Below are 52718 nucleotides of genomic sequence, written 5' to 3'. Positions count from 1 at the left end.
GCCTCGGGCTGGTATCAGCCGGAGTGACCTGCGGGCCGCAGAAAAGCGCGCTTTGCTCAAGCCGGCGTGCCTCCGAACCGTAGTTCGTGTGACCCGCGTTGTGCCACCCCCGATTTCGCAGCCTTCGCCTGGTCGGGTGTCAGGAACGCCAGATAGCGCTCGGTCGTCGAGATGCTGTCGTGACCCATCTCGCCCTGCAAGTCATAGATCGACCCGCGCTGCCGGCGGAGGTATTCGACCGCGAACAGGTGACGGAAATCATGGTGGCTGAACGGCTCGAAGTCGGCACCCGAGCGTGCCGCTTTTTGTGCCATCCGGCGCGTATATCCGGCCAGCCGTGATGACACCCCCGTGATACGGGCACCGGCCCCCTGCCAGAACGCCCAAGGCTTGCCGATGAAGCGCGGCTGGCGATCGATAATGCGCTCGGCGGCCGCAGTGAGCGGTACGGTTCGGACCTTGTCGCCTTTGCCGTTTTCGACCGTCAACGTGCGCTCGTGGCGATCAAGCGCGGTGTGCTTGAGGTTCGTCACCTCATCGAGGCGCAGACCCGTCTCCCGGGTGAGCTCGCACATGTCGCGCATCCGCTCGGGGATCCGTGCGAATACGTCTGCAATCATGTCCTCGCGCGGCAGAACGATCCGTACGACCTTTTCCGGCACGATACGCCGCCGGTTGAGCGCCAGCGTTGGGTTTTCCGCGATCCAGCCCTCATCGACGGCATTATTGAATACGCTCGACAGAGCGGTGAGATCGCGGCGGATGGTGGCGTTCTTCACGCCAGTGCGTTTCCGCGCCTTTATCATCTCCTTCAGCGCTTCGGCATCCGCGTCCTGGATCGACAGGTGATCCAAGAACGGCCGAAGCTGGCGCAGGCTGACCAGGTACCGCTTCAACGTCTTATCGGCGAGGCTGTCTCCGATCGCGGCATTCCAGCTGACGACCGCGTCCGGCCAGCCTACGGGACCGGCGATCCCATAGATCGCCTGATCCTCGGCTTCCTCTCGACGAGCGGCCAAACGCTTCACCGCGACCCGTTCAGAACGAGTTCGTAGGCTTTCGCGGTATTCGACGCCGCGGACTTTGAAACGCGCCCAATAGATGCCGGCGCGGAGGTAGAGGTTTTTCGGCATGGTGACCTCGTTGTTGTGCGGGTGACCCACGCCCGAAGATCCGCCTCGACGAACAGCCAGCGGCCTGAAGGCTTGGACGCGCCGGGAATCGCTGGCGCGAGGTCCTGGAGGGTGCGGCGGGACAGCCCGGTGATCAAGGATGCCTCGGCTATGCCGATGCGCTCCAACAGCCGGGGACGTTTCGCCGCGGGGCTGCGACGCGGAGCGGGCGCGTTCATGATGAGGTCCTTACGAGTGAGATGCCATCAGCGGAGATTTCGAGAAGGCCGCGCTCGACGAGGCGCTTGATACCGCTGCCCAGATGGCTCGATGTCGGGCTGAGGCCGGCGAGCTCGGCGATCTGGTGGACGGTTGTGGTCCCGGTGAGAGCGACAGCCGCGACGATCCGTCGCACCGCGGGCACGTCGCCGGCGATCGCGGCGATCAGCTTGGCGTCCATCAGCGCGGCAATCGCGGCAGGATCCGCGGGCAACGCCGGTTCGGGTCCGGACGGCCAGGGCGCGGCGCGCATGCGGCCGCGCGCGGCGGCGACACGGCGGCCTGCGCCAGGCGCGCGGGGAAACGGGCGGACCACGTCGTCAGCATCGATCAGCATGACGAAATCCGCTGGATCTAAATGCGCTGTGAGCGCGACGATCTGCGCCGAGCCGATCGCCATCCCGATCGTGTCCTGGACCGTGGTAAGTACCGCAAGCAGGCGGTCGCTCTCGGCAATCGCAGACTCAGTTTCTCGCGTCAGGCGCGCGTTGCGCTCGCGGATCCGCGCGTTGTCCGCACGCAGCCGCTCGAGCTCGGTTTCTTCCTCCTCGGCAGGCAGAAGCGCGGCGGCGAGCTCGCCCAGATCGAGGGGCTGAAGCTCGACATCGCCGACCTTCTCGCCGTGCTGCGGGGTGCGGCCGCTGTCGTAGGTTTCGAACAGCGGAAATTGCACGCGTTGCAGAAAGTCGGCGCTTGGCACCCACGCCCACGCCTGGCCGACCTCGAGCTTCGCCAGGTCGCCCTCGACCTCCTGTGCCTTCTCCGGATCGTGCGCGTCCATCCAGTCGCGGATCGCCTTTCGATCCTGCGGCCCGGTCATCTTCATCGCAATCAGCGTCTCGGCCTGGCTGAGCAGGTTCTTGTTGATGACCGCGGGGCGCTGCGTGAGCATCCACATGAAGATGCCGCGCTGACGGCCCTGACGGATCAGCATCTCCATATTGTGGAGCAGCTTTGCCTGCTCGGCGGCGACGCGCTGCGGCGCGAGCTGGTCGGCTTCGTCGACGAACAATGTGAGCGGCGCGCGGTTGTGGAAGAACAGCGCCTCGGCGAACGCGGTCATGAACCGCCGCATCCCCGCGACGCTGAAGCCGCTCAGGTCGATCACGCAGCTGGTTTTTCGGGTCGCGACGATCTCGCCGAGCGTCGCACCCATGGTGTCATCGATCGGCTGATCCGCATGCGCGCCCCCGAAGACCGGAATCTCGAACCGGCTCGGTTTGCCATCCTTCGTGGCGCGGATCCCGTACCAGTCGCCCTTCGGGTCGATCACGCAACACCGGTGGCCGACGTCGAGCTCGTGCTCCAGGAGCACGCGGCCCGTCGCCGACTTCCCGGCCCCACGGCGGCCGAGGATGGCACCGCAGTCGGCGAGCGCCTTTTCGGGGATCGGCAGGGCGGTGTTCATACCGCCCTAGGCACAGCGCGGGCAACGCCACGGTTCGAATAGATCTTGCTCGAGCCTTTTCCGATTATCGGCCGAACGTCATAGCTCCGGTGCCTAACCGGTCGCTGAATAACCGCTTGGGCGGCGAGAAAATCCTCGAGGTCGGTGCGCGCGAGATAGATCGCGCGGATCGCCATGCCCTCGGCTTTCATCAACGCGATCGCTGCATCGATTCGCTTCAAGATGAGCGCTGGCCGGCGGAGATCGCTCATTCCGCAGCCTCCGCTAGTTCGGCCGACGGCTCGATACGCGAAAAGTCCAGCTGCTCGAAATGGAGCAACGGGTGCACCCATGCCGCGGCGGCCGCGCGGTGGCGGGGTGGGACGGCATTGCCGCCGCCGGCGAGTGCCTGTGCGAGGAGCGCGGGTAGCTCGGCAGCCTTCACCTTCTCCCACTTCGATAAATGGCCCGCGTCGACGATCGTCTCGGCGATCGCCAGCTGCTGGGGCTTGGGAAGCATACCCAGAAACTCACCTGTTGGTGACCAGAGCTTGCGCAGCTGCTCGTCCGTACCGCGAGCAAACAGGGCCAGCGCGTCGTGCGGCGACATCTGATAGCCGGGCACGTTCGCGGATCGCTCCAGCGCCAGCCCCGCGACGACTGCGCCCGCGAGGCGCTTGGTCGACTCGCTCGCGTTCAGATAATCCACGAACGCAGCCGCACGATCCTTCCCGGTGATGAAGCTCTCGGCCGAGATGTCGCGCACCGCGCCCAACCAGACGTCGTGTGCGACGTGCTGGCCGACCTGGTCCTTCGCCTTCTCCGCCAGATCGAATGCACCGATCATGGCGCCCTGCGCGATCCCGCGCGCACCGACCTCGGCGCTGCTGTCCTGCGCAAGCGCAACGCGCAGCATCGCCCAGGTGGCATAATGCCGACCGACCTCGCCGCCGCGGTGCGCGTCCTCGACGACGAGCGCGCGGAGCAGCTCGCGCCGAATCGACATCATGCATTCCAGCGCATCGCTGGTGACGCCATGCTCTTCCTTCGCCTGCGCCTTGGCGGGTGCCGCATAGGTGTAGGGATCGCGCGCCGCCTGGGCACCGCTCAGGTTCACCTTCGGCTTGGGCTCGGTCTTGTCGCCGAACTTCGCCTTGCGGCTCTCCCACCAATAGGTGACCTTGGGCTCGCCAGGCGTCGACACGTCGATCGACGCGACGACACCCGTTTCCGGAATGACCGGGCGACCCTCGAGCAGCTTGGGTCGGTACTCGAGCGTATAGTCGGGTGCGCCTCCCATGCCCGCGGGGGGCGCGACGACGAATCGGAGATCCCGGTTCCAGGTGGAGGCACGGGTCTCGTCCCGGATCGCGGCGAGGCGGTCTTCTGCAAGCTGCTTCAACAGCCCTTCGTCGACGACGCGACCGCGCTCCTCGGCATCGCCGGCGAACAGGTCGAGTTCGAACCTTCCGCCCGCCGCGCGATAGCCATCCGCTCCGACCAGGCGGAGCAACTTCGAAGCCTGGTGATCGCCGATCTTCATGGCGGCGCGGATCTTGTCCGGCGTGCGTTGCCATTCGGGCAGACCCTTCATCTGCTGGAAAACGGCAAGCTGCAGCGCCTGGTCGGAGGTGGCACCGTAAGCCTGTGCGACGTCCGAGTTCGTCTTACCGAGGCCCAGCAGGCCTTGCGAGAAGGCCTCGAAGATCGGCTCGGCGAGCAAGCCGACGCGGTGCCAGCGGCGCACGAGCGCCAGTTCCTGGCCCAGCGCCGCGGCGATCGCGTCGACCGTTTCGCCGCGGGCGTCCAGCGCGCGGATGCCGGCACAGATCTCGTACAGCTCGAGATCGGCGCGCTGCATGTTCTCGTTGAGCGACAGTTCAATGATCGCGATGTCGCTATAGCCGCGGTACACCTCGACGCGGACCGGCCAGTCGACCGGCAACTCGCCGCGCTTCACCAGCGCGCGGATCGCGCGCGTTCGTCGGCCGCCGGCGAATGCGCCGAATTTCTTTCCGGCGAGCATCGGATGGACGTTCAACGGCTGGATGAGCCCGCGACCAAGGATCGAAAGCTCCATCGCTTCGGTCCGCTCGATGACCGCGCGATGTCGCCGGACGTTGAGCGGGGAAATTTCGATCTGGTCGATCGTCATGGTTTCGGATGTGATCGTCGGGGTGTTAGGCATGCTCGTGCTCCGGCTTTGCGGCCGCGAGCGCGTGTTCTGACTGGGCGGCCTTGGGTGCGCTCACACCGGCGCTTGAGCACGTCGGTGTGTCGGAATCGGGGAGGGGGATCGACACCGGCCGATCCCCCGAACTGGACGCGGCGATCGCGTCCTCGATGTCGGCCTGGCGATGGTCGGCCGCGTCTTCGCCGTAGCGGATCGACATATGGACGTCGCACCAGGTCGAGTGCCCCGTCGCGTCGTGGTGGCGGGCGGCGACGCCTTGCGCATTGCCTCCGTGCCAATTCGCATCGCTGCCATGACAGACGAAGCACCCGGCACGCACCTCGCGACTGGTGAAGGTCGGCCGGTTGGCGATCCCGCGCTCGGCCGACATGCGAACCGGGCCGTCCTGGACTTCGACCTTTCCGGGCCGCGCGAACCTGTGCCGAGCAGCGCCCATCAGATCATCCCCAGCGCGGCGAGGTAGGTCTCGAGGATGGCCTCCTCTTCCCGGTAATCTTCCTTGTTCTTCTTCCGGATCGCGATGATCCGGCGGATCGCCTTCGGATCGTATCCGCGGCCCTTGGCCTCGGCGAACACGTCCTTTTCGTCGTCGGCGATGCCCTTCTTCTCCTCGGCGAGCCGCTCAGCGCGTTCGATCAGGAGGCGCAACTCGTCGGCCGCGACGCTTCCGCCGCCCATGCCGTGCTGGCGTTCCTCGGTCATAAGGCTGGGGTCCGAACGTAGAAGACCGTCTGCCCCGGGGAGGTATCAATCTTGCGCACGCCATCCCGCACGTAGCCGACAGAGCGCAGAAAGGTGGCGAGGGTCGGTCCCCCGAAATCAATCCCACTTCTCGCGCGCACGTACGACCGCAGATCGCTCATCGGCACGTCGGGGCCATGTTCGTCGATGTACGCTGCAACCGCCTCGCGGCCGGCTTTCTTGTCGATCTCCCTGCTCACGACAGACGACCGAAGCACGAGGCCAGCGCTTGCCATGCGCCATGCGGATCGATCGCGATCGCGATCGCGGTGCCGGCGGCCATACCCCACCAGGCCAAACGGCCGAGATCAGCGAACGTCAGCTGCCGATCATCGGGCGGCGCGCAGCATGGGCAGTCGATATCGTGGATCTCGACGCGCAGCGGCTCGGGCCGCTGGAACTCGTAGACGCGGTGCAGCTCGGCATTCACGGTCATGGTCGTTTCTCCGGATGATCGGCGCGGTAGCGGAGCGCCTCGACGCTGGCGGCGAGGATCAGGACGATCAGCACCAGGATGGCGACGGCGATCCGCGGGTGGCCGAACAGCGATGCCGCGAGCGCGAGGCCGGCGGCGATCGCCGCGATGACGTGGGCGGATCGAAGGCCCCTCACGACGGATCGCCGTGCGGGACGAAGCGGCGACCTTCGCGTCGGTAGAGCTGCACAGGCTCGGCCGAGCCGACCGCGGCCATCAAGGCCATTTCCGCGCGTTGCCGGTCCTCGGTGAAATTGACCGATCGCCAGATGCGCAGGCAATCCTCCGAGCCAACCGCACGCGATCGCTCGATGCGCGCGAGACGACCGCCGAGCCGCCAGTGCACGAAGGCTGCGTAGAGCAGCGCGGCCGCGGCGATGGCGCGCGTGATGACGATCTCCGTGTCGCTCATGCCGCTGCCTGCATCGTGCCGCCGTCGACGCACGAGGTGCATAGATCGGGCTCCGCCCAAGCGCAGGTGGTGCCGTCGGCGATCGTTGTGCCTCGCAAGCACGGGTCCCATTCGCTGCAAGCGCAGACGCGGCAGACGACTGGCTCGTTGCCGAGCCCCTCAGCATGCGCGCACACCGCGACGAAGACCTTCCAGTCGAACCCTAGCAGCTGCTGGAGACGCAGCGCGGCCCCGATCGGCACGGGCGCCGCGCCGTTTTCGATCGCCGCGAGCCATTCCGAGCGCGATCGCGCGCAGACCGGCGGGATCGTCTCCGTCATCAACGCGACGTCGTCGATCGATAAGCCCGCCGCTTCGCGTCGGAGGCGAAGGTAGGTGCCAGGTGTCACTGGACCGATCCCGCCGTCGCGCGGTCGACGATCGTCGCCAGCGCCAGCTGCAGTTCTTCCGCCGCCGGATCCAGATACGCCTGCGCGATGCGGATATGTGCCGCCGCTGCGGCATCGACCGCGTCATCGGCGACGACGATGTCGAGATCGGCGACGATATTGCTGGTGAGCATCCTCAGATTGTCGAGATCGATCTTGGCGGACACGGCCAATTCTCCAGGCAGCAGTTTACCGCCCCGGCGATCGCGATGATCGACGGGCGGCGGGGTTCGACGGAGCGGGTGGTAGCGGCGAGCGGCCGCGCGGATCAGGGCGGGGCGGCGATCGCAGGAGGTGGGGTCGCGGTGATCGGCGATAGGGATTTCTCAAGACCGCGCTGTGCAAGGGCCCCGGCGCAGGAGAAATTCGATGCCGACGAATGGAGGGACGCCGACGACAGGCAGGAGTGGACCCGCCGCCGGCGCTCGCCGCCCGGCCGGCGCGCGAGAGGATTGGTTGCGCCTTCCGGGGCCGGGCTGGACGCCCGACCCCTTCCGGCTATCGTGTGGATGTCGAAACCAACACGAAGAGGAAACGAAGGATGGGAAGCCCTGCGGAGAATCGTCTCACGGCAATGGAAGAAGCGATCGGCCATATTTCTGGCCTGCTCGCCTTCGCGATCGAAGGCGTTGCGAGAACCGGTGCGTTCGATCAGGCCAAAACGCAGGTTCCTGTCATCGATTTGCTCGAGAAGCTCCGTGCCACGCTCGACAGGCTGCATCTCGACGCCCCCGACGTCATTTTGCGTGGTGCGTCCGCGCAAGTGAAAAACGAGCCCGTTCATATGAAACGGCTCTTCGAACGCTGAAGAAATGCTCTGATCGCAGCCAGCCTCCTCGGCTTGCTGCGATCCGTGCGACGTCCACTATTGTGCACGGCGGCCTCGAGGGCGGCCCGTTCGAAAGCGCACATCCAGCCCATCGCATACTCGAGCCGATCAACGGCCGATCGTACATCGGCAATCTCGCGCAGCACCCAGTTGGCGTTCACCTCCTGCTCGTCGGGCACCAACAGCGGATTGACGCTGAGAAAACCGAAGCGCTGCGACTTGCCCAGAGCGGCAAGCAGTTCGCCACATTCCTCGATCACGTGCGATACGCAGCTGTCCAGATCGTCTCGAATGAAACGAGGATCGCTCATCGCGCCGGCTCCATTCCGGCGGCATCGACCGATTCGCGCGGGTACAGGTCGGGGCGGAGGTCGTGACGGGAGATGCCGGTCTCTCGTTCGACTGTGAGGACGTGCTCGGCGGGGAGAGGCTTGCCGTCTCGCAACGCCGCATAGACCCACGCCTGACTGCGACCGACCAACCGCGCATACGCCGATTGCGATCCCACGCGGCGGACGGCGGAGGCAAACGGTGATTCGAGGGTCGCTTCGATTCCCATGGCTATTAGCTATCGGGTTCCTGATAGGCCTGTCAATCGACAATCTTGTCTGGCTAGCTATCAGGGAAATTATAGTTTGCCCCGATGATGGTGGGTGAGCGCATAAAGGACCGGCTCGTGACGCTTGAGATCAGCCAAGCTGAGCTCGCGCGGCGCGTGAAGCTAAGTCAGCCCGCGATTAACGGCCTGATCCGTGGCGCTACACGTTCATCCACGCACCTTCATCGGATAGCCCGAGCTTTGAGTACGTCTGCAGCGTATCTCGAAGGCGAAACCGACGATCCGGACGAGAACGCGCCGCCTCCACTGCCACCGCCGACGGTCCAGCATCTCATGATGCCGGTCGCGCTGCCGAGCGAAGCGGCACTGGCGGCGGCATTCGAGGCGCAGCTTCGTGTATTCGGGGATCTGCAGGGGGCCGAGCTTGCTCGTGCGCTCGCCAGGCGATTGCCCAGCGCGCTCGGGCGGCTGCAAGCCGCCGCGCTGTACGAGGAGACGGTCGCCGGTCCTGCTGACGACGAAGATCAGCAACCACCAGAGCAAGCTCGTCCCGAATCGCGGCGAGCTCAGCGCAGATGACCCCGCACCGCTCACACCCATGCGCGCAACCCGGCCCGCGACGGAACACGCTTTCCACCACCCCGACTCGGGCCTCCGTTCCTGCTATGTTCCTAGCACGGTTGCGGACTGTCGACCGCGGGGGGAATTGGATCGGATTTCGATCGATCATCTATGGCGCTTTGCAAGAATGCGCGAACGCCACCGAAAAAGGAGCAGGCTCGCGATGGCACCGACCGAAAACGATATTTGGCCTGGTGAGCCGAACACGCCCTTTCGTCGCCTGTGGGCGGAGGTAAAGGACAAGCGCGTCGAGCCGCCGCGATCGGACGTGCGCATCGCCGTGACGTTCGAGGACGAGCCAGGCGGATCGGCGGTGCGGCGCGATAACAGCTCGGCTTGGGTAGCCCAGATGCGGTACCGCGATGCGAAGGGGCGGGAAACCGAGCGTCTGTTCCGATGCCTCCGGCTGACACAGTCGTTCGGCAAGATGAACGTGATGGCCTGGTGTTACGAGCGCGAGGCCGTCCGCCAGTTCTGCGTCGACAACATCATCGAGCTAGCGGACGCCTATACAGGCGAGTGTTTCGACCCGCTGCTGCGGTTCGAGCAGCTGCGCGACAGCGGCGCGCTGGGCTGTGACGACATGGTCCTGACCGATCTGGCGCGCGTTCTGCAGTTTATGGCAGGCTGCGATGGCGAATATCATCCGCTCGAGCGCGAAGCGATCGTCACGCAGCTGGAGCGCTATGCGCTGCGGTTCGACGGCTGCGAGAAAGCGCTGGAGCGGGTGGTCGCCGGACTGGACGACATCGCCCCTGATGGCACGGACCTGGTGCGTGCGGTCAAGAAGTTCAGCCGAATGCGCGACGGTGCGCGCTTCTGCCGGTTCGTGCTCGACAGTGGAGCGGCGGTTATCGATGCTGACGGGCGGCAGACGCCGGACGAGGTGCGCTGGGCGGTGGAGTTGAGTGCGACGTTGAAGGGGGTTGTCGACCGAGGCGCGCTGCATTGAACGTCCGCGGTCGCGCGCTGATGGTGGCTGACCTTGAATCGAGGAATTCGACATGAGCGAAGTGCCCGTCGATGCTGATGACACGGTCACGATCCGATCTGCGGACATGATGGTGATGATTGCATATCTCGCCAATGCAACGGTGCAGCAGAGCAACGCGATCGGTGCGTTGGCAGCAGGCGATACCCAAGCCACGCATAAAGCACTCACCAAGGCAGGAGAACAAATGGACGGATTTATTGCTCTCCTGGGCCAAAAGATGGGAGAGGATGTGTCGGTTGAGCAGCGTTGACGATCGCTTCCAAGCCCAGTTCGCTGAGTTGCAACGTCAGCGAAACGAGCAAAGAGGTTACACCGCGCCCTTGCCTGGCGGCGGCGGCGGGGGCACATCTGACGGATGTCGGACGATTGGAAATCGAGCGTTGATACTCAGCTCAAGAACCTTCGGGACGATGTCGTCCAAATTCGCAATTGGCTCGTTGGCGCGATCGCCGTCCCGCTGCTCGCGATCGTTGGCTTGTACGTTTATAACGGCAGCAAGTTCGATCGGATCGACGGCAAGTTTGAAGCCGTCAATCAGCGGATCGGGGAGGTCCAAGCGTCTCAGGCCCGCGTCGAGGGGAAGCTCGATATATTGATTGGCCAGCGGAACACTCCTCGGACTGCTTCCAAAACCGCTCTTCCGAATCAGTAGACGGACATTCCGTCACCATGCCCATCAAGACCAGGCCGTACGATGCGGCAAAACATTTCGCCGATGACGAGGCGCAGATCGATCTCATCAGCGATGCGCTCGCGACGGGCCATGTCGGCTATATCGCCGCCGCGCTCGGCACGATCGCGAAGGCGCGCGGGATGACCGCCGTCGCCGGCGACACCGGCCTCAGCCGCCAGTCGCTGCACAAGGCGCTGAGCGCGGACGGCAACCCGACGCTCGACACGGTGATGAAGGTGCTCGACGCGCTCGGCCTGCAGCTCGAGGCGAAGGTACGGGTGGCCGAGGCGGCCTGAAGCGAGCGCGCGCGAGCGCCGACCCCGATGGTCATCGCGTGATGCGGGTATCGCGCGGGTATCGGGTGCCAGACGCGCCGCCCGGACCCTAGCAATTCCGCCGTTTCCGGCAACCGCGGCGGAGGGTTCCTCCGCCTATATGCCGATCTTCGTCGCTCTTTCTTGCGAACCAGTTTCACTATATGTTCGCCCAATGCAGGGGGCCATTCCAGCGCTACCCCGACGGGTAGAGGCGCTGGCCTACATCTACGGTCGGATCAGGCGATCCGGTAGCAGCCCGACCTATGACGAAATCGGGCTGGCGATGCGTCCTCGCGTCAGTAAAACGCGAGCGCGTCGACTGGTCGACGAGCTCGTTGCCCTAGGTCCGATCGAGCGGCTCCCTGGATCGAACCGAGGGATCGGTATCCGCGACGAAGATTTATGCCGTCGGATGATCGATGATGGCCTTAGCGATGCAGGTTGGTGGCGCGCCGAACCGAACAGTTTCACGCTCGTCGCCCCGTGCACCAATGTGCACCTACCTCGTGTTGAACCATTTGAGCATATAGCCCCCGCCGCCTAGATACCGGGGATTGCAGATGAACGTTGCTCGAGCACGTGCTGAACTCGCCAAGATCGAGACTGCCGACGTCAAACTCTCGAAGCCTCAATATGAGGCGATGCTCGGCGAGATCGAACGCGGCCAGCAGGCCGAACGGCTGCTCATCAATGTGCGCTCGCAGCTGAATGCCGCGGGCGAATTCGCGAGCATTTCGGCATGAGCGCCAGCGCGAGCGCGCATCCTGCAACCATCGATGTCGAAGGCCAGCAGTATTTACGCGACGCGAAAGGTGCGCTGGTGCCGGTCGGAGCCATCAAGTCAATCGATCTCCTCATGGATGAGCTCGTCCGCAACTTGCTCAGCGGCGCAGCGGCGCTCTCGGCAGAGATCGGCGCGTTCAAGGGTAACGTTTTCGAGCAGGTCGGCGCGCATCAGGCGCTGATCGCGCAGGAGTTCGGCGCGAAGATTGGCGGCGCGAAGGGCAACATCACGCTCACGACGTTCGACGGTCGTCAGCGCGTTCTCGTCCAGGTCTCCGATCAGATCGAGTTCGGGCCGGAGATCCAGGCGGCCAAGTCTCTGATCGACGAGTGTCTCACCGAATGGGCGGCGACGGGTGGCATAGAGCTGCGGGCTTTGGTCAATCGCGTGTTTCAGGTCGATCAACAAGGCACGATCAATCGCGCGGAGGTTTTTAGGCTTCTGCGGGTGCAGATCGAGGACGCACGGTGGCAGCGCGCTATGGACGCGATCCGCGAAAGCATGCGGGTGATCGGCTCTCGAACCTACGTGCGGTTTCAGCAGCGCGACAATGGCGATGCAGCCTGGCGTGGCGTCACGCTAGACATCGCATCGGCGTGAGCCGCTGGATCATCCTTCGCACGAGCGGAAGCCACACGCGACCGTTGTCCAGCTCGCTTCACGATGCAGGCTACGAGGCTTGGTCACCGGGTAGAACGCTGCGCCGCTACATGCCGGCGAAGACACCGACCGGTACGCGCTTGATCGAAACCGATGTTGCGATCCTTCCGACTTTCGTGTTCGCGCCGGCAGCGCACCTTGACCCGCTGCTCGGTTTGGCCGCGCAGCGCGTGGGTCCGCATCCATCGTTCTCCGTATTCCACCATGGGGGCCGCGTTCCGTTGATCTCTGATCGCAGCATCGATGGCCTCCGCGCTGAGGAAGCGGAGCAGGCGGCGCTTATCGCCGCGATGCACATGGCCGAGAGCAGAGCCGAAGCTGACCGCATACGGATCGCAGCCATCAAATCGGCCGCGTCACGCCGGCGCGCGGAGCGCGAGCTTGAGCGCGATCGTCGGAACGAACTTCGGCGAGCGCCCATTGCATTGTCGGATGGGGCCGAGGTCGAGGTCATCGACATGCCCGCACTCGTCGGTGTCCGCGGTGTGTTCGAACGGGCGGACGGACCTTATGCCCACGTGCGGTTCGGCAATCGTTCATGGAAAATTGAGGGTTGGCGCATATGCCCAGCCGCGATAAACGACAACTCCGCTCTCCGGAGCACCGCCGCCTAAGCGGCATTCGGGAAAGACGAACTGGGGCATCGACCCTTGCGCGCCCGCCACAACTTCCACGCGATGCGTCGCGGAGGAAGTCGTAAGCTTGCCGGTGATCCGACCTGACGATCGCCTTACAGCATCCATACCCGTGCGCCGCGGCCAACCGCGCGCATCCTTGCGTTCGGAGCCAGAATGGCGCGCAGACCAACTCCCACCACCGGCGAGCGCCTCCGCGCGGAGGGCGACAAGCTCTACGACCTCGCGGATCGCTGGGATGCCTCAGAGCGTCACTTGTCGCTTCGCCAGCAGTTGCACCACGAAGTCGAGCAGCTCGCGAACACCGTCCGTGCCGTCGTCCGTGGCCGCGGCTTCGGTTGATCGTCTACACCCCGGGCTGGTTTCCCAGACCCATCAGCATCCAATACTCGCGGAGCCTGGCACCGCTGCTCGAAGGAGTGGCGATCCGCCAGGCACTCAGTACGACAGCGCAGGTGCAAGCCTCGCTGTCGCGGCCGGGCGCTTCCATTGTCGCCCGGCCGCACCCGACATGGCTAGATGCCCTCAGCCGATGATCGCGATTAACATTCGCGGCGACGTCAAGACATGGGAACGAGGGGCAGACGAAGCGCGGCGCATCAGCACGACGCTTGATGGATTGTTCAGGCGTCGTCGCAATGGCTGAACGTCTTCGCGGTCGCGCTGGCCAAGCGCAACGGGCGCGACGGCTTCGCGCCGAGCCGCTGTGCCGGCGTTGCTCTGAGCGCGGGATGGTGAGCGCTTCAACGGTCCCCGACCATATCAAGCCGCTGGCGTTGGGCGGCAGCGACGACGACAGCAACATTCGGTGCCTGTGCAAGTCGTGCCACGACGAGGTAACCGCGGAGCAGTTCGGACAGCGCCAGGCGCGGCCGATCGGCTGCGACGCCAGCGGCCTGCCAACCGACCCGCGCCACCCTTGGCATGGATCGATTGACCGGGGGGGGCCGTCAAAACTTTCGGCGCTGATGCCTGGACACCGCATCGACCCTCAATTTCATCGCTAATACAGTATTTGCCCCGGCGTTGTCGGCGCGGACAGGATGGTCCCCATGGCGCGTCGTCAGCGCATCGACAGCGCGACAGGCGCGGTTCAGACGATGGCCGCTGCTGCGCGTGATCTTGAGCCGCCAAAGCATCTGAAGCTGCGCCGCGGTGACGGTCCGTTCTGGGATGCGGTCATCAAGGAACGCGCGAAGAGCGAGTGGACCGATGCTGACATCGCGGTCGCTGCCAACCTCGCGCGTGCGATGGCCGATGCCGAGCGCATAGCGGGCGCGCCGGTCGATCGGGCGGGCAACGTCAAACTCTCCGTCCTGATCCAAACGATCGAGCTGTCGGACAAGCTTGCGCGGCGCATAGTCACGCTGAGGCGCGCGCTCGGCATGGATAATCGAGCGAAGAACGGCGAACAGCGGGACGTGAATCGTCGGCGCGAGCATGCGATGGGCATCGAGGGCGGCCACAACCCGATGGCTGACGACGAGGACGGCCTCCTGGCAAGGCCGTCGACGCTGCAGTGACCCGCGGCGAGCGCGTCATCGCGTTCATCGAGCGCTACTGCCTCGTCCCCGAAGGGAAACTGGTCGGGAAGCCAGTCAGGCTCGTACCATTCCAGCGCAAATTCATCTTGGAGGTATACGACAACCCGGCTGGCACAACGGAGGGTATCCTCTCCATCGCGCGTAAGAACGGCAAGTCTGCGCTGATTGCGTGCATATTGCTGGCGCATCTCGCCGGGCCGGAAGCGCGCCTCAACAGCCAGATCGTCAGCGGCGCGCGGTCGCGCGACCAGGCGGCCCTAGTGTTCAATCTCGCGTCGAAGATGATCTCGCTTTCGGCCGACCTATCCAAGCTGATCCGGATCGTGCCTAGCGGTAAACGGCTGATCGGGCTGGCGCTGAACGTCGAATATCGCGCGCTGGCAGCCGATGGCCATACGGCGCATGGCCTGTCGCCCGTCCTCGCGATCCTCGACGAGCTTGGTCAGGTCCGCGGCCCGCAGGATGATTTCGTCGAAGCGATCGAGACGGCGTCGGGCGCATATGACGACGCGCTGCGGCTGATCATTTCGACGCAAGCACCGACCGACGCCGATATGCTGTCGATCAAGATCGACGACGCGCTACGGTCGAAAGACCTGAAGATCGTCGCCCACGTATACGCGGCCGAGAAGGACGCCGACGTACTCGACACCAAGGCGCACGCCGCGGCGAACCCGGCGCTGGGCCTATTTCGGTCGCTGCCCGAGTTGCTAGCCGCGGCGGAGAAGGCATCCCGGATGCCGTCGGCCGAGAACGGGTTCCGCAACCTGTACCTCAACCAGCGGGTCAACCGGTTCTCGCCGTTCATATCGCCGAGCGTGTGGGGCGCAACGAACGGCGAGATCGACGAGGCGGCGTTCACCCGCGGCGTGGTATACGGCGGTCTCGATCTGGCCGAGACGACCGATCTGGTGGCGTTCGTGCTGATCGCGCAGGACGAGCATGGCTGCTGGCACGTCAAGGCATGGTTCTGGAAGCCGGCGGCGACCGTCGGCGATCATACGAAGCGCGATCGCGTACCGTACGACCTATGGGTGCAGCAGGGCCTGATCGAAACGACACCCGGCGTCGCGGTCGATTACGAATATGTCGCGCGGCAGATCGGCGATATCTGCGCGCCGTATCAGATCGCGAAGATCGCCTACGACAGGTTCCGGTTCAAGACGCTGGAAGCGCAGATGCAGAAGATCGGCGTGACCTTGCCGTTCGAACCGATGGGCCAGGGCTATGTATCAATGGCGCCCGCCATGGACGTGGTCGAAATCGACTTCCTGAACGGCAATATTCGCCACGGCGGCAACCCGGTCATGACCATGTGCGCGGCCAATGCTGTCGTCATCAAGGACCCGGCCGGCAACCGGAAGCTCGACAAGTCGAAATCCACAGGCCGCATCGACGGCATGGTGTCGCTGGTGATGGCCCGCGGGATTGCCGCGGCAGAAACGCCTGAGGGTCCATCGGTCTACGAGGGGCGTGGCATCCGGATGATCTGAGGGGACGTAGATGCCATCTCCCGACGATTATCGGCGCAGCGCGGGCTTCCGCCGCAGCTCCGCCTCCGGTCTGACGATACCTCACGCCAGCTGGGCGTACGGCGACAACCCGCTGAGTGAGAATTACGTGTTCGAGGATCTAGCCGATCCGCGCCTCGCGGCGTTCGTGGGTGCCGGCCGCCATACTTCGGCAGGCGTCCGGGTCGGCGAACACCTCGCGCTGCGCAATTCGACATTCAATCGGTCATGCAATCTGATTGCGACGTCGATGGGCATGCTTCCCATCCACCTGATGCGCAACCTACCCAACGGAGACACGGAGGAAGCGCAGGATCACCCGTTCTACCGCGTGCTGAAGAGCCGCCCGAACGATTTTCAGACGGCGATGGAGTTCAAGTCGCAGCTGCAAATGGCAGCGCTGCTTGATGGCAACGCCTATGCGCTGGTCGTGCGAGGTTTCCGGGGTAAGATTGTCGCACTAATTCCTATGAAGCGCGGCACGATGACGCCGCTGCTCTCGGAGGATTACAAGCTGACGTTCCGGTACAACCCGGCGGGTGGCGGATCAAAAATCCTTGCGGCGGGGGATGTGTTTCACTTCCGGTCTCCGATTACGCTCGACGGGCTGCGCGGCGTCTCGCTGCTGGATGTCGCGGCCCAGGCGATCGGGATTGCTTCCCAGGCCGAGCATGCCGCGGGCAGGCTGTTCCGGCAGGGCGTGCTCGTCGGCGGTGCGCTGGAATCGGCAAGCACCCTGTCCGACAAGGCCTATGCACGGCTGCGCGAGGATCTGGAGGAGCGCTATTCATCCGCGGAGAACGCGCAGAAGTGGATGATCCTGGAAGAAGGGCTGAAGGCCAGCACGCTGACCGGCGATCCGGACAAGACCCAGCACCTCGAGACCCGCCAGCGCCAATCGGAGGAAATTCTTCGCTTTACCGGCGTCCCGCGACCGCTCGCGATGCTGGATGGCACGACCTGGGGCACCGGCACGGAGGTTCTAGGGCAGTTCTTCGTCACATACTGCCTGCTCGGCTGGTTCGTCGCATGGGAACAGGCGATCGAGCGCTGCCTCACCGACGCCGAGCAGGGAACGCTCTACGCCAAGTTCAACGACGGCGCGCTTCTGCGCGGGTCGCTCAAGGATCAGGCCTCGTTCTTCGCCAGCGCGCTCGGCTCGGGCGGATCGCAGGCATGGATGACGCCCGACGAGGTCCGCGCGAACTTCGACCAGAACAAGATCGCCGGTGGTGACCAGTTGCCGGCACGCGCCGCCGCAAAAGCACCGACGGACCCATCGGATGCACCCGACGACCCGCCAGCACCCCCCGATCCGAAGGAAACGAAGAATGGCTGACACGCCACAGGCACCGGGGAAGCCGGCTGCCGCCAAGTGCATCGACGGCCGCTCGATCCCGGGCAAGCCGGGAGCCGTGCCGAGCGCAGCCGGCGCACCGCGCGGCGTGGTGGGGCGTATCAACGGTCGCGAGCGCGGCCCGGCGCTGCCCGTGCCCGCCGATCGCCGCGTGTCGGCGTTCACGAACCCCTCGGTTCTGGAACGCTGGGCCGAGGACTCGGCGGGCGTTCGCGCCGTGGCCGTCGGCGACAATGTCATCACGATCTTCGACGATATCGGCGAGGATTTCTGGACCGGCGGCGGGGTGACAGCGAAGAGCGTCTCGGCGCAGCTGCGCGCCATCGGCGATCGCCCGATCGAGCTTCAGATCAACTCGCCCGGCGGCGACGTGTTCGAGGGCTTCGCGATCTACAACGTGCTGCGCGAACATCCGCAGCCGGTCAACGTGAAGATCATGGGCATGGCGGCGTCGGCCGCATCCGTGATCGCGATGGCGGGCGATACGATCGAGATCGGGGCCGCTGCGTTTGTCATGGTGCATAACTGCTGGTGCGGCGCGGTCGGCAACCGGCACGACTTCCAGGAGGTCGCCGACTTCCTCGCGCCGTTCGATCTCGCCGCCGCGCAGGTCTACGCACAGAAGTCCGGGCAGACCGTCGCCGAGTGCCAGAAGCTGATGGACGCCGAGACGTTCATGTCGGGCGCGACCGCGATCAGCGCCGGGTTCGCCGACAGCCTGCTCGCGGCCGATCAGACGAAGCGCGACCCCGCCACGAAGGCGTCGGACCGGGCGCGCGCCGCGATCACCGCCCTCGAGCTGAAGCTCGTGGCCGGCGGCGACACCCGCGCCCAGGCGCGCGAGCATATCCAGAAGATCAAGGCCACGCCCGGCGCTGGCCCTGTAGCCGACACGCCAGGCGCTGGCGGCGACACCGAGTTGGCGGCCGCGATGGCCAGCCTGCTCACCACCCTACAAAGCTGAGGTAACATCATGAAGAAGATGAACATGACCGCCCTCGCGGCGGTGGCGACGGTGCTCGCCTATCCGTTCCGCGCAGCGGCAGCGGCGCTGTCGCCGAATCGCGCGCTCGACGTGCCGACCCTCACCCTAGCCGACTATGAGATCGATCCGGTCCTGGCAGTCCGCGCTACCCCGCGTGCGCTCACCGGCGTCTCGGTCCGAGCCGACGTCTCGGGTGATCCGAAGGTAATGTTCGAGGCGCTGAACCTTGCGTTCAAGGAGTTCAAGGACACCAACGACGAGAAGGTGAAGGGCCACGTCGACGTCTTGGTCGATCTGAAGCTGAGCGCGATCAATGCCACGCTTGCCGACCTCGAGAAGGCGATCGACGACCAGGCAAAGGCTGCGGCGGCGGCAACGCTGAGCGGCGGCCGTCAGCCCGTCGATGCGGCCTATACCGGGCTTTTCGGCTCCTACATGCGTGACGGCAAGCGTGAGGACGAGGAGAAGCTCAAGCAGGAGCAGAAGGTCGGCATTCGGATGGCGATGTCGGAAGGCTCGCCCGCCGATGGTGGTCTGACGGCGCCGATCGAGTGGGATCGCACCATCACCGAGCGGCTGAAGCTAATCTCGCCGCTCCGCGCCGAGGCGACCGTTCAGTCGATCAGCAAGGCCGGCTTCATCAAGCTGTTCACCGATCGCACGATCGGCTCCGGTTGGGTTGGCGAAACCGCGTCGCGGCCGGCCACGACCACGCCGCAGTTCACCGCACTCCCCTTCGTCCCGGGCGAAATCTACGCGAACGCCGCGGCGTCGCAGGATCTGCTCGACGACAGCGAAGTGAACATGGAAGAGTGGCTGACGAACGAGATCGAGATCGAGTTCTCGCGCCAGGAAGGAATCGCCTTCGTGGCCGGGGACGGCTCGAACAAGCCCTTCGGCGTCCTCAGCTATGTCACTGGCGGTTCGGCGGCAGCGCGGCATCCTTGGGGTGCGATCCAGGTTCGCAACAGCGCGGCCGCAGCGGCCCTGACGGCCGATCAGGTGTCGAACATCGTCTATGATCTGCCGGCGATGTACACTCCCAACGCCAAGTGGTTCATGAACCGACTGTCGATGGGTCAGGTCCGACTGCTCCAGGATACGCAGAAGCGTTACCTTTGGCAGCCGTCCTACCAGGTCGGGCAGCCGTCGACCCTGCTCGGCGCGCCGATCGTCGACGTCCCCGACATGCCGAACGTCGCCGCAGGTGCGATCCCGATCCTGTTCGGCGACATGAAGGAGACGTATCTGGTCATCGACCGGATCGGCTTCCGCGTGCTGCGCGATCCGTACACGAACAAGCCCTACATCAGCTTCTACTGCACGAAGCGCGTCGGCGGGGGCGTGAAGAACCCGGACGCCATGAAGGCGATGCTGATCAGCGCCTGATCTCGACAACCAACGATCGCCGGGCCGGCTCACGCTGGCCCGGTTGTCCGAAGTCCCGCCGCGGCGAGGCTTCGGTCAACCAAGGAGCATCATCACCATGGCCGATACCACCAGCGATATCGCCGCGAACGCCTCGATCGTCGCGGACCTCGACACCTCCGGTGCCGCGAAGATCGCGCCCGCCACCACGTTCAGCACGAGCGGCGCGCCCGTCCAGATCGTCCCCGACGTCGATCCGGATCATCCCGCAGTCGACAACGACCCTCGGAAGAACACGACCGTGCAGCAGAACCGGATCGACTTCAACGATCCGACGCTGACCGGCCGGGACGCCGCCGCGAAGATGCTGGCCGATCAGAAGACCATCGCGACCTCGGCAGAAACCAAGGCCTGACCCCTTCGACGCCGGCCCGCCCCCTTGGCCGGCGTCGATCCTCCTGAAGCGAGACGTCCGATATGGTAACGACACCCATTCCGGCGGGTACGGACGTCGGCGCCCTCGTCGCGTCGACCACGCAGCCGATCTCTGCACTTGCCCTGCCGCTGCCGGCCGGCGCTGCGACCGATGCGAAGGCCGAATCCATCCGCGCGCTGCTCGCCGCGGCGCTGACGGTCGGCCTGCCGGCCGGGGCCGCGACTGACGCCACGTTGCAGGCGATCCTGACCAAGCTCGGCACCGCGCGGGTCGAGACGCTGTTCACCGACGATACCGGTACGTTCTTCGTCCGCGTTGACAACGCCGGCGCGATCAGCTGGACCGACACGTCGGGTAATGCGAGCGCAGCCCCCGGGGTCGGCCAACGCCCCGCGGCCGGCGCGACGGTCCTCCTCGACAAGTCGGCGTTCGTCGCCACGGCGGCCGCGGCCGGCTATTCGGTCGGCGATTATCTCGACCATATTGTGACGACCGACCCGGGCAGCGGTGTCGTCATCGGCAACTTCTGGGTCAACAGCTCCACGGGGCTGAAACTGGCGGCCGCGCCTGCATCCGGAAACATCTCGCCGATCTCGCCGCTACCGACGGGCGCCGCCACGCTCGCGTCGCAGACGGCGGGTAACGCGCTGCTGACCGCGATCCAGGCGCTGCTGACCGCGCCGCTCGCCCTCCCCACAGGGGCGGCGTCCGACGCGAGCGTCAAGGCCAGCGCGCCGGCCGACAACTTCGCAGGGATCGCGACCAGCGACACGGTCGCACTGGCGACGGTTCCGAAGGCGCTGTTCATCGGCGGTGCCGGCAACCTGGTGGTGAAGGGCGGCGATGGAGTTCAGGCGACGTTCGCGGTGGTCGCCGGCCAGATCGTCCCGATCCGCGCGCGGTTCGTCATGACCACCGGCACGACGGCAACCGGTATCGTGGCGATCTCCTGATGCTCGGGCTGGGGCTGTCACCATCGCAGGTCGCTGTGCGGCGAGCTGCGCGCATCTTAGCGCCGCCTCCTCTTGCCTTCGCTCTCAACGGCTCAACCAACCCCAAGCTCAAAGCGATGCTGGCCCGAGTCAAGGCCGGCACCGGCCGCGGGTTGATCCTGGTGAAGGGCACGAGCCTAGAAGTCGGATGCGGTGGCGCGATAACCGCCAACGGGACGAGTAGCAGCGTCGCGTCCCAGCTCGTAAATGCCCGACCCTACCGGCCGGCGGCTGTGCTGGCCGGGCTCGCAACTGCCGCGGGTTATCCGTGCTTCGATGACAGCATGGTCGGTGACAACAACGTCACGCCCTACACCACTCTATCAATCTATGACCCGCGAATCTCGTTCCCGAGCGGGGTCTGGACGGCAGCCGGATCAACCACGAGCCCGAACAGCTTCCCATTCGCTGGCGCAAACTACCTCAACGGTACGGGCTTTGGCCCTTTGGTATTTACGCCAGACGTTGGCGCGAACACCTTCATTGTGGACGTCTACAATGTCGGCGGAGCGTTCACGTTCAGCGTCAACGGCGCAGCGCCGACATCGATCACCGCGCCCGGTGCGACCATATCGGGCAACACGGTAACGGCACCGAGTTCGAGCAGCGGCTTCACCAGGATCACCGTGGTGGGCGGCCTCGGCACGACCGGGCTTTCGGTGACGCCGGGAACCAATGCGCTGCTCCGCTCGATCACGGGATACAACAGCGCCACCCCTGCCATCGACATGCTGGTCCACGCTTCCAATGGCTCGCTGTCCAGCGATCAGGCTGCGGAGAGTTCTGGAAATCACTGGTACAACAACGACGCGCTGGCCTTCGATGCTCCGGACCTGACGCTAATCGCCGTGGGCACGAATGACTGTTCACAGGGAGTTCCGATTGCAACGTTCATTGCCAACGTACAGACGATCGTAAATACCGCGAGACTAAGCGGCGACGCTGCTGTCTACTGGACCACCGCGGCTAATCCTGCCACGTTCTCGACCGCAGCCGCGCAGGGTAACTACCGGGATGCGCTGGCTAGCTGGGCCGCTTCGAACAATGTCGCGTTCTGGGATCAGCTTACCAAATTCGGCGACTGGTCGGTGATCGGACCAAGAACGGCCGATCAGACGGTTCACCCGAACAGGGGCCTATATGCCGACATCGGAGCCTATAACTGGTCCTGCGTTCAGGCGATGGCCGCATGATCCGCCGCATCCTCGCCGCGCTGATCGGCCCCCGCTCGCAGCCCGATGACTATCGCTATGGGAGCCATCGGTAATGCTCGCAACCCTGATCGCGCTCGGCGTCATCCCGACGGACAGCGGGACGGTTCTGCCACCGACGCCGCTCGCCGACCTGGAGCCGCTGACGCTTGACGAGGTGAAGCTCAACCTTCGCGTCGACGACACCGACGAAGACACGCTGATCGAAGGGCTGATCACCGCTGCGCGGATACACGTCGAGGGCTACACTGGCCTGGTGCTGACGCCGCGGACGGTGACGGAGACGGTGCCGCAGCTGGGGCGGTGGGTCGACCTGGACTCGTGGCCGGTGACCGGCGTCAGCGCGATCCGCTACCCGCTCAGCGGCGTCCTGACGCCGATGGCGACCGGATCGTGGGCAACGAGCTTCGTTCGCCGGCCGGTGCGGTTGCTCCCGACGGCGGTCGGCTGGGGACTTGGCACGGCACGCTACGGCTCGACCGCTTGGTCGCTGCCGACGTTGCCGGTCGAAATCGACGTTCAGGCCGGCTACGCGACCCCGGCAGATGTCCCACAGACCGTGAAACAGGCGATGCAGCTGCTGATCAGCCACCTTTACAGCAATCGTGCCGCCTCCGAAGTTGGGCTGCGCGCCGCAGCAATCGAGATACCGTTCGGGGTTCGCGAGTTGCTGCAAAGCTCGCGTCTGGTGCGCGTCTGATGCCCCTTCGTCCGGGCGATCTGCGCCAGCGCGTCACCATCCAGGAAGTCAGCGAGACCCTGAACGCTGGCGGGGGAAAGACCAAGGCCTGGAACGACGTTGCGACTGTGTGGGCACAGGTTACCCCGTCAAGTGGCGGCGAAGCCTTCGCCCAAGGCGTTGCTCGCAACACCCAATTCTACAAGGTGCTCATCCGATATCGGGCTGGAGTGACCCCGCGTAATCGTATGGTGTGGAACGGCCAGCCGCTGAACATCCGCACCTGCTCAGATCCGGACGGAACGCGTGAGGCGCTCCAGATGATGGCGGAAAGTGGCTCTCCGGAGCCAGCATGAGCCGATCGACCATCAAAGGCGCGGCCAGCTTCAAACGCCTAATCAAAGCACTGCCGGATACCGCGAACAAGCGGCTGATCGGGTTCCTAAACGATGCCGGCCCGGTACTGGTCGGCGTCATGCAGTCGCAGCTCCCGGTGCTGGCGTCGCCGCGGCCGAACCGTACCGCGGGGGCGCTGCGCGACAGCATCAAATACAAGGTCACGCCCACCACCCTGAACCTGAAAGTGGGCCAGATCGCGAAGCGGGATGTCCTGTTTTACGGCCATATCCTGAACGTCGGCCGCAAAGCGAAGACGGTGCCTATCAGGCGCGGGCCGCGCGCCGGCGCGACGATGAAAATCAGCGCGTTGCCCGGCCTCTACGTGCTGAACCGGGTGAAGGTGAAGTTCCTGGACGGCTCGCTGCCGGGATACCGCGCGCTGCTCGACAACATCCTGACCGAAGCGTCGCAGGGAGCCGGCAATGACTGATCTCGCCGGCGCATGCCAGCTCGCCATCTACGCCGCGCTGACCGCGATCGACGGGTTGCCGCCTGTCGTGTCCGAAGTGCCCATGAACGAGCAGGATCAGGCGGTCTTCCCGTTCATCCTGCTCGGCGACGACAACGTCACGCAGATCGGATCGAAGACGCATCGGGTCGAGCGCCACGAGGTCAGCATCCACGTCTGCATGCAGTCGACGTCGAAGCTGATCGTCCGCGGATATCAGGAACAGGTCCGCGCCGCGCTGCACGACCAGCCGATCGCGGCCGACGGGGCCAGCCTCTCGAACCCGGTCGCTCTCAACCAGAACACCCCGTTGCTCGACGACGGCGCGACTTACGTCGGGTCGAGCATCTTCGCCATCATCGCTCAAGACGCATAACGGAGAACGACCATGACCAGCACGGTTCTACTCGGCGACAACTACCTACTGTGGGTCTCGGCGATCGGTGCGGCTCCGCCCGTCTACGCCGTCATCCAGGGTCAGGGCACCGCCACGATCAACCGGTCGCAGAACAAGATAGCGACGTCGTCGAAGACGACGCAGGGTTACGGCACCAACGCCTATGGCCTGATCGATCTCACCATCGACCTCGACATCCTGCCGACGCTGCCCGACCCGACCGGCTACACGCAGTTCGAAACGAACTGCAACGCCGTTCCGCGGACGCCTTTCGCGATCGAAATCCGAAAGAATGGCTTGGCGGGCGTTGAAGCAGATGCGATCTTCTCCGCTGTCATGTACGGCTCCATTACGAGCACGGCACTGACGCAAGCCGAGAAGGTGCAGTGCAAGGCGCAGCTCGCCCTCGCTGCCGCTCCGACCGTCGACGCGCTGAAGTGATGCTCGCGAACGAAGAGCGTGGCGAGTTCGACATCGAACTCGCCGGCGGCACGTTCTCGATGCGGCCTTCATGGGACGCCATTCAGGCATTCGAGAAGGGTACGGGTCGGTCGTTGCTCGTGCTGGCTGGGCAGGCCGCGGCGAAGGCGCTGGACACCCGGTCGATGGCGACGATCGTCGTCGAGTGCGTTGCCGCCTGGGGGCGTGCGAAGGGCATCATGTCGGCGCAGGGGTTCGATATCGACCGCACCGCGGGCATGATCATGGACTCGCCCGGCGGGCCGCTCGTGCTGTGCGAGCGCCTGCGATTGATGCTCTATATGGCGGCGACCGGCGGGATCACATCGTCGGGGGAAGTCCGGGCACCGGTGGCAAAGGCGGCACCGGTGCCGGAAATCAAACCCTCGGCAACCGCCCGGAAGCGGAAGATGCCGGCCGCCGGCGGCTGATGGGGCTGGCCGCTGCTTGCCTCGGGTGGCGGCCGACCGAGTTCTATGACGCTACGCCGGCGGAGTTCTTCGCGGCGCTCGAGCAGTGGCGGGCGATCAACTGTCCAAGCTGACACCTTTCAGTCGGTCGACCGCGGAAACGATGGCACCAGCCCCATAGAAAATCGCTCCAGCAAGGGTCAAAGCAAGCGCCAGTTGCGCGTGACTGCTTTGACCCAGTGCGGAGACCGCGTTCGCGATTGCTGTCGAAAAATCCGGTGCGGGCGCTGTCATAAGGCGTTCAGCGCTGGTCGACAATGCCAGCGTAGTCGCAACACCGCCGATGAAGAGCATGAAGCCCAATGCTCGCAGCAAAACGCTTTCCATAACTATCTCCGGAGAATCGAGGATGGCCGATCAGGACGCCCGGGCGTTGCTCCTCACGATCCAGGCTAACACCGAGCTCTTACGGTCTAACCTATCAGCGGCTGAACGGGCCGTCGAGGATTTTACGAACCAGACCCAGAAGCACCTTGCAGACAGCGACGCGCGGTTCGAGGTGTTCGGTAAATCGATCGAGAAGCTGGAAGGTCCTCTTGAGCGTCTCAAGCTGATTGGAGAGGGGGCTTTCGCATTCCTGGTCGGTGAAAGCCTGATCGAAAAGGGCAAGCAGGCGCTGGAGTTCGCTGGCAACATCCAGTTCATGGCCACACAGGTCGGCGTTTCAACAGATTTCCTTCAGAAGTTTCGATTTGCCGCGAGCCAGTCGGGTGCTTCAATTGAGGTAACGGATACCTCATTGATCAAGTTTAGCCGCAGTGTCGGTGAGGCGGCGAACGGTAATGCTGGCCTCGTAAAGCGGTTCAATGAATTGGGCGTAGGGGTGCTCGACGCTAAAGGGAAGGTTCGCTCAGTCGAGGCAGTGTTCAATGACACCGCGGACGCCATTTCGAAGATTGACAACCCTGCTCAGAAGACTGCTGCAACGCTCAGCCTATTCGGACGTGGCGCAGCTGCTCTCATTCCAGTCCTTTCCGGAGGGGGGGCGGGGTTCGCCGCGCTGGGCGCGGCCGCCGAACGGCTCGGCATTGTCCTGGGCCCCGAACTTATTGAGCACGCCGAAGACGTAAATCACAAGATGGCTGCTCTGAAGCTGATCCTAGACGCGCAAATGGCATCGGCAGTCGCTCAAAATGCAGGTGCGATCGCCCAAGTCGCGGAATCCCTCGTCAAAGCCGCGGGTGGCGTTGCCCAGTTTCTTGCGGGCCACCCAGAAAGGGCGCTTGCAATTCTCGGCGGTCTTGCCGGTGCACGGGTCGGCGGCCCCTACGGGGCAGCCGTCGGCGCAGCGGCGGGGTACCTTTACGGCGAACATCTAAAAACAGAACAAGATGATGAAAGCACCGACCTTGGGGTTCGGCGATCCCGGCTAAGTGAGGCTCGCGAAGCTTACCACGCGGCTCGTACATACCGCCCGACCGAAACATTTATGCGAGATGGCGTGGGCAGCCCGACGCCGTCGGTCAATCTCGAACCCGCGCGCGCAGAACTGCAAAAGCAGTTGTCTCTTATGTCGCACGCCATCGCGGTGGCTGGAAAGCCAAAAGCCAAAGGCGGCCGTGGCAGTAAACGTGCCGGCGTCAGCAATCCGGACACCACGAAGCCGAAAAAGGGCAAGTCGCAGGATCAGCTCGACCGCGAGGCCGAAGCCGCTCGGCAGAAGGCGTTGCGCGAGGATTCCGCGTATACCGCCGAGCTGGCGCGCACGCACAACGATTATGAGAAGGCCGAAGCGGCGCTACTCGACACCGCGCGCTCTCAGTTGAACGCCGAACTTGAGGCGCTCCAGATCTCGGCCGACGCGAAAGACAAGGAAATCGATAACCAGGTCGCCGAAGGCAAGATTACGAAGGCCAAGGGCGATCACCTCAAGAATCTGATCGATCTGACGGAGGCCGACCAGGAGGAACTGGCCCGACGCAAGTACCAGGCCCGGTTGATCGACGAAGCAGCGGCGCGCGAAGCGCTACAGGTTCAGGGCGCGGTCGCGCTGCTGCAACTGGACGATCGCCTCACCACGACCCGTCAGCAGCGGGTCGCGATCGAGCTTCGGCTTCTCGCCTACCAGGAACAGCAGGCGATCGCCGAGCAGCAGCGGATCATCGACGACAACAAGAGCACGCCCAATTCCGAGGCGGCCACGAACGCGCAGACCACGATCGGCCAGATCAAGGCGCAATCGGGCCGTAATCAGGACATCGTGCGGCAGCAGAACCAGAGCCCGCTCGATTCGTACCGGCAGCAGTTGGTCAGCGCGGTGGGCAGCACCGATGCCCTGAACGATTCCCTGCAGAGCGTTCAGGTCGACGGTCTGAAGGGGCTGCAGGACGGCTTCGTCGGGGTCGTCGAAGGCACGAAGACGCTCACCAGCGCCTTCCACGACATGGCCGCCTCGATCATCGGTGATCTCCTGAAGATCGGCGCGGAGAAGGTGATCCTGAGCGTGCTGGGGTTCGCAGATGGTGGATCGGTGCCGAATGTCCTCCACCTGGCCGGCGGCGGCAACGTGTTCGGCGCTGGCGGTCCGCGCGATGACAAGGTGCCCGCGATGCTGTCGGCAGGCGAATATGTGATCAACGCGGCCGCGGCATCGCGGCACCGCCATTTGGTCGAGGCGATCAACTCGGACAGCCTCCCGCATTTCGCGGACGGGGGGCTTGTCCCCAACATCCGGATGCCGTCGATGGGATCGTTCGCCCGGGCGTCGGCTGCGCCGCAGGTGATCTACGTCCAGGTCGATAAGTCCGAATTGTTCGACACCCACGTTACGCGGCTTGCTGCACCGCTCGCGCAGGCCGCGATGGTCGGCGGCGCGGCGCAAGCGCAACAGGATCTGGCCGATCGGCAGATGGCGGCGATCCCATGACCGATCCCATCGCCGGACCGATCTTGCTACCGAGCAACCCCGGCCTGCAGACCGACGGTGTTACCATGCTCGACTGGGGCGGTCCGCTGTCCCCGGTTAACGGCGGCGCGGTGCAGACCCTAATGCGGCTCGGCACGCGCCACGCGCTGGAGTTCACGATCCCGACCATGCCGACTGAGCCGCTCGGGCGACAGTGGGCGGCGCTGCTACGGCTGGCGAAGCTCTACGGCGCTCTGCTGCCGTTCGGGCAGGATGGGTTCAAGGTAGGAGCGCCCGGCGCGCCGGTGGTGGCTGGGGCCGGGCAATCCGGTTCGCTGCTGGCAATCCGAGGCTTCACTACCGGCTACGCGGCGAAGATCGGGCAGGCCTTCAGCATCGTCCATGGCGGCCGGCGCTATCTGCACTTCGTTGCGACGCAGGGCCTGTCGGTCGACGGAACACTCACGCTGGCCATCTTCCCGATGCTCCGTATCATCCCGGCCGATGGCGATGTGTGCGAGTTCGCGCGGCCGATGATCCAAGGTAGCCTGTCGGGTCAGCCGCCCAAATGGTCGCGCCAGACAGCGCCATGGAGCGACTTCGGCACGATCACCATATCGGAGGATGAATGATGGCCGATGCAAATGACGCTGCCCGCGCGATCGCCCGGCTCGACTATGAAGCCCTCACCGCCGAAGCTGCCCAGTTTCAGCAGCGGCAGCTCGCGCTCGTCGATCGTGCACTTCAGAGCCTGATGCTCATTAACGGCGGCGCCCTCGTCGCGCTGTTCACACTGATTGGCAGCAAGGCATCCCTGCATGTTCACACGCAGACCCTATGGGATTCCTTCGTCCTGTTCGCCGCTGGCATGTGCTGCACACTGTTGGCGAATTTCGCAGCGTTCTTCGCCCAGGGGCTCTACTATCAGTCGAGCCAATTTCAGGCATGGAACGCCCAACAGCGGGCGCATGACGTCCCCGAGACGCACGACTTCAAATCACCGCATCGGGCGGGCGATCGTAGCGAGATCATCGGCATCTTCGCCGCGTTCGCCGCGCTGGCCGCGTTCATCACCGGGTGCGCCTTCGCATTCGCGGGCGTCGTTCCGGCCTAACCAGTGTCCGAACTGCCACCAGCCCTCGCCGCTGCGCTTCGCGGCGATCGTCCCCTGCTGTTCGGATCGGTCGAAATTGCTCTGCCCGGCTACGACTTATTGCTATTGGACGGCGCAGGCCAACTCATGGTTGGCAACCGTCTCTTCGTCGGTCGGGACCCCACCTATGGCGTGCTCGACACGATCAAGGGTCTCGCCGATACGATGGGCGACCAGGCACCGGCGGTCACGCTTGGCCTGATTCCGGCCGGCAACACTGCGCTCGCGCAGCTGCTCGACCCGTCGGTGCAAGGCTCGGCGGTCACGATCGCAATGGGCTGCATCGACATTGCGGCAGGTACTGCGGTCAGTGCGCCCTACGTGCTGTTCACCGGCGAACTGGACGTGCCAACCGTCAACTGGGACGCGAACGATCGCCGGATCGATTACAAGGTGACCAGCGTAGCGGAGCGACTGTTCACGACGGAGGAAGGTCGCCGACTATCGGACGCGTTCCACCAGAAGGTCTGGCCGGGCGAGCTGGGCATGGCCTTCGTGACCGATGTCGAGACGTGGGTCCCGTGGGGCCAGAAGCTCGACACGACGGCGATCGAGACGCGCACGAACATCCCCACCTACGGGAACAGCACCAATGGTCGAACCTGAGGGCGAACCGCACGCGCTCGTCGTCAGGCGCGATGCCGCACAGCGCACGCTCGACCTTTGGTCAAAGCGTCCCATGCGTCTCGGCGAAAGCGATTGCGTGCGGATGGTCGCCGCCCATCTTCGGTTGCTTGGCTACAAGGTGAAGCTGCCACCCAAGGGATCGTATCGCAGCGTCAACTCGGCGCTGAAGGCATTGCGTGAGGCTGGGCACGCGACGATCGGCGATGCGCTCGACGCGATGGGCCTCGCCCGCATCACGCCCGCGGCGACGATCGTCGGCGACGTGATCCTGATGCCGGCCGAGCACGATCTCGGCGCGCTGGTCGTCGCGATGGGCAACGGACGTGTGGCTGGATGGCATGACGACTATGCTGACGGCGTCGTCGTCATGCAGCCGCTCCAGATGGTGGCGGCCTGGCGGGCGAATCCCCGGTGAAGGTGCTCAAGATTGCCGCGATCGTCGTGGGCGCTGCGGCGCTGGCCTTCACCGGTTTGGGCCTTGCGCTGGACTTCTCCCTAGGCGCGACCTTGGGCGCGCTTGGCGGCGTGGCCGGCGCGATCGGCCTAAGTGGTGTGGCGGCTACGGCATTTACGGGTTTAATTGCTGGCGCGGCCCTGTACGACATTGCGGGTATCGCGAGTTTGATTCTGCCGAAGCCCAGTCAGGGCGGAAACCAGATCAAATGGAAGCCCGACCCCTATGCCGGCATCCCCTATGCGATGGGGCGGACGCTGGTAGGCGGGAACATTGTGTATCGTCGTGGATCGGGCGGCGAAAACACCTATGAGAATTTCGTGACGGTGCTGTCGCTCGGCCCGATCCAGTCACTCGACACTACGTTCATGAACAAGACGACGGTGACGTTCGACGCCGATGGCGCGAACAACGGCAACGCGAACGGGACCTATTCGGGGCAGATATGGCAGAGCTGGCAGGCTGGCCAATGCCCCGAGGTCGCAGCCATGCAGCCCCGTGTCGGGGCCGCGCCAGGCTGGACCGCTCAGCACAAGCTGTCGGGCCTCGCTGCGACCTTCCTGACGTTCAAATACGACACCCGAACGACGAATGGCCTGACGACCGAGCCGGCCCCCGGCTGGATCGGCCATTGGGTAAAGGTATACGACCCCCGCCTGGACAGCACGTATCCCGGTGGGAACGGGCCATGCCGGGCGTTCGACGAGGCAACCTATGTCTGGTCGGAGAACCCGCACCTGCATGGGCTGACCTGGGCGATGGGTCGCTATCAGAACGGGGTTCGCGTGGCCGGCATCGGTGCGGGCAATCCCGTCCCGGGTGGAGCAGTCACCGCGGTCGACGTCGCCAGCTTCGTGGAGGGTGCCAATCTCAACGATGCGCGGGGATGGACGCTCGGGGGTCAAGTCGTCACCCGCCCGGACACGCTCTGGAATAGTCTGAAGTCGATGCTGCAGGCGGGCGGCGCGCAGCCGGCGCTGATCGGCGGGGTCATCACCGCGATCAATCGCGCGCCACGCGTGAGCCTCGCGACGATCACGCGGTCGGATATCGTCGGCAAATGCACCTTCAGCGCGACCCAGCCGCGCCGCGCGCGGATCAACGGGATCATCCCGCAGTACCGGTCGGAAGAACATGATTGGGAAATGGTGTCGGCGTCCGAAGTTTCGGTTGCGGCCTATGTCGCGCTCGATGGCGACGAGCGAACGAAAGAGATAGCCTATCCGCTCGTCCAGGACGTCAACCAGGTCGCACAGCTCGCCGCCTACGACATCTGCGATGCGCGCGAGGCCGGGCCGGGATCGATCCCGCTCAAGCCGTGGTGGCTGAACTACAAGGTCGGTGATTGCGTCACGTTCAGCCCCGAAGACGGTTTTTCGATCAAGGTTATGATCACCGGCCGCGCGATCGAGGCGCAATCGGGCGTCGTCACCTATACCGCGCGCGGCGAGACGGACGCGAAGCACGGCTACGCGCTCGGCCAGACGGGGCAGGCACCGCCGATCGTCGCGCTGGCCTACAGCACCGCCGTCACCGCGCCCGACGCGGCCGACTGGACGCTCTCCGCCGGCACCGACGCGATCCCGTCGCTGATCCTGACGGGAGCGGTAGGCAACAGCTCGGCCGAGGCGGTGATTTTCGAATATCGGGTCGTCGGCACCGAGACGTGGATCGCGGCAGGCGTGATGCAGCCCAGCACGACCAGCGCCGTCATCACCGTGCCGCCCGGCGCTCAGTACGAGGCCGCGGTGAGCTACCGCGTGCGCGGCGTTACCGGCAACCGACTGGTCCTCCAGCCGGTCACCTCCGGCGCGATCGGAGGCGTCGCCACCAGTGTGGATGCTGCCGACCTCCAGTCGCAGATCGACGACATCCGCGATCAGCTAAAGACGAAGGACGGCGCGCCGTCCTCCTGACACGCCCCTAACCGGAGCACGCCATGCCAGTATTCCAGACGCTCACCGCGTCGCGCAACGCGACATGGGCACCCCCGCTCGTCTTCATCTACACGGGAGCCCAACTACCGCTGACCGGGGGCCACATCGCGATGCAACTGCGCCTCTACGGCGGCGCGCCAGGCGATGCGCTGCTGACGCTTAATCCCGTTCCTTTCACGGATACGCTGGCCAGCGGCACGCCTGGCGGCCCTGACGAGGTTCGATTGCTGACGCTGTCGCCGCGCGTCGATCCCGGCGATCCTGCCGATCCGGCCGCTGGCACCTGGGCGAACATGCCGCCCCCGCCCGAGGCAGGCGACCCACTCACCTTAGTTTTCGACATCCGCATCACCTACGCCGACGGGATCTCCGAGATCCTGTCGAGCGGCTCCTTCAATCTCTCGCCGGGAGTGACCCTCGTATGACCCTCGCCAATCAGCTAATCAGCGCGAGCGTGCCTGGCCTGCGCGGTCCTGGCCTCACCGGCGACGATCGCACGCTCGTCACGACGGCTGCAGCTCAAGCGCTCGGGGCGGCGCTCGGCAACATCGCCGGCGCGGCGACCGCCCCCGGCTATGTCGCCACCGACGGCACCACGGGTAACATCGACACGGTGTGGCTGCACTCCCCCGCGACTCTTGCGCTCGGCGCGGGCGTGACGATCAGCTATTCCAACCTCTTCGCCGATCCGGGAATGAACGTGCTTTCGTTCTATGCACAGGACGGCACTTTTATATCGGGCGTATCGTCGGCCACTCATGGTGTCGTCGCCGATACAGTGACGCCGCCACCCAACTCCGCCTCGATGCACATTTGCTACGGAACGGCCACCGCGCCGATCATTCGCATAAATCCTCCGGCCACGACCCTGACCCCCGAGGATTACGCAGGAAACTTAGCCGGGCTCGCCACGACCAAGGGCTACATAGCCAACGACGGCACTTCGGCCAACGCCGACGTGAATTGGCTGAACAGCCCCAAACTGGCGGTCACGACACCACGCATCGTCCGCTTCAGCCTACCGAGCGGCGCGGCGAACATGAATCCGGTCAGCTTCTACGCTGCCGACGGCAGCTACCTGTCGGGTGTTCCCGGCTCGAGACTCAGCGGGCAGGTCGCCGTCCCGGACGCCGCAACGACGATGCAGCTCTGCAAGCCGAAAGCGGGACAATCCTTCTTCAGCTACACCGCGCCCGCCGCCAAAGCACCGTTCCTGGTGCCCTCGGACTGGGTCTACATGCACGGCGATAGCCGCTCGTCGACCGATTACACCTTCAACGCCGACGAGATGGCGGCGGCGCTGGGCTGCAATGTCCACACCGGCGGCTTCTCGGGTCATACGGTGGCGCAGAACGCCAGCGACGCCGAACTGGGTGCGATCTTCGCGTTCACGCCGACGCCTGAGCTCATCACCGTCCTGCCGGGCGGCAATGACAGCGGTGCCGCCGGGACAGTCGGCACCTTCTCGGCGGCCAGCGTAAATGGCATCGGCGGCGAGGCGGTAGTCACGCCGACCGATATCACCGCCGACTATGCCGGCACCAGCTTCATCCAGGCTGTCGACCACCAGATGCGCAAGATACAGGCGCACTATCGCAATGTCCGCGCACGCGCCGGCCTTACGGGTAGCGAGACCGAGGATCAGAAGAACGCCAAGATCGACGCGGTGACGCTGCCGCTACTGGTGTTCTTCACGGATGCCCCGCAGCAGCGCTCTGCCGATGCCTCATGGGGCACGCCGGCAGACTTGGCGCGCAAGGCCAATGCGGTCCGCGAAGCCGCTGCGCGCAATGGCGTGCTGGTCGCGGACTCGATGGCGCTCGACTGGGACATGACGCTGGAGGTTGCGTTCCCTGGCCCAGCGAGCGTTGGCGGAGCGACGAATAAGGCGATCAACCAGGGGAACTTCTACATGGACGGCCTGCACCCCAATCGTTTCGGGTGGCGCCGACTGGCGCTGCTTCTCGCGGGGGTGCTGGGAATGGCATCGTGACCGCGCTCGCCATGCTGGTCGATGATGCGACGTGGCGGACCGTCGATCCGTGGATGTGGGGGCTGTGCATCCTATGCATGATCCCGGCGGCCTGGCGTGTGATTTGCGGAAAGGGCCGTTCGCTGGACGCGATCTGGGCGGTGGCGGGGCTATTGGCGGTCAACCGCGAGTCTTTCCTGTTTCGCGTGAACCCGGCGCTGTCCCATGCGAGCGCCGCGATCCTCGCTCTGGTGCTGGCCGGGTTCTCGATCTGGTACCAGCGCCATGACGGCTAACCCGCTTCACATCGCCGCGCAGGGCGGCTGGTCGTGGACCACCGTCGGGGTCGGCCTGCTCAACCTGCTCGTCGGCGGTGCGCTGGTGGCGTGGATCAAGCAGCGGCCGAAAATGCGCGAGCTCGAGCAGAACGCGGAGGGCAAATTGCGGGACGATCTCATGGAGCGCGTCCGCAAGCTGGAAGCCGATGCGACCGCGCAAGCCGCGCTACGCGAGGCCGAGCGGGCTCGGCACGAGGCCGAGATGAAGATCATGCGCCACCGGGTCAATAATAGTGACCAATGCCTGGATGCGCTGTTGCTGCTGCTCAAGACCGCGCCAGAGAAGGTCAACCAAGCCGTCCAGCATATCGAAGAAATGCGGACTCGCCAGCGCGGGGAGATCGCAGCGGAAAAGGGTGCGCAGGCCGGCGCGCAGGTCGCAGTGACAGCCGTCCTGCCGCTGATCACACCCGCCTGAAAAGGAGAACATCGATGGCAATCGAACAGCCGCCCCGACCGGGCGCGGCCGCATCGTCGCGCGCGCCGGCTATTGGCGGGGCAATAAGGCTCGCGGCGATCGGCGCGCTCGTGCTTTCGCTGGCGACGAGCGGCATAAAGCCCGACGAAGGCAAGGCGAACCGGACCTATCTCGATATCGCGAAGGTACCGACCTATTGCTATGGCCACGCGGACCGGTCGGCCAAGGTCGGCACGATGCGCACGGACGCCCAGTGCGACGCGCTGCTGGCGACCGACGTCCGGCGCGAGCAGCTGGGCGTCGCGGCCTGCGTCCCCGGTTTGCGCGTCCGGCCTTACCAGTGGGCGGCCTCGACCCGCCTCGCGCATAACATCGGCATCTCAGGCTTCTGCCACTCGGGTGCGGCGATCCACTTCAACCGCGGCGACTGGCGCGGCGGATGCGACCTGTTCCTGCCGTGGGATAAGGCGCGGATCGGCGGCCAGGTCGTCGCGGTCGCTGGCCTCGCGGCACGCCGGCAGCGCGAGCGGGCGCAGTGCCTGACGGGGTTGCCGGCATGACCGATAGCCCTTCGCCCGCATCGTCCGCTTGGCGCGCGATCGCCGGTGCTATCGTCCGTCATGGCATCACGATCGCCGGCAGCTACCTCGCGCATCGCGGCTGGGTCGACCAGGACGTCGCGACCAGCGCCGTCGCTCCTATCGCCGAGCAGATCGTCGGCTTCGGGGCCGCGGTTGGTGCTGCCGGTTGGGCGGCGTTTCGCGCCCGAGCCGCGCACTGGCGCTGGGTCCGCGCTCTGTACGCGCCTGCGCTGCTGCCGCCCGCCTGAACCGCGCATACCAGCGCATCACCCATCCGATCAGTCGTCGCATCCGCACGCTCGTAGCAGCGCACGGACCGCGGTCGGCTGAACGCGAAAGCTATCCCTCGTTCACAAAGGAGAACATCATGTTCGGACTGCATCTTCTCACGACCGCGCGCGTCGCGGCGCTCTCCCAACTTGGCCACGACGTCGGCGCGGCTGCTGCGTCGGGCCTCACCACGGCGGTGACCCTTGCCGCCCAGGCCGGCAACCCGATCGGAGCCGCGGCTCGCGTCGCGATCGACCTCGCCGAATCGACCGGTAAGACCGGTCCCGAAAAGAAGGCCGACGCAGCGACCGCGGTCGGCCAGGTCGTCGTCTCCGAGGCTGCACGCGGCGGCTTCTCCGCTGCTGTGACGGACGCCGAGAACTTCGCCGGTCTGGTCATCGAGGAGGTTCTGTCCTCGATCAAGAAGACGCCGCTCGTCGCGATCGGTGCCGCGCTTCTGAAGCTGCTCGGCGCCAGCTGAGGGTCGACGCGACTTAGGTACCGAATATGCGAGAACGGGTATCATACCCGTTCTCGCCGACGGCCCGGGCGGAGGGCGCCTCCGCCTTACTTCAGGCCATGGCCGCAAGTTTGGCGCGCGCCGCTTCCGCTAGGAAGCCGGATCGGTTCTTCGCAATCCTGTCGATCCTAGCGAGCAAGCCCTCGTCGATCGAGACCTGCACCCGAACCGCCCGGCCGGGGCGCTCCCCACGGACCAGCAGACGCGCCACCTCATCAACCTCCGGATCGTGCTCGATCGTGTCCAGGTCGGACGGCGCGGGGATCGCATCTCCCTCTTCCGCGGAGACAGCCAAGTGCCCGCTCAAGGCCTCTTCCGCGCCCAGCGCAGCGTCTTGGATGGTTCCCCCTGCCGACGTGCAGCCGGGGAGGTCAGGGAAGAACACGCTGTAACCTTGACCGGCGCGCTCGATGATTGCGGGATAGTGGACGGTGGCCATCTTCGTTCCTTTCGTTCCGCCTGTCGGGCGCGCATCGCGTGTCCGAAGGATCGCATCAGCGGAGGCGCACTCCGCTTTGTCTCTCGATGCTCTTTATCGTGCCGATCGCCATCTCCGCCTTGGGATGAGGAACCGTCACGGTGCCGGGCTTCGTCGGGTGGCGGAACTGCTTATGGCTGCCGGTCTGGCGGACCTCGGTCCACCCGTCCTTGACCAGCATCTTGATGATTTCGCCGCTTCGCATCACCGTCTCCCGATGTGTAATCACTACACAATGCAGACCCGGGCGCAAGCGTTTATGTGTATCGATTACACAATCTCGACTGATAGCGGTCAGATGGGTACCGGACACGGACATTGCGGGTACCGACCCGCGGAGATTGGCGGTTTTCCGTGGCCCGGGCGGAGGGTTTCTCCGCCGAGATGGCGGGGCCAGCTATTCTCTGCCGGCCGGGCCCGGGCGGCGAGCAGATAGAGATACCGGACGAAAATCTTGTTTGATCGCTAATTCGCGCGAACGCCGCGGATGACCGAAAATCCGCGGAAATCCGCGCTCCCCTTTCTTGATCGCCTTTTGATCCTGGAGCCCCACATGCTCACAAACGCCGCCGTTAAGGCCGCGCGGCCGCGCGCGGCCGCCTACAAGATCGCCGACGAGCGCGGTCTGCACCTGTTTGTTGCGCCGAACGGGCGGCGCTCGTTCCGCTGGCGCTTCCGCGTCGACGGGCGCGAGCAGCTGCTGACGTTCGGCACCTGGCCCGAGATCTCGCTTGCCGACGCCCGGGCCCAGTGCGACGCCGCGCGCGAGGTTCACGCGCGCGGCGGCGATCCGCGTGCGAATATGCATCGTGGCGATGCAAATACGCATGGCCATGGCGCAGAATGCATGACGCTTGAGGCGATCGGCCGACGCTGGCATGCGCACATGCTTCCGCGCTGGACGCCGGTGCACGCCGGCGACGTCCTCGCGAGCCTCGAGCGCGATGTCTTCTTAGCGATCGGCGCGATGCCGATCCGCGCGATCACCGCGCCGGTGGTGCTGACCGCCCTGCGTTCAGTCGAGGGGAGGGGTCGGCTTGAGACTGCTCGCCGGGTCCGCCAGCGGATTTCGGGGATCTTCGCGTTCGCGATGTCCGAGGGACTTGTCGATAGCGACCCCGCGGCGATCGTCGGCCGCGCCCTGGTGCCGCCGCCGCCCAAGCGCAACCACGCGGCGCTCCTCGAGGTCGACGATGCGCGCGGGCTCCTGGCGGCGGCCGAGCTGCTCGACGCCGCGCCGATGATCAAGCTGGCGTCTCGGTATCTCGCGCTCACGTCGGTCCGCCTCGCCGGCGTGCGCGGCGCGACCTGGGCGGAGATCGAAGACCTCGACGGTGCCGTGCCGATCTGGCGCGTGCCAGCGGCGCGCATGAAACTCGCGGCGGCGAAGAAGCGCGATCCCAAGAACGACCATGTCGTTCCGCTGGCGCGCCAGGCAGTGGCGGTTCTCCGGGCCGCGGGCGAGAATGGGTATGATACCCGATCTCCGGATGCGCTGATCTTCGCCGGGCCCGGTGGCGCGGCGATCGGCGAGGCGGCGATCGGCGAGCTCTACAAGCGGACGAGTTTCGCCGGGCGCCACGTCCCTCACGGCTGGCGGGCAACATTCTCGACGTTGATGAACGAGGCGGGGAAGTTCGATCGACTGCTGATCGAGAGGGCGCTGGCGCACGCACCGAAGGACAAGGTCGCTGCAGCCTACGATCGGAGCCAGCAGCTGCTGCAGCTCCGCACGCTGTTCCAGGAATGGGCGGATACGATCGACCCCGCCGCGATCGATCTCTGAAAGGTCGCCGCTGGCGTGCCGCCCGAAGAAGCGTGGCACGGTTCGTGCTCTCCCCCGTCGGCGGCCCGGGGCGGCGCAAGCCGCCACGTTCCGACAGCCGGGTCTTGGCTATCGGGTGGGTGTGTCGTGCGGTTTCGGCCGGGGGATAATCAAATTTGCGCGTCGCGAAGCGACTCCTTTTATTCTTTAACCTGTAGAGCCAGCGGGCTCCGCCAAGATGTCACCCCGGTGCTGCGTTCAGCGCCAATTGGGTGGCGAACGCGAGCGATCGCGCCTCTTCGTCGGCGTAACTGGGCGGCGGCGCGGCCAAGCGCGCAAGTGCGATCGCCCAGCCGACCGGATTAAGGATCGAGGGCGACCGCCGTGGCGGCCGAGTGCGCTTCACAAGCGGCGTTCGCTTCAGAGGCAGCTGCTCCTTTGCGGCGCGGGCAGCCGCCTTGCTCTCCATGCGTGCCACGATTTCGTCGAATTGTTTGCGGAGCCACGGGACCAGCTCCTCTCGCGAGAACCAGTAGATATCGGATATCTGGATGTGCGCATCGACGCCCGGTCGGCCGGGCAGGCCCGAGGGCACCGAGCGATGTACGAACGAGATCAGGCCGAGCTCCGCAAGTCCCGCCTTGAGCCGATGCCACTGGCGTTCACACGCCCCGCTGCTCTCGGCGATCTGGCTGGCGGCCAGATCGTTCGTTCCCGTGTAGTGATCGAAGCCTTTCTTGGAATCGAAGATCGTTCGGAGAAAGGCGAGGCCGGCGCGGGTGATGAGGCCTTGGCTGTAGCGGACTGCGTTAGCGGTGGTCTTCTGCACCTGCTCGGCAAGCTCTAGCAGCGCGGCTATCTCCCTCTGGGAAGATTCGAGCGTGCCGTCGCCCAGTGAGCCGGCACCCTGTGCCTTCGGACTGTCTATGTCATACGTATTGGCGCGCACGCGGCTGCGGCCACGGCGTTGAGATGTGACGGTGTCTGCAGACATCGTTCCGGCCCCCATGGCGGAAGTCGATGGGACGCACGAAAGCGCCGGCTGAACCGACGTTGGTAGCCGTGCGCTAGGTGCAAATGAGATGCGCGCCAGGCGCGCAGGATCGAGCCGCGATCAGGCCCCGGTGCCCGGCGGCCCACGCGTGCCTTCAACGCCGAACACTTGGATCGGCCGATTCGGGGGATGAGAGGCGGCAAATAGAGAGAACGAGGGGCGAACAGACTGTGCCAACAGTTGTGCCAACTCGAACCGTGTCACGCTGCGCGTTTCGCGCGTTTCGCGTTGACCTGTAACCCGCAGAAACCTAGGGTTTCTGCCGATGTCCCCGTAGCTCAGCCGGATAGAGCGACGGTTTCCTAAACCGCAGGCCGGTGGTTCGAATCCACTCGGGGACACCAGTTTCGCCGCAGGCGTCGCTTGGCAACAATGGGTGACGAGATGGAGCGGGGGCGCGGCGTGCGCTGCCCCCGCCGGCCGGTCAGGCCTTTACGTGCTGCGAGATATACTTGTTCATCTCGAACATCGTGCATTTGTCGCGACCGAAAACCTTCTTCAGCTTCTCGTCGGCGAGAATTTCGCGCTTGTTCTCGGGATTCTGCAGCTTGTGCGCCTTAATATAGTCCCACACCTTGCTGATCACCTGGCTGCGCGGCAGCTTTTCGTTGCCGACGATCGCGCCAAGCTCGGGGGAGGGCTGGACCGGGGCGTGAATGCCACCCGTCTTCGTAGTGGTAGCCATCGCATTCCTTCCTGTTGTCGCCGGCGGACCCGGCCTCTCTGGACTCACGCCTTACCGACGTGCCCGTCTTTTGCGCCGCCTTTTCGCGGATGTCACTCTCTGTATCGCCTTGCCGCGTGCCGTGCGGGGGTCTCGCCCGGCACGCGGCAAGGTGCTGGTCAGAACTTGAACCCTACCGCTACGCCGTAGCGCCGCGGTTCCAGCGTGAAGATGTTGGTGAACAGTCCCGAAGACTGGTCGGTCACATATTGCCCGGTGACCGCGTTGTTGTTCGTAAGGTTCTGGACGAAGCCGCGGACATAGAAGCAATCGTCGCGCGCATTCAGATGAACCTGCGCGTTGATGACCTCATACCCTTGAATGCGGTCGATATTCTGGTTGAAGATGCTGGCGTCAAAGCGGCATGTCGTTGACCGCGATCCCGGTCGCGGTATCGCAGGTCGTACCGGTGCACAGATCGCCGATGCCGCGGATCGTGAAGCTGGAGGTCGTGAAATTCGTTTTCGTGAAGGTGATGTTGGGCAGCGATTGCTGCAGCGCCAGCGGATTGACGATCTGCTGCTTTTCCAGATTCTGTACCATGGCGGGTGTAACCCCGAGCAGCATGAACGCAGTTGCGGCGAGCAGTTCGGACGTCTTAATGCTAGCATCCCCTCTGCTCCGCGTCCGCTTTGTGCCGGATCGTCGGATTTCGTCATTCGAGTATGGAGAGCTGCGCCGTGATGACCGGATCGTCAATCGTTTTTTCGGCTGAGTTCTGCGGGCCAGGCATGGAGTTGCCGGAATGAGACAGTTGCAGATTAGAACTTATGGATTGGTGGACGGCGGTAACCATGGCGGTCTTGCGCGCAGGTCCGCGCGATGAACGCGAACGACGTTTCGCCCGATGGAGCTGGCTCACCCGGGCCGGCGAATGCCATCGCGGTCCCGGCGGAGGTAACCGATGCGATAAAGACGCTGATCCGCTGGGCAGGCGACGATCCCGATCGCGAAGGGCTGATCGACACCCCGCGCCGCGTGGCCAAGGCCTGGCGGGAATATTGTTCGGGCTATGGCGATCACCCCGAGCACCATCTGGCGCGTGTGTTCGAAGAGGTCGGCGGCTATGATGAGCTGGTGCTGCTGCGCGATATCCCGTTCCAGTCGCACTGCGAACACCATATGGCACCGATCATCGGGAAGGCGCATATCGCCTATCTGCCGCGCGACCATGTCGTCGGGATCTCGAAACTGGCACGCGTGCTCCACGCGTTCGCGCGTCGGCTGCAGGTCCAAGAGCGGCTGACCGCGGAGGTGGCCGATTGCATCTGGGAAAATCTCAAACCCCATGGCGTCGCCGTCGTCATTGAGGCGAGCCATGCCTGCATGGCCGCGCGCGGGGTGCGAACGCCTGGCGTATCGATGGTGACGAGCCGGATGATGGGCGTCTTTCGCGAGGACGAACGCAGCCGCAAGGAAGTGCTGGCGTTGATGCGGGGATCGTAACCAGCATGGCGCGAACCATATTGGTAACCGGCGGAGCCAAGCGCCTGGGGGCGATCCTAACGCGGCGGCTGGCTGGCGACGGGCACAATGTCGTGATTCATTATGGTTCGTCGTGCAAAGCGGCGCGGACCTTGGCCGACGATATCGGCGCGGTTGGGGTCGTGCAGGGCGACCTGGCCGATACCGGCGCGATCGACGATCTGTTCGCTCGATCGCGTGCGGCGGCGGGCGGGGCGATCGACGGTCTGGTCAATTGTGCCTCCACGTTCGCATACGACACGCCGCCGGTGCTCGATCCCGGCTTGCTGGCGCGCTTATATGCGATCGGGCATTCGTCCCCGGTGTTGCTGGCGTCCGCAATGGCACGACAGGACGACATCGCCGACGGCGCGGTGGTCAACATTCTCGATCAGAAAGTGTCGAACCTGAATCCCGATTTCTTTTCCTACACCGCGGGCAAGATCGCGCTGGCGGGCGCGACGACGATGCTGGCTCAGGCGATCGGCCCCCGCATCGCGGTCAACGCGGTCGCCCCCGGGCTGTCCTTGCCGAGCGGCGACCAGACCGAGGGCGAATTCCGGGCGGTGGCGAGCGAGAACTTGCTTCATCGCCCGGTCGACCCCGGCGACATCGCCGCTGCGGTGTCGTTTTTGATGACGGCGCATGGAGTGCATGGCCAGACGCTGTATGTCGATTGCGGCCAGCGCTTCCTGCGGCGCGACCGCGACGTGATGTTCGAGCGTGCCCGTGGCTGAGTTCACCACCATCCTCGACGACCTGACCGTCATGATCCGCCTCGGCATCCACCCGCATGAGGTCGAGCCGCAGCGTGTCACCATATCGGTTCGCATGACGATCGATTATTCCGCGCCATTAGGTGAAGACTCGATCGACCAGGTGCTCGATTACGACTTCGTCCGCGCCGGCGTCCTGACCTTGGCCCGAGACCGCCGCTTCGCGCTGCAGGAGACGATGTGCGAGACGATCGCGGCATTGTGCCTCGACGACGCCCGGGTGCGGAGCGTTACGGTGCGGACGGTGAAGACCGATGTCTATCCCGACGCGCGGATCGGTTGCGAGGTGGTGCGAGGGCGGTAGGCGTGGTTTGGCGGAAAGCGGACGTTTGCATGCATTGTTAGAGCGTGTTCAGGTGGACTGGTATGATAATCCAATCCTTGGGACCCATACAGAAACTGACTTTGACTCTCTCAGGACTTTCGGGCACAAACCATCCGCTAATCTAGTATTGACCGGTTTTCGCAAATTCCGGATACGCGCTGGGATCGTTATTCTTCAAGCATTCTGAAAGCGCAGCTTGGAATGGCTCGTAAGATACCCTCTCACCGATTGGGTGTGTTCGGACCCAAGCCGCCTCCGGCGTATAAAAAAGTACGAAGAAAATAATCGTGAAGACGGCAGCACCTACAGCGCTGATGCCTATCAATCGGTGCCTCACATCCCAATCTCCCGCTAATTGTCATCTTACGATAGTACGGGCGATGTCTGCAACTGGGCGTTAGCGGTCATCACCTCGCCATCGGTTTACTAACCAACGGACACCGAAGCCTATCGGAACTGTAACCCCAGCAGTCGGGAGGATGACTCCAAGCCAGAAGCCCCGGTGACACTGCACGTCGGGCATGCAGTCGCCCAGACTGGCTACAAGAACCGACAGGCCGAAAACGGGCACGCCGAACACAGCGGCAAGGGCACAACCCCATTTGCCGCCTGTCGTGCCGCCGCCCCGATAGCCTTCACTCATATGGGCAAGCTGAACCACTGACCGCTGTCGGGCAACGCCTTTCGCACAGCGACTACCGGATGTGGGCGAAAATTGCCGTTAGCTGATCAGCAAATCCTAACTCAATTGGTGCAAAAGCGAGCGCCAACCCTGTCCTACAACGCCCGTTCCATGCCACAGCTTGCGTCGTAACCGCCGCGCTCTTTCCAATCGTCGACATCCTCAATGGCCTTTGCGCGCGTCTTTCGCGCGAAGTGGAGGATGGGGCATGGCACGCCTCCACTTCCTCCACTTCCGCGGTATAAGTCGCTGACGTTACACCCGGTTCGCCGCGCTCAGCACCGCGCGCACGCTGGCGGTCGCGATGTCGGTGTCCAGCCCCACACCGAACACCGTCCGCCCCTCCGCCGTCCGGCATTCGACATAGGCCGCGGCCTGTGCGTCCGCGCCGTGGCCGATCGCGTGTTCGCTGTAATCGACGACGTCGAGCACCGGCCCGGTGCTATCGCCGAGCGCGGCGATTACGCCCGAAATCAGGCCGTTGCCGCGCCCGGCGATCGATCGTTCCTCGCCGTCCACCGCAACGCGGCCGACGAACAGGCGCTGGCCGGCGGTGCCGCTTTCCTCGTAGTCGCGCAGCACGAAACGGTCGGCGGCGCGCGGCAGATAGGTGGCTTCGAACCGGCTCCAGATGTCCACGGCGTTCAGTTCGCGGCTGGTCTCGTCGGCCATCGCCTGGACGTGGCGGCTGAAATCGGCCTGCAGCCGCTTGGGCAGTTTCAGCCCCTTGTCCTGTTCGATCACCCAGGCGACCCCGCCCTTGCCGGATTGCGAATTGACCCGGATCACGGCTTCGTAGCTGCGGCCGAGATCGGCGGGGTCGATCGGGAGGTAGGGAACCTCCCACAGCGTATCGTTGCGCGCTCCTTGCGCGGTGAAACCCTTCTTGATCGCGTCCTGATGGCTGCCCGAAAACGCGGTGAAGACCAGTTCCCCCGCATAGGGCGTGCGCGGGTGGACGGGCAGGTTGGTGCAATAGGTGACGGTGTTGACGACCGCATCGATGTCGGACAGATCGAGCGCCGGATCGACGCCTTGCGTGTACATGTTCAGCGCCAGCGTCACCAGATCGCAATTGCCCGTGCGCTCGCCATTGCCGAGTAGGCATCCTTCGATCCGGTCCGCGCCCGCCATCAGGCCAAGCTCGGCCGCGGCGACGCCGGTCCCGCGGTCGTTGTGCGTATGAAGCGACAGCAGGACGGCGTCGCGGTTGCGGATATGCCGCCCGAACCATTCGATCTGATCGGCATACACGTTCGGCGTCGCGCATTCGACGGTGGCGGGAAGGTTCAGGATCAGCGGGCGTTCGGGGGTCGGCCGGAGGACGTCCATGACCGCCTCGCAGACCTCGACCGAGAAATCGAGTTCGGCGGTGGAGAAGGTCTCCGGGCTGTATTCGAACCGCCAGTCGGTACCCGGCCGCTTCGCCGCCTCGTCGCGCAGCACCTTGGCACCGTCGATCGCGATCTGCTTCACCTCCGTGCGGCTCATGCCGAACACGATGTTGCGCCAGGCGGGGCTGACCGCGTTGTACAGATGCACGATCGCGGTCTTCGCGCCGTCCAGGCTGGCGAAACTGGTTTCGATCAGGTCGCGGCGCGATTGGGTCAGGATCTGGATCGTGACGTCGTCGGGAACGCGATCGGAGGCGACGAGGCTGGCGATGAAGTCGAAATCGGTCGCGCCGGCGCTCGGGAAGCCGACCTCGATCTCCTTCAATCCGATCTTGACCAGCAGATCGAACAGCCGAGTCTTCTTTTCCGCATCCATCGGATCGATCAGCGCCTGGTTGCCGTCGCGCAGATCGGTGGAGAGCCAATGCGGTGCCTTGACGATGGTCCGCGAAGGCCATTGGCGGTCGGGCAGGTCGATCGGGGGGAAAGGACGGTATTTGGACGAAGGATCGCGCAGCATGGTTTTGGTCTCTCGGCAAATTCGGGAGCGGCAAAAACCCTCAGGCGCGGTGTGCGGGGTCACCCGCACGGTCGAACGGCGCGCCTAAGGGCGCGTAAGTCGAAGGAACGAGAGGCGGCGACGCGTCATATGGATAATATTACCCGGTCGCGACGCAGCTTGTCCAGTGCGGTCATACCGCCGGACGGGCATGCCTTCCGGCGGCGTGTCGTCGTTCACTGCTTCTCGAACGCCGCATTGACGATCAGCACGGTATCGTCCGACACCATCGGGACATATTTGGTGACGCCGAAGTCCGACCGCTTGATCGTGATCCGACCGAGAAAGCCGACCGACGCCTTCTTGCTCATCGGGTTGGTGCCGGCACCGAAGAAGCGAGCATATAAGGCGACGGGCTTGGTCACGCCGTGGAGCGTCAACATACCCTCGATCATGGCACCGGGCCCCCGGGTATGAACCGCGGTCGATTTGAAGACCGCATCGGGATATTTCGCGGTGTCTAGCCAGTCGGCGCTGTTCAATTCCTCGGTCAGCTTGCTGCTGGTGGTCTGGACGCTCCTGGTCGGAATCGTGACCGTGACCGTTGCGCTGTCCGGCTTGGCGGGATCGACCGTCAGAATGCCGCTGCCGCCCGAAAAGGTACCCGCGAACGGCGAGATGCCCATGTGGCTGACGCTGAACGTCACCTGGGTGTGGTTGGGCTCGACGGCATAGGTGCCGGCGGCGACGTCCGTCGGCGAACCGTTGCCATGGAGCTGATCGGGCATCGCCATCTGCGCGGCGAGCGGGGCGGCACCGGCGCAGGACAATGCCAGCGTGGCGGCGAAAGCGGTGGTGAGGACAGTGCGCATGAAGATATCTCCCTGTTGACGACGTGCGGACTAGCCGCCTTCGATCGCGGCGGTAACCGCGGAAATCGGCAATGCTGCGTTTCCGGCGGCACTTTGGCCGATCGCAGGGCGCGACAAGCTCGGCGGCCGGCCCAGGCACGCTCGCGCAGATTGGCATTCGCCATTCCTCGCGGATGCCGATAGCGTGGGCGATGGCATACTCAATTCGGACGGTGTGCCGCTCGACCATGCGTCGGTGGAGCGAAGTGAAGCTCCCTGACATCCTCGGTCGGGCGGACGGCCGCTGGGCCGTTCTTTGTCGGCACGCTCAGTTCTTCGCCTTATCGACCAGCGCGTTCTTCCCGATCCACGGCATCATCGCGCGCAACTCGGCACCGACCTGCTCGATCGGGTGCGCGGCGGCGGCCTTGCGCGCGGCCTTCAGTTCGGGCTGGCCGGCGCGATTGTCGAGGACGAAGTTCTTCACGAACCGGCCGCCCTGGATATCGGCGAGGACGCGCTTCATCTCCGCCTTGGTCTCCGCCGTGATGATCCGCGGGCCGGTGGTGATGTCGCCATATTCGGCGGTGTTGCTGATCGAATAGCGCATGTTGGCGATGCCGCCCTCGTACATCAGGTCGACGATCAGCTTCACCTCATGGAGGCATTCGAAATACGCCATCTCCGGCGCATAGCCGGCCTCGGTCAGCGTCTCGAACCCGGCCTGGATCAGATGGGTCAGGCCACCGCACAGCACCGCCTGCTCGCCGAACAGGTCGGTCTCGCACTCTTCGCGAAAATTGGTTTCGATCACGCCCGAACGGCCACCGCCGACACCCGACGCGTAGGCGAGCGCGATGTCGTGGGCGTTGCCGCTCGCATCCTTCTCGACCGCGATCAGGCAGGGGACGCCGCCGCCGCGGACATATTCGCTGCGTACGGTATGGCCGGGACCCTTGGGCGCGATCATGATGACGTCGAGATCGGCGCGGGGCTCGATCAGCCCGAAATGCACGTTCAGGCCATGCGCGAAGGCGAGGGCGGCACCCTGCTTCATGTGTTCGTGATACGCATCGGCGTAGATCGCGGCCTGGTGCTCGTCGGGCGCGAGGAACATGACGATATCCGCCCATTTGGCGGCCTCCTCGTTCGACTTGACCGCGAAGCCCGCATCGATCGCCTTCTTCGCCGTGGCCGAGCCTTCGCGCAGCGCGATGGCGACATCCCTGACGCCGCTGTCGCGCAGGTTCTGCGCATGCGCGTGCCCCTGCGAGCCGTAGCCGACGATGGCGATCTTCTTGTCGGTGATGAGGTTCAGATCGGCGTCGCGATCGTAATAGACACGCATATTCGTTTCCCTTTCTTGCCCTCCCCCTTTGGGGAGAGGATACGGAGGCTAGGCAGCTCGCTGCCTAGCCGAAGTTGGTGAGGGCAGGGACGGTCGCTGTCCTCACCCTTCCGCCGCTACGCGGCTCCCTCCCTCTCCCAAAGGGAGAGGGAATTTCAGGCCGCCCCGCGTCCCCGCGCGATCGCGACGATGCCGGTGCGGGCGACCTCGACCAGGCCGACCTCCGCCATCAGCGCGACGAACGTATCGATCTTGCCGCGACCGCCCGTCACCTCGAACACGAAACTCGATGTGGTCGCATCCAGCACCCGCGCACGATACACCTCGGCGAGGCGAAGCGCTTCGATCCGGTGGTCGCCCGTGCCCGCCACCTTCACCAGCGCCAGCTCGCGTTCGACATGCGGGCCGGCGGTGGTCAGGTCGGTGACGGTGTGCACGGGGATCAGCCGGTCGAGCTGCGCGACGACCTGTTCCAGCACCGAAGGCGAGGCGCTGGTGACAATCGTGATCCGGCTGACCGCCTTGTCCGCGGTAACCTCGCTGACCGTCAGGCTTTCGATATTATAGCCGCGCGCGGTGAACAGCCCGGCGATCCGCGCGAGGATCCCCGGCTCGTTGTCGACGACGACCGCGAGCGTATGCCGCTCGGCCTTTTCCTGCGTGATGTGCATGGTTTACCTGGGAAGATCGATTTTGACCGCGTGGGTCGGGACCGGCAAGCAAACTACAATTAGGGCCGCAATTGTAGCCAGAAGAGAAATTATTCCCCACTTCACGTCACCGCTGGCCAAATCACGATATGTCCTGATGCCGCAAAACACAGCCACTAGGATCATGAGCCACGCTTGAGCTTGTAGCGTTGCCATCACACCAGCGCCTTCGCTTCGTCGTCCATCGTGCCCGACACTTCGTTCGCCTGGAGGATCATGTCGGTATGCGCGGCACCCGATGGGATCATCGGGAAGCAGTTGGCGAGCTGCGCGACGCGGCAATCGACGATCGCCGGGCCGTCATGCGCGAGCATGTCCGCGATGCCGTCGTCCAGTTCGCCCGGCGCGGAGATGCGGATGCCCTTCCAGCCATAGGCCTCGCCCAGCTTCACGAAATCGGGCAGGCTGTCCGAATAGCTCTCCGCATAGCGGCTTTCGTACGTCAGTTCCTGCCACTGGCGGACCATGCCCATATATTCGTTGTTCAGGATGAAGATCTTGACCGGCAGCCGGTACTGCTTCGCGGTCGCCAGTTCCTGGATATTCATCTGGATCGATGCCTCGCCGGCGATGTCGATCACGAGCGCGTTCGGATTGCCGAGCTGCGCGCCGATCGCCGCCGGCAGGCCGTAGCCCATCGTGCCGAGACCACCGCTCGTCAGCCATTTGTTCGGCAACTCGAACCCGAAATGCTGCGCGGCCCACATCTGGTGCTGACCGACCTCGGTCGTGATGATCGGATTGCGGGTATGCGCCGCCGCCCACAAGGCGCGCACCGCGCGCTGCGGCATGATCGCGACGCCGTCCTCGGGGAAATCGAGGCAGCCGCGTGCGCGCCAGCCGGCGATGCGGTTCCACCAGTCGGTCGTGTCGGGCTTCGGGTGCTGGCGCGACTTCCAGATGCGGACCGCATCCTCCAGCGCGTGGCCGACATCCGCGACGATCGGCAGGTCGATCCGCACCGTCTTGTTGATCGACGAACGGTCGATATCGACGTGCACCTTGCGGCTGTGCGGGCTGAACGCGTCGAGCCGCCCGGTCACGCGGTCGTCGAACCGGCTGCCCAGCGCGACCACCAGATCGGCCTGGTTCATCGCCATGTTCGCCTCGTACGTCCCGTGCATGCCGAGCATGCCGAGCCATTGCGGGCTGGAGGCGGGGAACGCGCCCAGGCCCATCAGCGTCGAGGTGACGGGCGCGCCGGTGAGCCGGGCGAGTTCGCACAGCAGCTGGCTCGCGCCCGGCCCCGAATTTATGACGCCGCCGCCGGTGTAGAGGACCGGCCGCTCGGCGGCGGCGAGCATGTCGACCAGCTGCTCGACCGCACCGCGATCGGCCTTGACCTGGGGGCGATACGTCTTGTGCTGGATCGGGCCGGGCTTCGTGTAGCGTGCCGTCGCGACCTGCACGTCCTTGGGCACATCGACCACAACCGGACCGGGACGGCCCGAGGTCGCGATGTGAAACGCCTCGTGGATCACCGAACCGAGGCGCGCCGGGTCCTTCACGAGGTAATTATGCTTGCTGCAGTGGCGCGTGATGCCGACGGTGTCCGCCTCCTGGAACGCATCGGTGCCGATCAGCGCGGTCGGCACCTGGCCGGTGATGACGACCATCGGGATCGAGTCCATCAGCGCATCGGTGATCCCCGTCACCGCATTGGTCGCACCGGGACCGCTCGTAACCAGCACGACGCCGGGCTTGCCGGTCGATCGCGCATAGCCCTCCGCAGCGTGGGTCGCGGCCTGTTCGTGGCGGACGAGGATGTGGCGCAGGCGGCCGCCCGCGACATTGTGGCGGAACAGCGCGTCGTAGATCGGCAGCACCGCGCCGCCGGGATAGCCGAAGACGACCTCGACGCCGAGATCGACAAGCGCCTCGACGAGGATATCGGCTCCACTGCGTTCGGTCACGATGATGCTCCAAAAGTGGCTAACGTTGTCCAGAGCGAGCGCGCTAGCCGTCAAAAAATGTCAGGTCAACCATCAATCTCGTAATAAAACACCAATAACACGGTTTATATCATTGTTTTCTATCGAACGAAGCCATCCTGCCGGTGTTTGATTGCGGAACCACGTCGCCTGTCGCTTCGCATATCGACGCGTATCGTGCTGAAGCGACGACAGGGTCTCGCGCTCGGACAGGGCTCCGGCGAGCAACGCGCCGATTGCCGCCACGCCGATCGCGCGGCGGACGGGCGCGACGGGATCGATATTCGGCCGTGCCAGCAGCGCCACGACCTCCGCCACCGCGCCCTCCGCAAACATCGCCGCAGCGCGCGCGTCGATCCGGTCGGCCAAAACCCTTGGGTCGGGCAGCAGCACAACCGCGCGCAGGTCGATCGAGTCGCCGATCCCGCCGACCCGCTCCGCCTGCCACGTCGCCAGCGGCCGGCCGGTCGATCGTACGACCTCCAGCGCGCGGGCGACCCGCGCCGTGTCGGCGGGAGCGAGGCGGGCCGCGGCGGGCGGGTCCTCGACCGTCAGCAGCGCATATGCTTCGGCGACGGGCAACGCGCGCACGGCGTCGCGGATCGCGGGATCGATCGCGGGCACCGGCGCGATGCCGTCGAGCAAGGTACGCAGATACATCCCGGTGCCGCCGACGACCACGGGCAGCCGCCCGGCCGCGACCGTCTCGTCGATGACGGCTCGCGCTTCCGCCGCCCAGCGTGCAGCGGAATAGGCCGTATCCGCGCCGTCGACATGGCCGAACAGCCGGTGCGGGACGCGGCGCTCGTCGGCGGGCGAGGGGCGGGCGGTCAGGATGCGCAGGTCGCGGTAGACCTGGCTGGCGTCCGCGTTGATGACAATGCCGCCCATGCGCTCGGCGATATCCATCGCCAGTGCGGACTTGCCGCTCGCGGTCGGCCCTGCGATGAGCGCGACCTTGGGGAGATGGGCCTTGTTCATTGCGACGCTGATAGCATCGGATTCGCTGACGGCGGGCGATTCGTCGGCGGCGGCGGATCGGCTGGCGGCGGCGGGTTGCGCGCCCAGCGGAACGTCGTGGCTGGACGCAGATCGCGCAGCGGATATCGGCTTCGCGGGCGATCCGGCCGCGGCGCGGTCCGCGCTGGAGCATGCGTTCGCCGGCGTCGATATCATCGTTCAACCCGTCGTCGGCCGGGAAAAGGCGTTGCTGATCGCCGACATGGATTCGACGATGATCACCGTCGAATGCATCGACGAACTGGCGGATTATGCCGGGATCAAGCCGCAAGTCGCGGCTGTGACCGAAGCGGCGATGCGCGGCGAGCTGGACTTCGCTGCCGCGCTGGACGCGCGGGTTGCGCTATTGGCGGGATTGGCGGACGACGTTATCGATCGCTGCCTGGTGGAGCGGGTGCGGATCATGCCGGGTGCGGTCGCACTGGTGCGGACGATGAAGGCGCGGGGGTGCCGCACGGTGCTGGTCTCCGGCGGCTTCACGCGCTTCGCCGGACCGGTGGGCGAACGGATCGGGTTCGACCGGGTGATCGCGAACGAACTGCTGATCGCGGACGGGCGGCTGACGGGCGCGGTCGCCAGGCCGATCGTCGATTCGGGAACCAAGGCGCGCACGGTGGTGGAAGAGCGCGCGTCGCTCGGGATCGATGCGGCGGCTACGATGGTGGTCGGCGATGGTGCCAACGACCTCGCGATGATCGCCTTGGCGGGGCTCGGGGTGGCGTATCGGGCCAAGCCGATCGTCGCCGCGGCGGCGGGCGCGCGGATCGATCATGGCGACCTGTCGACACTGCTTTACGCGCAGGGGATTTGTCGGGCGGATTGGGCGGGGGTGGGCTGACGTCCGGCGGGACCGTTTTCCTGCGAACGCAGGAACCCAGGGTAACGATTTTCGCCGCTTGTGACCCTGGGATCCTGCTTCCGCAGGAGAACGGGGTAAGCCTTAGGATGGTGTATATTTTAGCGTTAAGGCGCGACCACCACGCACGCCGTCCCCGCCGCAGCGCAGGCGCGCTGCGCGTCCGCCTTGCTCGCGAAACCGCCTGCGAGCAGCCGGGTGACCGCACCCGCCTTGACGTAGGCGGGCTCCGCACCGGCCATATGCCCGCGCATCTTCGCCCATAAAGCCTCCGCATTGCCCCGGTCGCGGAACGCGCCGAGCTGGACCCGCCAGCCGCCATGCGGCGGTTCGGCGCGGGGCGGTGCCGGGCGGGCGGGCGCGGCGACGG

At 65.1% G+C, this 52718-nt stretch carries 71 protein-coding genes, 1 tRNA gene and 1 pseudogene; 45 read left to right on the top strand and 28 right to left on the bottom strand.

Going from position 1 to position 52718, the window contains the following annotated elements:
- Positions 1-56: 56 nt before the first annotated feature.
- From HUU99_RS11185 to HUU99_RS11130, 12 genes are all read right to left on the bottom strand, one after another.
- The gene (locus HUU99_RS11185) at positions 57-1133 is read right to left on the bottom strand and encodes a tyrosine-type recombinase/integrase (RefSeq protein WP_174286668.1); all 1077 of its coding nucleotides are present in this window, start codon (positions 1131-1133) and stop codon (positions 57-59) included.
- Between the two features lie 214 nt (positions 1134-1347).
- Entirely contained in the window at positions 1348-2454 is a 1107-nt protein-coding gene (locus HUU99_RS11180) for a helicase HerA-like domain-containing protein (protein ID WP_217430818.1), read from the bottom strand.
- 341 nt (positions 2455-2795) lie between these two features.
- Positions 2796-3050, bottom strand: a complete 255-nt coding sequence (locus HUU99_RS11175; protein WP_174286666.1) for a hypothetical protein — start codon at positions 3048-3050, stop codon at positions 2796-2798.
- Entirely contained in the window at positions 3047-4966 is a 1920-nt protein-coding gene (locus tag HUU99_RS11170; protein ID WP_174286665.1) for a ParB/RepB/Spo0J family partition protein, read from the bottom strand. Before HUU99_RS11170 ends, HUU99_RS11175 begins: the two co-directional genes overlap by 4 nt.
- A complete protein-coding gene (locus HUU99_RS11165) occupies positions 4959-5408 on the bottom strand; it encodes a hypothetical protein (RefSeq protein ID WP_174286664.1) in 450 nt (149 codons plus the stop codon). Before HUU99_RS11165 ends, HUU99_RS11170 begins: the two co-directional genes overlap by 8 nt.
- The gene (locus HUU99_RS11160) at positions 5408-5650 is read right to left on the bottom strand and encodes a DUF2312 domain-containing protein (protein ID WP_174286682.1); all 243 of its coding nucleotides are present in this window, start codon (positions 5648-5650) and stop codon (positions 5408-5410) included. The genes HUU99_RS11165 and HUU99_RS11160 overlap by 1 nt, the downstream gene beginning before the upstream one ends.
- Before the next feature lie 20 nt (positions 5651-5670).
- Positions 5671-5913, bottom strand: a complete 243-nt coding sequence (locus HUU99_RS11155) for a hypothetical protein (protein WP_174286663.1) — start codon at positions 5911-5913, stop codon at positions 5671-5673.
- Entirely contained in the window at positions 5910-6149 is a 240-nt protein-coding gene (locus tag HUU99_RS11150; RefSeq protein ID WP_174286662.1) for a hypothetical protein, read from the bottom strand. The genes HUU99_RS11155 and HUU99_RS11150 overlap by 4 nt, the downstream gene beginning before the upstream one ends.
- Entirely contained in the window at positions 6146-6325 is a 180-nt protein-coding gene (locus HUU99_RS11145) for a hypothetical protein (protein WP_174286661.1), read from the bottom strand. The genes HUU99_RS11150 and HUU99_RS11145 overlap by 4 nt, the downstream gene beginning before the upstream one ends.
- Complete coding sequence (locus HUU99_RS11140) at positions 6322-6600, bottom strand: hypothetical protein (protein WP_174286660.1); 279 nt, start codon at positions 6598-6600, stop codon at positions 6322-6324. The genes HUU99_RS11145 and HUU99_RS11140 overlap by 4 nt, the downstream gene beginning before the upstream one ends.
- Complete coding sequence (locus HUU99_RS11135) at positions 6597-6989, bottom strand: helix-turn-helix domain-containing protein (RefSeq protein WP_368039954.1); 393 nt, start codon at positions 6987-6989, stop codon at positions 6597-6599. The genes HUU99_RS11140 and HUU99_RS11135 overlap by 4 nt, the downstream gene beginning before the upstream one ends.
- Positions 6986-7195 (bottom strand): hypothetical protein, encoded by a 210-nt coding sequence (locus HUU99_RS11130; RefSeq protein WP_174286658.1) that lies wholly within the window; start codon positions 7193-7195, stop codon positions 6986-6988. The genes HUU99_RS11135 and HUU99_RS11130 overlap by 4 nt, the downstream gene beginning before the upstream one ends.
- Positions 7196-7434: 239 nt before the next feature.
- Between HUU99_RS11130 and HUU99_RS11125 the strand changes: the two genes are divergently transcribed.
- Positions 7435-7836 (top strand): hypothetical protein, encoded by a 402-nt coding sequence (locus HUU99_RS11125; RefSeq protein ID WP_174286657.1) that lies wholly within the window; start codon positions 7435-7437, stop codon positions 7834-7836.
- Here HUU99_RS11125 and HUU99_RS11120 read toward each other — a convergent pair.
- Positions 7809-8168: a hypothetical protein gene (locus tag HUU99_RS11120; RefSeq protein WP_174286656.1), complete on the bottom strand. Its 360-nt coding sequence runs from the start codon at positions 8166-8168 to the stop codon at positions 7809-7811. The two genes, HUU99_RS11125 and HUU99_RS11120, sit on opposite strands and share 28 nt — an antisense overlap.
- Complete coding sequence (locus HUU99_RS11115; RefSeq protein ID WP_174286655.1) at positions 8165-8416, bottom strand: transcriptional regulator; 252 nt, start codon at positions 8414-8416, stop codon at positions 8165-8167. The genes HUU99_RS11120 and HUU99_RS11115 overlap by 4 nt, the downstream gene beginning before the upstream one ends.
- 84 nt (positions 8417-8500) lie before the next feature.
- Between HUU99_RS11115 and HUU99_RS11110 the strand changes: the two genes are divergently transcribed.
- From HUU99_RS11110 to HUU99_RS11100, 3 genes are all read left to right on the top strand, one after another.
- Entirely contained in the window at positions 8501-8995 is a 495-nt protein-coding gene (locus HUU99_RS11110; RefSeq protein ID WP_368039953.1) for a helix-turn-helix domain-containing protein, read from the top strand.
- 205 nt (positions 8996-9200) lie between these two features.
- A complete protein-coding gene (locus HUU99_RS11105; protein ID WP_174286653.1) occupies positions 9201-9989 on the top strand; it encodes a hypothetical protein in 789 nt (262 codons plus the stop codon).
- A gap of 52 nt (positions 9990-10041) precedes the next feature.
- On the top strand, positions 10042-10281 hold the full coding sequence (locus HUU99_RS11100) for a hypothetical protein (RefSeq protein WP_174286652.1): 240 nt from the start codon (positions 10042-10044) through the stop codon (positions 10279-10281).
- Between the two features lie 57 nt (positions 10282-10338).
- Here HUU99_RS11100 and HUU99_RS11095 read toward each other — a convergent pair whose 3' ends face one another.
- Complete coding sequence (locus HUU99_RS11095; protein WP_174286651.1) at positions 10339-10587, bottom strand: hypothetical protein; 249 nt, start codon at positions 10585-10587, stop codon at positions 10339-10341.
- A gap of 113 nt (positions 10588-10700) precedes the next feature.
- Between HUU99_RS11095 and HUU99_RS11090 the strand changes: the two genes are divergently transcribed.
- From HUU99_RS11090 to HUU99_RS15825, 21 genes are all read left to right on the top strand, one after another.
- The gene (locus HUU99_RS11090) at positions 10701-11000 is read left to right on the top strand and encodes an addiction module antidote protein (RefSeq protein ID WP_174286650.1); all 300 of its coding nucleotides are present in this window, start codon (positions 10701-10703) and stop codon (positions 10998-11000) included.
- Positions 11001-11581: 581 nt separating this feature from the next.
- On the top strand, positions 11582-11764 hold the full coding sequence (locus HUU99_RS11085) for a hypothetical protein (RefSeq protein ID WP_174286649.1): 183 nt from the start codon (positions 11582-11584) through the stop codon (positions 11762-11764).
- Entirely contained in the window at positions 11761-12405 is a 645-nt protein-coding gene (locus tag HUU99_RS11080; protein WP_174286648.1) for a DUF3164 family protein, read from the top strand. Before HUU99_RS11085 ends, HUU99_RS11080 begins: the two co-directional genes overlap by 4 nt.
- On the top strand, positions 12402-13079 hold the full coding sequence (locus HUU99_RS11075) for a hypothetical protein (RefSeq protein WP_174286647.1): 678 nt from the start codon (positions 12402-12404) through the stop codon (positions 13077-13079). Before HUU99_RS11080 ends, HUU99_RS11075 begins: the two co-directional genes overlap by 4 nt.
- 177 nt (positions 13080-13256) lie before the next feature.
- On the top strand, positions 13257-13442 hold the full coding sequence (locus HUU99_RS11070; protein WP_174286646.1) for a hypothetical protein: 186 nt from the start codon (positions 13257-13259) through the stop codon (positions 13440-13442).
- 272 nt (positions 13443-13714) lie between these two features.
- The gene (locus HUU99_RS11065) at positions 13715-14107 is read left to right on the top strand and encodes an HNH endonuclease (protein WP_368039952.1); all 393 of its coding nucleotides are present in this window, start codon (positions 13715-13717) and stop codon (positions 14105-14107) included.
- A gap of 45 nt (positions 14108-14152) precedes the next feature.
- Positions 14153-14623, top strand: coding sequence for a terminase small subunit (locus HUU99_RS11060; protein WP_174286644.1), 471 nt, complete (start codon positions 14153-14155; stop codon positions 14621-14623).
- Positions 14620-16137, top strand: a complete 1518-nt coding sequence (locus HUU99_RS11055) for a terminase large subunit (protein WP_174286643.1) — start codon at positions 14620-14622, stop codon at positions 16135-16137. The genes HUU99_RS11060 and HUU99_RS11055 overlap by 4 nt, the downstream gene beginning before the upstream one ends.
- Positions 16138-16147: 10 nt before the next feature.
- The gene (locus HUU99_RS11050; protein WP_174286642.1) at positions 16148-17494 is read left to right on the top strand and encodes a phage portal protein; all 1347 of its coding nucleotides are present in this window, start codon (positions 16148-16150) and stop codon (positions 17492-17494) included.
- Entirely contained in the window at positions 17487-18476 is a 990-nt protein-coding gene (locus tag HUU99_RS11045; RefSeq protein WP_174286641.1) for a head maturation protease, ClpP-related, read from the top strand. Before HUU99_RS11050 ends, HUU99_RS11045 begins: the two co-directional genes overlap by 8 nt.
- A gap of 9 nt (positions 18477-18485) precedes the next feature.
- Positions 18486-19886: a phage major capsid protein gene (locus HUU99_RS11040; RefSeq protein WP_217430817.1), complete on the top strand. Its 1401-nt coding sequence runs from the start codon at positions 18486-18488 to the stop codon at positions 19884-19886.
- Positions 19887-19983: 97 nt separating this feature from the next.
- Entirely contained in the window at positions 19984-20280 is a 297-nt protein-coding gene (locus HUU99_RS11035; RefSeq protein ID WP_174286640.1) for a hypothetical protein, read from the top strand.
- Between the two features lie 62 nt (positions 20281-20342).
- Entirely contained in the window at positions 20343-21254 is a 912-nt protein-coding gene (locus HUU99_RS11030; RefSeq protein WP_174286639.1) for a spike base protein, RCAP_Rcc01079 family, read from the top strand.
- The gene (locus HUU99_RS11025) at positions 21254-22486 is read left to right on the top strand and encodes an SGNH/GDSL hydrolase family protein (protein WP_174286638.1); all 1233 of its coding nucleotides are present in this window, start codon (positions 21254-21256) and stop codon (positions 22484-22486) included. Before HUU99_RS11030 ends, HUU99_RS11025 begins: the two co-directional genes overlap by 1 nt.
- A gap of 73 nt (positions 22487-22559) precedes the next feature.
- Entirely contained in the window at positions 22560-23204 is a 645-nt protein-coding gene (locus HUU99_RS11020) for a head-tail connector protein (protein ID WP_174286637.1), read from the top strand.
- The gene (locus HUU99_RS11015; RefSeq protein WP_174286636.1) at positions 23204-23539 is read left to right on the top strand and encodes a phage head closure protein; all 336 of its coding nucleotides are present in this window, start codon (positions 23204-23206) and stop codon (positions 23537-23539) included. The genes HUU99_RS11020 and HUU99_RS11015 overlap by 1 nt, the downstream gene beginning before the upstream one ends.
- Positions 23536-24012, top strand: coding sequence for an HK97 gp10 family phage protein (locus HUU99_RS11010; protein ID WP_174286635.1), 477 nt, complete (start codon positions 23536-23538; stop codon positions 24010-24012). The genes HUU99_RS11015 and HUU99_RS11010 overlap by 4 nt, the downstream gene beginning before the upstream one ends.
- Positions 24005-24406, top strand: a complete 402-nt coding sequence (gene gp17 / locus HUU99_RS11005) for a tail completion protein gp17 (RefSeq protein WP_174286634.1) — start codon at positions 24005-24007, stop codon at positions 24404-24406. Before HUU99_RS11010 ends, gp17 begins: the two co-directional genes overlap by 8 nt.
- A 12-nt stretch (positions 24407-24418) precedes the next feature.
- The gene (locus tag HUU99_RS11000; protein WP_174286633.1) at positions 24419-24868 is read left to right on the top strand and encodes a hypothetical protein; all 450 of its coding nucleotides are present in this window, start codon (positions 24419-24421) and stop codon (positions 24866-24868) included.
- On the top strand, positions 24868-25317 hold the full coding sequence (locus HUU99_RS10995) for a hypothetical protein (protein WP_174286632.1): 450 nt from the start codon (positions 24868-24870) through the stop codon (positions 25315-25317). Before HUU99_RS11000 ends, HUU99_RS10995 begins: the two co-directional genes overlap by 1 nt.
- Positions 25317-25430 carry a phage tail assembly chaperone gene (locus HUU99_RS15825; protein ID WP_174286631.1) on the top strand — a complete coding sequence of 38 codons (114 nt, stop codon included), beginning with the start codon at positions 25317-25319 and terminating at the stop codon, positions 25428-25430. Before HUU99_RS10995 ends, HUU99_RS15825 begins: the two co-directional genes overlap by 1 nt.
- On the opposite strand, the gene HUU99_RS10985 is transcribed toward HUU99_RS15825, so the two are convergent.
- A complete protein-coding gene (locus tag HUU99_RS10985) occupies positions 25414-25683 on the bottom strand; it encodes a hypothetical protein (RefSeq protein WP_174286630.1) in 270 nt (89 codons plus the stop codon). The two genes, HUU99_RS15825 and HUU99_RS10985, sit on opposite strands and share 17 nt — an antisense overlap.
- Before the next feature lie 22 nt (positions 25684-25705).
- Between HUU99_RS10985 and HUU99_RS10980 the strand changes: the two genes are divergently transcribed.
- The 13 genes from HUU99_RS10980 (at position 25706) to HUU99_RS10920 (ending at position 36432) form a co-directional block, all read left to right on the top strand.
- Complete coding sequence (locus HUU99_RS10980) at positions 25706-28222, top strand: hypothetical protein (protein WP_174286629.1); 2517 nt, start codon at positions 25706-25708, stop codon at positions 28220-28222.
- Positions 28219-28833 (top strand): hypothetical protein, encoded by a 615-nt coding sequence (locus tag HUU99_RS10975; protein ID WP_174286628.1) that lies wholly within the window; start codon positions 28219-28221, stop codon positions 28831-28833. Before HUU99_RS10980 ends, HUU99_RS10975 begins: the two co-directional genes overlap by 4 nt.
- A complete protein-coding gene (locus HUU99_RS10970; RefSeq protein WP_174286627.1) occupies positions 28833-29315 on the top strand; it encodes a hypothetical protein in 483 nt (160 codons plus the stop codon). The genes HUU99_RS10975 and HUU99_RS10970 overlap by 1 nt, the downstream gene beginning before the upstream one ends.
- Positions 29316-29318: 3 nt before the next feature.
- Positions 29319-29960 (top strand): hypothetical protein, encoded by a 642-nt coding sequence (locus tag HUU99_RS10965; RefSeq protein WP_174286626.1) that lies wholly within the window; start codon positions 29319-29321, stop codon positions 29958-29960.
- Positions 29947-30396, top strand: a complete 450-nt coding sequence (locus HUU99_RS10960; protein ID WP_174286625.1) for a DUF6950 family protein — start codon at positions 29947-29949, stop codon at positions 30394-30396. Before HUU99_RS10965 ends, HUU99_RS10960 begins: the two co-directional genes overlap by 14 nt.
- Positions 30393-32351: a hypothetical protein gene (locus tag HUU99_RS10955; RefSeq protein WP_174286624.1), complete on the top strand. Its 1959-nt coding sequence runs from the start codon at positions 30393-30395 to the stop codon at positions 32349-32351. The genes HUU99_RS10960 and HUU99_RS10955 overlap by 4 nt, the downstream gene beginning before the upstream one ends.
- A 23-nt stretch (positions 32352-32374) precedes the next feature.
- A complete protein-coding gene (locus HUU99_RS10950) occupies positions 32375-32797 on the top strand; it encodes a hypothetical protein (RefSeq protein ID WP_174286623.1) in 423 nt (140 codons plus the stop codon).
- The gene (locus HUU99_RS10945) at positions 32794-34365 is read left to right on the top strand and encodes a GDSL-type esterase/lipase family protein (RefSeq protein ID WP_174286622.1); all 1572 of its coding nucleotides are present in this window, start codon (positions 32794-32796) and stop codon (positions 34363-34365) included. The genes HUU99_RS10950 and HUU99_RS10945 overlap by 4 nt, the downstream gene beginning before the upstream one ends.
- The gene (locus tag HUU99_RS10940) at positions 34362-34640 is read left to right on the top strand and encodes a hypothetical protein (RefSeq protein ID WP_174286621.1); all 279 of its coding nucleotides are present in this window, start codon (positions 34362-34364) and stop codon (positions 34638-34640) included. Before HUU99_RS10945 ends, HUU99_RS10940 begins: the two co-directional genes overlap by 4 nt.
- Positions 34630-35100 carry a hypothetical protein gene (locus HUU99_RS10935; protein WP_174286620.1) on the top strand — a complete coding sequence of 157 codons (471 nt, stop codon included), beginning with the start codon at positions 34630-34632 and terminating at the stop codon, positions 35098-35100. Before HUU99_RS10940 ends, HUU99_RS10935 begins: the two co-directional genes overlap by 11 nt.
- 14 nt (positions 35101-35114) lie before the next feature.
- Complete coding sequence (locus HUU99_RS10930) at positions 35115-35660, top strand: glycoside hydrolase family protein (RefSeq protein ID WP_174286619.1); 546 nt, start codon at positions 35115-35117, stop codon at positions 35658-35660.
- The gene (locus HUU99_RS10925) at positions 35657-35929 is read left to right on the top strand and encodes a Pam3-gp28 family putative phage holin (RefSeq protein ID WP_174286618.1); all 273 of its coding nucleotides are present in this window, start codon (positions 35657-35659) and stop codon (positions 35927-35929) included. Before HUU99_RS10930 ends, HUU99_RS10925 begins: the two co-directional genes overlap by 4 nt.
- A 119-nt stretch (positions 35930-36048) precedes the next feature.
- A complete protein-coding gene (locus HUU99_RS10920; RefSeq protein ID WP_174286617.1) occupies positions 36049-36432 on the top strand; it encodes a hypothetical protein in 384 nt (127 codons plus the stop codon).
- 91 nt (positions 36433-36523) lie between these two features.
- Here HUU99_RS10920 and HUU99_RS10915 read toward each other — a convergent pair whose 3' ends face one another.
- Together HUU99_RS10915 and HUU99_RS10910 are read right to left on the bottom strand one after the other, a co-directional pair.
- Positions 36524-36910: a type II toxin-antitoxin system HicB family antitoxin gene (locus HUU99_RS10915; RefSeq protein ID WP_174286616.1), complete on the bottom strand. Its 387-nt coding sequence runs from the start codon at positions 36908-36910 to the stop codon at positions 36524-36526.
- 55 nt (positions 36911-36965) lie between these two features.
- Positions 36966-37154: a type II toxin-antitoxin system HicA family toxin gene (locus HUU99_RS10910; RefSeq protein ID WP_174286615.1), complete on the bottom strand. Its 189-nt coding sequence runs from the start codon at positions 37152-37154 to the stop codon at positions 36966-36968.
- Between the two features lie 282 nt (positions 37155-37436).
- Between HUU99_RS10910 and HUU99_RS15590 the strand changes: the two are divergent.
- Positions 37437-37691 (top strand): annotated as a pseudogene (locus HUU99_RS15590) (Arm DNA-binding domain-containing protein); the annotation flags it as partial.
- A gap of 144 nt (positions 37692-37835) precedes the next feature.
- Positions 37836-38735 (top strand): tyrosine-type recombinase/integrase, encoded by a 900-nt coding sequence (locus tag HUU99_RS10905; RefSeq protein ID WP_254603129.1) that lies wholly within the window; start codon positions 37836-37838, stop codon positions 38733-38735.
- A 220-nt stretch (positions 38736-38955) separates the two neighbouring features.
- Here HUU99_RS10905 and HUU99_RS10900 read toward each other — a convergent pair whose 3' ends face one another.
- A complete protein-coding gene (locus HUU99_RS10900; protein ID WP_174286613.1) occupies positions 38956-39708 on the bottom strand; it encodes a hypothetical protein in 753 nt (250 codons plus the stop codon).
- A 327-nt stretch (positions 39709-40035) separates the two neighbouring features.
- On the opposite strand from HUU99_RS10900, the gene HUU99_RS10895 reads away from it, so the two are divergent.
- Positions 40036-40112 (top strand) — tRNA-Arg (locus tag HUU99_RS10895).
- Between the two features lie 80 nt (positions 40113-40192).
- Here HUU99_RS10895 and HUU99_RS10890 read toward each other — a convergent pair.
- Both HUU99_RS10890 and HUU99_RS10885 read right to left on the bottom strand, forming a co-directional pair.
- Positions 40193-40453 carry an SWIB/MDM2 domain-containing protein gene (locus HUU99_RS10890; RefSeq protein WP_174286612.1) on the bottom strand — a complete coding sequence of 87 codons (261 nt, stop codon included), beginning with the start codon at positions 40451-40453 and terminating at the stop codon, positions 40193-40195.
- Between the two features lie 393 nt (positions 40454-40846).
- Positions 40847-41035: a hypothetical protein gene (locus HUU99_RS10885; RefSeq protein ID WP_174286611.1), complete on the bottom strand. Its 189-nt coding sequence runs from the start codon at positions 41033-41035 to the stop codon at positions 40847-40849.
- Between the two features lie 279 nt (positions 41036-41314).
- Here HUU99_RS10885 and folE point away from each other — a divergent pair, with 279 nt between their 5' ends.
- Genes folE through HUU99_RS10870 form a run of 3 tightly spaced genes read left to right on the top strand, consistent with a single transcriptional unit; the run spans position 41315 to position 43036 of the window.
- Entirely contained in the window at positions 41315-41938 is a 624-nt protein-coding gene (folE, locus tag HUU99_RS10880; protein ID WP_174286610.1) for a GTP cyclohydrolase I FolE, read from the top strand.
- Between the two features lie 5 nt (positions 41939-41943).
- Positions 41944-42693 (top strand): SDR family oxidoreductase, encoded by a 750-nt coding sequence (locus tag HUU99_RS10875; protein ID WP_174286609.1) that lies wholly within the window; start codon positions 41944-41946, stop codon positions 42691-42693.
- On the top strand, positions 42686-43036 hold the full coding sequence (locus HUU99_RS10870; RefSeq protein WP_174286608.1) for a dihydroneopterin aldolase: 351 nt from the start codon (positions 42686-42688) through the stop codon (positions 43034-43036). Before HUU99_RS10875 ends, HUU99_RS10870 begins: the two co-directional genes overlap by 8 nt.
- Before the next feature lie 958 nt (positions 43037-43994).
- Here HUU99_RS10870 and leuA read toward each other — a convergent pair.
- The 6 genes from leuA to miaA form a co-directional block, all read right to left on the bottom strand.
- Positions 43995-45653, bottom strand: a complete 1659-nt coding sequence (leuA, locus tag HUU99_RS10865; protein ID WP_174286607.1) for a 2-isopropylmalate synthase — start codon at positions 45651-45653, stop codon at positions 43995-43997.
- Between the two features lie 215 nt (positions 45654-45868).
- On the bottom strand, positions 45869-46504 hold the full coding sequence (locus tag HUU99_RS10860; protein ID WP_174286606.1) for a YceI family protein: 636 nt from the start codon (positions 46502-46504) through the stop codon (positions 45869-45871).
- Positions 46505-46811: 307 nt separating this feature from the next.
- Entirely contained in the window at positions 46812-47831 is a 1020-nt protein-coding gene (gene ilvC / locus HUU99_RS10855) for a ketol-acid reductoisomerase (RefSeq protein ID WP_174286605.1), read from the bottom strand.
- A 155-nt stretch (positions 47832-47986) separates the two neighbouring features.
- Positions 47987-48502: an acetolactate synthase small subunit gene (gene ilvN / locus HUU99_RS10850; RefSeq protein WP_174286604.1), complete on the bottom strand. Its 516-nt coding sequence runs from the start codon at positions 48500-48502 to the stop codon at positions 47987-47989.
- Positions 48503-48696: 194 nt separating this feature from the next.
- On the bottom strand, positions 48697-50454 hold the full coding sequence (gene ilvB / locus HUU99_RS10845; RefSeq protein WP_174286603.1) for a biosynthetic-type acetolactate synthase large subunit: 1758 nt from the start codon (positions 50452-50454) through the stop codon (positions 48697-48699).
- A 72-nt stretch (positions 50455-50526) separates the two neighbouring features.
- Positions 50527-51453 (bottom strand): tRNA (adenosine(37)-N6)-dimethylallyltransferase MiaA, encoded by a 927-nt coding sequence (gene miaA / locus HUU99_RS10840; RefSeq protein ID WP_174286602.1) that lies wholly within the window; start codon positions 51451-51453, stop codon positions 50527-50529.
- Here miaA and serB point away from each other — a divergent pair.
- A complete protein-coding gene (serB, locus tag HUU99_RS10835) occupies positions 51446-52330 on the top strand; it encodes a phosphoserine phosphatase SerB (protein ID WP_174286601.1) in 885 nt (294 codons plus the stop codon). The genes miaA and serB overlap by 8 nt on opposite strands.
- A 125-nt stretch (positions 52331-52455) precedes the next feature.
- On the opposite strand, the gene HUU99_RS10830 is transcribed toward serB, so the two are convergent.
- Positions 52456-52718, bottom strand: a 263-nt coding sequence (locus tag HUU99_RS10830; RefSeq protein ID WP_174286600.1) for an SPOR domain-containing protein, incomplete at its 5' end; no start/stop codon positions are given.

The sequence above is a fragment of the Sphingomonas bacterium genome (assembly GCF_903642285.1).
In the GTDB taxonomy this organism is placed as follows: domain Bacteria; phylum Pseudomonadota; class Alphaproteobacteria; order Sphingomonadales; family Sphingomonadaceae; genus Sphingomonas.
The sequence above is the reverse complement of the archived record's forward strand: the minus strand, read 5'-3'. Positions and strand labels throughout refer to the sequence as shown.

Excerpts from the sequence above, each read along its gene's own strand:
- HUU99_RS11185 (WP_174286668.1), bottom strand. The coding sequence starts at position 1,133 with ATGCCGAAAAACCTCTACCTCCGCGCCGGCATCTATTGGGCGCGTTTC.
- HUU99_RS11180 (WP_217430818.1), bottom strand. The coding sequence starts at position 2,454 with ATGACCGCGTTCGCCGAGGCGCTGTTCTTCCACAACCGCGCGCCGCTC.
- HUU99_RS11175 (WP_174286666.1), bottom strand. The coding sequence starts at position 3,050 with ATGAGCGATCTCCGCCGGCCAGCGCTCATCTTGAAGCGAATCGATGCA.
- HUU99_RS11170 (WP_174286665.1), bottom strand. The coding sequence starts at position 4,966 with ATGCCTAACACCCCGACGATCACATCCGAAACCATGACGATCGACCAG.
- HUU99_RS11165 (WP_174286664.1), bottom strand. The coding sequence starts at position 5,408 with ATGGGCGCTGCTCGGCACAGGTTCGCGCGGCCCGGAAAGGTCGAAGTC.
- HUU99_RS11160 (WP_174286682.1), bottom strand. The coding sequence starts at position 5,650 with ATGGGCGGCGGAAGCGTCGCGGCCGACGAGTTGCGCCTCCTGATCGAA.
- HUU99_RS11150 (WP_174286662.1), bottom strand. The coding sequence starts at position 6,149 with ATGACCGTGAATGCCGAGCTGCACCGCGTCTACGAGTTCCAGCGGCCC.
- HUU99_RS11140 (WP_174286660.1), bottom strand. The coding sequence starts at position 6,600 with ATGAGCGACACGGAGATCGTCATCACGCGCGCCATCGCCGCGGCCGCG.
- HUU99_RS11120 (WP_174286656.1), bottom strand. The coding sequence starts at position 8,168 with ATGAGCGATCCTCGTTTCATTCGAGACGATCTGGACAGCTGCGTATCG.
- HUU99_RS11115 (WP_174286655.1), bottom strand. The coding sequence starts at position 8,416 with ATGGGAATCGAAGCGACCCTCGAATCACCGTTTGCCTCCGCCGTCCGC.
- HUU99_RS11110 (WP_368039953.1), top strand. The coding sequence starts at position 8,501 with ATGATGGTGGGTGAGCGCATAAAGGACCGGCTCGTGACGCTTGAGATC.
- HUU99_RS11105 (WP_174286653.1), top strand. The coding sequence starts at position 9,201 with ATGGCACCGACCGAAAACGATATTTGGCCTGGTGAGCCGAACACGCCC.
- HUU99_RS11100 (WP_174286652.1), top strand. The coding sequence starts at position 10,042 with ATGAGCGAAGTGCCCGTCGATGCTGATGACACGGTCACGATCCGATCT.
- HUU99_RS11090 (WP_174286650.1), top strand. The coding sequence starts at position 10,701 with ATGCCCATCAAGACCAGGCCGTACGATGCGGCAAAACATTTCGCCGAT.
- HUU99_RS11085 (WP_174286649.1), top strand. The coding sequence starts at position 11,582 with ATGAACGTTGCTCGAGCACGTGCTGAACTCGCCAAGATCGAGACTGCC.
- HUU99_RS11080 (WP_174286648.1), top strand. The coding sequence starts at position 11,761 with ATGAGCGCCAGCGCGAGCGCGCATCCTGCAACCATCGATGTCGAAGGC.
- HUU99_RS11070 (WP_174286646.1), top strand. The coding sequence starts at position 13,257 with ATGGCGCGCAGACCAACTCCCACCACCGGCGAGCGCCTCCGCGCGGAG.
- HUU99_RS11065 (WP_368039952.1), top strand. The coding sequence starts at position 13,715 with ATGGATTGTTCAGGCGTCGTCGCAATGGCTGAACGTCTTCGCGGTCGC.
- HUU99_RS11060 (WP_174286644.1), top strand. The coding sequence starts at position 14,153 with ATGGCGCGTCGTCAGCGCATCGACAGCGCGACAGGCGCGGTTCAGACG.
- HUU99_RS11050 (WP_174286642.1), top strand. The coding sequence starts at position 16,148 with ATGCCATCTCCCGACGATTATCGGCGCAGCGCGGGCTTCCGCCGCAGC.
- HUU99_RS11045 (WP_174286641.1), top strand. The coding sequence starts at position 17,487 with ATGGCTGACACGCCACAGGCACCGGGGAAGCCGGCTGCCGCCAAGTGC.
- HUU99_RS11040 (WP_217430817.1), top strand. The coding sequence starts at position 18,486 with ATGAAGAAGATGAACATGACCGCCCTCGCGGCGGTGGCGACGGTGCTC.
- HUU99_RS11035 (WP_174286640.1), top strand. The coding sequence starts at position 19,984 with ATGGCCGATACCACCAGCGATATCGCCGCGAACGCCTCGATCGTCGCG.
- HUU99_RS11030 (WP_174286639.1), top strand. The coding sequence starts at position 20,343 with ATGGTAACGACACCCATTCCGGCGGGTACGGACGTCGGCGCCCTCGTC.
- HUU99_RS11025 (WP_174286638.1), top strand. The coding sequence starts at position 21,254 with ATGCTCGGGCTGGGGCTGTCACCATCGCAGGTCGCTGTGCGGCGAGCT.
- HUU99_RS11020 (WP_174286637.1), top strand. The coding sequence starts at position 22,560 with ATGCTCGCAACCCTGATCGCGCTCGGCGTCATCCCGACGGACAGCGGG.
- HUU99_RS11015 (WP_174286636.1), top strand. The coding sequence starts at position 23,204 with ATGCCCCTTCGTCCGGGCGATCTGCGCCAGCGCGTCACCATCCAGGAA.
- HUU99_RS11010 (WP_174286635.1), top strand. The coding sequence starts at position 23,536 with ATGAGCCGATCGACCATCAAAGGCGCGGCCAGCTTCAAACGCCTAATC.
- gp17 (WP_174286634.1), top strand. The coding sequence starts at position 24,005 with ATGACTGATCTCGCCGGCGCATGCCAGCTCGCCATCTACGCCGCGCTG.
- HUU99_RS11000 (WP_174286633.1), top strand. The coding sequence starts at position 24,419 with ATGACCAGCACGGTTCTACTCGGCGACAACTACCTACTGTGGGTCTCG.
- HUU99_RS10995 (WP_174286632.1), top strand. The coding sequence starts at position 24,868 with ATGCTCGCGAACGAAGAGCGTGGCGAGTTCGACATCGAACTCGCCGGC.
- HUU99_RS15825 (WP_174286631.1), top strand. The coding sequence starts at position 25,317 with ATGGGGCTGGCCGCTGCTTGCCTCGGGTGGCGGCCGACCGAGTTCTAT.
- HUU99_RS10985 (WP_174286630.1), bottom strand. The coding sequence starts at position 25,683 with ATGGAAAGCGTTTTGCTGCGAGCATTGGGCTTCATGCTCTTCATCGGC.
- HUU99_RS10980 (WP_174286629.1), top strand. The coding sequence starts at position 25,706 with ATGGCCGATCAGGACGCCCGGGCGTTGCTCCTCACGATCCAGGCTAAC.
- HUU99_RS10975 (WP_174286628.1), top strand. The coding sequence starts at position 28,219 with ATGACCGATCCCATCGCCGGACCGATCTTGCTACCGAGCAACCCCGGC.
- HUU99_RS10970 (WP_174286627.1), top strand. The coding sequence starts at position 28,833 with ATGGCCGATGCAAATGACGCTGCCCGCGCGATCGCCCGGCTCGACTAT.
- HUU99_RS10960 (WP_174286625.1), top strand. The coding sequence starts at position 29,947 with ATGGTCGAACCTGAGGGCGAACCGCACGCGCTCGTCGTCAGGCGCGAT.
- HUU99_RS10950 (WP_174286623.1), top strand. The coding sequence starts at position 32,375 with ATGCCAGTATTCCAGACGCTCACCGCGTCGCGCAACGCGACATGGGCA.
- HUU99_RS10945 (WP_174286622.1), top strand. The coding sequence starts at position 32,794 with ATGACCCTCGCCAATCAGCTAATCAGCGCGAGCGTGCCTGGCCTGCGC.
- HUU99_RS10935 (WP_174286620.1), top strand. The coding sequence starts at position 34,630 with ATGACGGCTAACCCGCTTCACATCGCCGCGCAGGGCGGCTGGTCGTGG.
- HUU99_RS10930 (WP_174286619.1), top strand. The coding sequence starts at position 35,115 with ATGGCAATCGAACAGCCGCCCCGACCGGGCGCGGCCGCATCGTCGCGC.
- HUU99_RS10925 (WP_174286618.1), top strand. The coding sequence starts at position 35,657 with ATGACCGATAGCCCTTCGCCCGCATCGTCCGCTTGGCGCGCGATCGCC.
- HUU99_RS10920 (WP_174286617.1), top strand. The coding sequence starts at position 36,049 with ATGTTCGGACTGCATCTTCTCACGACCGCGCGCGTCGCGGCGCTCTCC.
- HUU99_RS10915 (WP_174286616.1), bottom strand. The coding sequence starts at position 36,910 with ATGGCCACCGTCCACTATCCCGCAATCATCGAGCGCGCCGGTCAAGGT.
- HUU99_RS10910 (WP_174286615.1), bottom strand. The coding sequence starts at position 37,154 with ATGCGAAGCGGCGAAATCATCAAGATGCTGGTCAAGGACGGGTGGACC.
- HUU99_RS10905 (WP_254603129.1), top strand. The coding sequence starts at position 37,836 with ATGCTTCCGCGCTGGACGCCGGTGCACGCCGGCGACGTCCTCGCGAGC.
- HUU99_RS10900 (WP_174286613.1), bottom strand. The coding sequence starts at position 39,708 with ATGTCTGCAGACACCGTCACATCTCAACGCCGTGGCCGCAGCCGCGTG.
- HUU99_RS10890 (WP_174286612.1), bottom strand. The coding sequence starts at position 40,453 with ATGGCTACCACTACGAAGACGGGTGGCATTCACGCCCCGGTCCAGCCC.
- HUU99_RS10885 (WP_174286611.1), bottom strand. The coding sequence starts at position 41,035 with ATGGTACAGAATCTGGAAAAGCAGCAGATCGTCAATCCGCTGGCGCTG.
- folE (WP_174286610.1), top strand. The coding sequence starts at position 41,315 with ATGAACGCGAACGACGTTTCGCCCGATGGAGCTGGCTCACCCGGGCCG.
- HUU99_RS10875 (WP_174286609.1), top strand. The coding sequence starts at position 41,944 with ATGGCGCGAACCATATTGGTAACCGGCGGAGCCAAGCGCCTGGGGGCG.
- leuA (WP_174286607.1), bottom strand. The coding sequence starts at position 45,653 with ATGCTGCGCGATCCTTCGTCCAAATACCGTCCTTTCCCCCCGATCGAC.
- HUU99_RS10860 (WP_174286606.1), bottom strand. The coding sequence starts at position 46,504 with ATGCGCACTGTCCTCACCACCGCTTTCGCCGCCACGCTGGCATTGTCC.
- ilvC (WP_174286605.1), bottom strand. The coding sequence starts at position 47,831 with ATGCGTGTCTATTACGATCGCGACGCCGATCTGAACCTCATCACCGAC.
- ilvN (WP_174286604.1), bottom strand. The coding sequence starts at position 48,502 with ATGCACATCACGCAGGAAAAGGCCGAGCGGCATACGCTCGCGGTCGTC.
- miaA (WP_174286602.1), bottom strand. The coding sequence starts at position 51,453 with ATGAACAAGGCCCATCTCCCCAAGGTCGCGCTCATCGCAGGGCCGACC.